The sequence below is a fragment of the Plesiocystis pacifica SIR-1 genome, from assembly GCF_000170895.1.
Lineage (GTDB): Bacteria > Myxococcota_A > Polyangia > Nannocystales > Nannocystaceae > Plesiocystis > Plesiocystis pacifica.
This window is the reverse complement of sequence record NZ_ABCS01000001.1, coordinates 1-57,671: the sequence shown is the minus strand read 5'-3', so window position 1 is coordinate 57,671 and position 57,671 is coordinate 1. Positions and strand designations below refer to the sequence as shown.

Sequence of the window (57,671 nt, the reverse complement as noted above, 5' to 3'; positions counted from 1 at the left end):
CCGACGGCGGATCAGATCGGTCTCCGCCGAGCCCAGCCGGCCACCAAAGATGCGCTGGAGCTGGGGCAGGTCCTCGCGGCGCTTGAGGTAGAGGATCGGCTCGGGGCCTGGGTCCAGGTCGGGGTAGCGCTGGGTCACGAAGCGCACCTGGGCCGCGCGAGCGAGCTGCGCCAGGTCGACGCGTCGCTCCTCCTGCCCGCACGCGCGCCGCCAGTAGACCCGAGCGGCCAGCGCCTGGATCCGCGCGTCGTTGCGCAGCGCCGGGAGGGTGACGCTGGCCAGCAGGGTCCGGCGAAAGGCCAGCGACGCGGCCTCGGTCTGGGAGTAGCGGCTGTACTCGAGGGCCTCGAAGTCCTTGGCGATGAGCCGCGCGAGCAGGGTCTCGAGCAGGGCCGGGACCTGCGCCACGGACCCCCGGGCGACGGCCGCCATCAGCCCGTTGTCGAGGAAGCGCGCCTGGGACACGTCGAGCTCGAAGCGGTCGGCGTCGACGAGCACGAGCAGGCCTGGGGGGGCCCCGCGGAGGGTGTGCCCCGCGAGCCACACCCCGTTCTTGACCAGCAACATCCGCGCGGAGTCGTCGGTCGTGAGGATCAGGCTCCCGCGCAGCACGTGGCCGGTGTCGCCGAGGCGCACGGGCTCGAGGATGCTGCGCGCGAAGCCGGGGGCGAGCTGCCTGCCGTCGGCGATGGCGCGCCCGTCGAGGGTGATCGGCACCGGCGAGTAGGCGACCCGGTCGCGCAGCAGCACCTCGATGGGCAGGCGACCCAGGCGATCGGCGAGCACGTCCGCGAGCATGGCGACGGTCGCCCGCCGCTTGACGTGGATCCGCGTGTGGTCCCGGGGCGGGTCCAGGGTCTCGAGCGCCGCCTGCCCGCCCGCCTCGACCTCCGCCCGATCCCACCGCGCCCGCGTGGCGCCGCTCTCGACGAGCACGTAGCTGGTCTCCGGGCCGAGGGCCGCGTTGACGCCGATCGCCAGCTTGCGCGCCCCGGCCAGCCCCGGCGCGCTGCCGGCCGCGAACAGCGAGGCGAACAGCCCGCTCAGCTCTCGCCGGGTGAAGGCCTCGCCGTCGAACTCGGCGATCATGTCGTCGGCGTCGATGGTGAAGTCGATGCAGCTCGCCCCGCGCAGGACCGCGGCCTGGACCAGCTCGAGGACGTAGCGGTCCGGGTCCTCGAGGGCGAAGCGCTGCATCTTCGAGCGCGCGTGGGCCTCGTCGATGGTGAAGCGGCCCGAGCTGCGCGCGCCACCGTCGGCGCGCAGCGAGTCGACCAGCCCCAGGATCGCCTTCGATGCCGGCCCTTCGCTCACCCCTCGATGATAGTCGATGCCGGCCCCTTGCACCGCGGGCTTCGGGGCGGGAGGCTCTGGGCCGTGTGCACGATCATCGTCCTGCGCGATCGGGTCCCGGGGCGGCCCCTCGTCGTCGCGGCCAACCGCGACGAGCTGCTCCAGCGACCGTCCTCCGGGCCGACCCTCCTCGATCCGGCCCTCGGCGTGGTCGGGGGACGAGACGCCGTCGCGGGCGGGACCTGGATGGGCCTGACGCCCTCGGGGTGGTTCGTGGGCGTCACCAACCAGCGCATCTTCGGGGCCCCCGATCCCGCCAAGGCCTCGCGCGGCCAGGTCGTGCTCGAGACCCTGCGCGCCGGAGCCCGCGGGGGCGCCGAGGCAGCCCACGCCTACCTGCGCGGCATCGAGGCCTCGGACTACAACCCCTTCAACCTGCTGTTCGGTGACGCCGAGGGCCTGTGGGTCGCCTACGGCCGGGACACCCTCGCCATCGAGGCGGTCCCCCCTGGGGTCCACGTGCTGCCCAACGACACCCTCGACTCTCCGGCCTTCCCCAAGGTCGAGCGCATCCACGCCGGGCTCCGCGGCGTCGAGCCGAGCTGGGCGCCGACCCGCGCCCGCCTCGTCGAGCTCCTCGGCGACGACCAGCCCCCAGCCCAGCTCCCGCCCGAGCCCCGCTCCCAGCTGACCGAGGCGACCCGCGCGGCCATGCACGCCGTGTGGGTCCGGCTGCCGGCCTACGGCACCTGCTCGAGCAGCCTCATCGCCCTGCGCGAGGGCGGCGTGGCCGACTACGCCTTCGCCGACGGGCCTCCGGGGACGCCCTTCGTCGACTATCGCGGGCTCCTGGCGGAGCGCTAGGGAGAGGCCCCCGCTATTGCAGGCCGCGGCGAGCGAACTCGCGGCGCAGCTTGTTGAGCGCGCGCTGCTGCAGCTGGCGGATGCGCTCGCGGGACAGCTGGTGCATCTCGCCGAGCTCGCGCAGGGTCATGGCCTCGAACTCCTCGCCCGCGACGCCCAGGCCGTAGCGCCGACGCAGGATGTCGGCCTCGATGGGCTCGAGGGCGGACATCGCCTCGCGCAGGTGCTCGCTCATGTCCTCGAGCTCGACCATGTCGGCCAGCCGCGGCGCGCTCGAGTCCTCGAGGCGATCGAGCAGCCCGCGGGAGTCGTCGTCGCTGCTCGGCGCGTCGAGGCTCACGGGGTTGTGCAGGCTGAGCTTGCTGAGCTTGCGGACCCGGGTCTTGCTCAGCCCGGTCTCCTTGGCCAGCTCGTCGACGCTCGGCGACTCGCCGGTGCGCGTCTCGAGCTCGCGGGTCGCCCGTTGGATGCGCTGGATGTCCGCGGACACGTGCGCGGGCAGGCGCACCGTCCGGCCCTTGTTGGCCAGCGCGCGGTTGATCGAGTGCCGGATCCACCACGTCGCGTAGGTCGAGAAGCGATAGCCGCGCTTGCCGTCGAAGCGATCGACGGCCTTCATCAAGCCGATGTTGCCCTCCTGGATGAGGTCGGACAGGGGCATCAGGCGCTGGTCGTAGCGCCGGGCGATGGTCACGACCAGGCGCAGGTTGGCCTGCACGAACTCGTTCTTGGCCCAGCACAGGGCCTGGTGGGCGCTGCGGGCCCGCTGCACGTAGCGCGCGAAGGGCCGGCTGCCGCGGGGCGGGTAGGTGATGCTCAGGCGGACGACGTCGCGGCGGTTGGCCTCGATGGCCTGCAGGTCCACGGACACCAGCTCGCCGTACTTGCCGTCGCGGTCGATGCCCGCCATGCGCCGCGCCAGGGTCTCGCGGGACTGATCGAAGATCTCCCGGTTGCCCTTGGTCTCGCGGTCGCGGTAGGCCCGGGAGCGCACGCGCAGATCGTCGAGCTCCGCCTTGGGCAGGTCCTCGACCTCGTCGCGGACGAGCGCCTCTTCGACCAGGTCGGCGATGGCTCCGGCGAAGGGCGGATAGCACAGCAGCGCCTTCCAATAGCGGACGCGGCAGTCGGCGATCTTGGCCGCCTGAGCCTGCTCCTGCTCCGCGGTCATCACGTCGACCTTGGACAGCTCTCCCAGGTAGACCCGCACGGTCGTGCGCGCCTTCGCAGCGCTGGCGTCTCGCTGCTTCCTCACTACCTGGCTACTCGTCGTCGTCTGCATGGCTGGACCTCCTTGGTTCATCGCCCTTCCCTGGGCTCACGTGCTGGACTCACGCGCTTGCGTTGTTCAGTGTCAGCACATTTTTACGCTAACAGTGGACAACATCAAAATGCAATACGTATTACATATTTTCAAGTGGCTAATAAAATGGCCTATAGGATCCTAAAAACTACGTTCAAAACTCGATGAGCGTTTCTCTATGAACCAATTGCAAACGGCGCCAGCTCTTGCCAGCGCCGTCCTTTTGGCCACGCGTTCTACGCATCCCCGGGGAGGGATCCTCCCCTCGAGGACAGCGCCACGTGCGCTCCGCTACTGCGGGTTGGCCTGACAGGCCTGCACGATCACGTCGACCGCCCCCTGGAAGAAGGGCACGTAGTTGTCCTCGCAGCTGCCCCCGTGCAGGCCCTGGGTCCCGAACATCTCGATGAACTCGACCCAGTGGTCGCCGGCGCCCGGGGTGAACGAGCAGTTGTTGTCCTCGCCCGGGGTCAGGCCGAGCACGACGACCCGATCGGTGTCGCCGTTCTTGGCCGCGACCACGGCGTCGAAGGCCTGCTGCGGCGTGTTGACCTCGTTGTTGTCGTCGTCGTCGGAGATGAAGGTGACGACCAAGATGGCGTCGTCACGGAGGAAGCCGTCGTTGCAGCCGCCCGGGGCGTTGAGGGGGTCGCTGACCGCCTGCACGATGGCGTCGAGGGGGCGCTCGGCGGGGAAGCCCGCGAGGCCCACGCGAGCCATGCACTCGAAGGTGCTGGCCTTGTCGGGCTCGTCCTCGAGGATGTAGCGCTTGCCGCCGAAGGGATCGCAGAACATGTTGCTCGAGCCCTGGCCCGAGGGCGTGTCCACGCCCGCGCCGAGGGTCGCGTCGCACTCCTCGAGCTCCATGGTGCAGGCGAAGGAGTCGGGCCCCTCGCACAGCTCGTTGAGGCTGTCCGGGTTGGCGCAGTTGCCCGGGGTGCACCAGCCGAGCAGGTCCGTGTCGGTGATCAGGATGTGGTCGTCGGTGTCGAGGGTGTTCTCGATGGCGTCGATGAAGCCGGGGAAGGCCGCGGTCAGGGCGTCCTGCTCGGGCAGCATGGAGATCGAGTTGTCGATCACGAACAGGAAGTCGACCTTGTCGCAGAAGTCTTCGCCCTCGGTCGTGGTCGTGTCTCCGTTGGTCGTCGAGCTCTCCCCGTCCATGTCCGTCTCCCCGTCCATGTCCGTCGAGCTCTCCCCGTCCATGTCCGTCGAGCTCTCCCCGTCCATGTCCGTCGAGCTCTCCCCGTCCATGTCCGTCGAGCTCTCTCCGTCCATGTCCGTCGAGCCCTCGCCCATGTCCGTCGAGCCGTCCATGTCCGTCGAGCTGCCCTGGTCCATGTCGCCGGCCTCACCCGCGGTGGTGCTGCCCTGCTCGCCGGCTTCGTCGTTGCCGGTGCCGCTCTCCTCCGTCGCCATCTCGGCGTTGGAATCGGAGGCGTCGGCGTTCCCGTCATCCCCACAAGCGATGGGCAATAGAAGCAAGCCAAGGCCCATGATTTTCAGTCGAGTCGTCACGGCAATGAAGGTAGTCCCAGCCGTCTCTCAATGCAGCTGACACATCGATCAATTCAGCGACAAAGTCGAAGGCGGGTGCCCAACCATCGATGGGCATTGTGCTCCAATTGGCGTTTGAGGCCACTTCGGTCGGGATCTCGGCCGCCCAGAAGATCAGTCGACGATGCGCGCGAAAGCTCGCGAGCGAGACTGCGCCTTGGGTTAGCCTGCCTCCCATGCTCGTCTCCGAGAGAGCCGCTTTCCTCGCCGCGGTCCTACCCGTCATCGCCTGTCACACGCAAACGACGGTTTGTCCCGACGCTGCCCCCGAGCAGGCAGCCGACGGGCCGGCCGTCCCCGCGACCGCGGCCCCGAGCGATGCCGCCCCGCGGTTGCTGAGCACCACCTACGATCCCGCGAGCGATCCCCGAAATGACCCGGAGACGGGCTGGGATTTCGTCGATCGTCGCGATCCCCTCGACCCCGCCGCGCGAAAGCGCGAGCCCTTCACCATCGACACCCTCTACGCGCTGCGCAGCGTCGGCGCCCCGCAGTGGTCCCCGGACGGCGAGCGCATCCTGTTCACGGCGACGCGCTACGACCTGGCCGCCGGCGAGCAGAACACGGACATCTACCTGGTCCACGCCGACGGCACGGGCCTGCGCGCCATGACCCGCTTCGAGGGCAGCGACGGCTCCCCGCGCTGGCTCCCCGACGGGCGCAGCTTCGTGTTCGTCTCGACGCGCTCGGACGCCGACAGCGAGGGCGCGCAGCTGTGGCGCATGGCCATCGACGGGGGCGAGCCCGAGCGGCTGACCGGCGTGTCCACGGGCGTGGGCTCGCCGGAGGTCTCCCCCGACGGCGCGCGCGTGGCCTTCGTGACCACGGTCTTCCCCGAGCACGGCGACGACGATCTGGCCAACGCCGAGGCGGGCACGGCCCTGGCCGAGAACCCCATCCAGGCGCACATCGCCGACGACCTGCTCTACCGCCACTGGACCGCCTACGCCGACCTCCAGCGCAGCCACATCTTCGTGCTCGAGCTCGAGTCCGGCGCGGTCGCGGACGTCACCCCCGGCGACTTCGACTCCCCCGCCTTCGGGGGCAGCTTCGCCTTCTCCCCCGACGGCAAGGAGCTGTGCTTCGAGAGCAACCGCGACCCCAACAACGCGCAGTCGTGGACGACCAACAAGGATCTCTTCGTCGTCCCCCTGGTCGCTGAACAGGCCGGCCCGCGCGGGGCCGCGGCCCTCGCCAAGGCCTGGGCCGAGCCGCTCAACATCACCGACGCCAACGAGGCCTACGACGGCGCCCCGGCCTACTCCCCCGACGGGCGCTACATCGCCTTTCGCCGCCAGGCCATCCCGGCCTACGAGTCCGACCGCGCGCGCCTGGCCGTCTACGACCGCGAGCGCGGGGAGACCACGGTGCTGACCGAGGGCTTCGACAACTGGGTCACGGACCTGGCCTGGGCCCCCGACAGCGCCAGCGTGATCTTCGAGGCCGACGTCGAGGGCCGCACGCCCCTGTTCCGGGTCGAGCGAGCAGGCGGCGCGATCACCAAGCTCGCCCTGCCTGCGGTGCGCAGCTGGGACGTGGGCCCCGCGGGCGCCCTCGCCTTCACCCACTCGGGCATCGGCACCCCCGTCGAGCTCTACACCGCCGACGCCCAGGGCCGCCGCGGCCGGCGGCTCACGGGCTTCAACGACGCCATCGTCGAGCGCGTCGACATGCGCCCCGCCGAGGAGCTGTGGATCGAGTCCAAGGACGGCCGCAAGGTCCACACCTGGCTCGTCAAGCCCCACGGCTTCGACCCCAAGAAGACCTACCCGCTCATCGTCAACGTCCACGGCGGGCCGCAGTCCCAGTGGCAAGACAGCTTCCGCGGCGACTGGCAGGTCTACCCCGGGTCCGGCTACGTGCTCGCCTTCCCCAACCCCACGGGCTCCTCGGGCTACGGCCAGGACTACACCGCGGCGATCTCCAAGGACTGGGGCGGGGCCGTGTTCGAGGACGTGATGGCCGTGGTCGAGCACCTCGCCGCCGAGCCCTACGTCGACGACAAACGCGTCGGCGCCATGGGCTGGTCCTACGGCGGCTACATGATGAACTGGCTGCTCGGGCACACCGATCGCTTCGCGGCCATCGCCTCGATGATGGGCATCTACGAGCTCGACTCCTTCTACGGCGCGACCGAAGAGCTGTGGTTCCCGGAGTGGGACCTGGGCGGCCCGGCCTGGGAGAACCCCGAGGCCTACGCCGAGTGGTCGCCCTCGACCTACGCCGACAAATTCGTCACGCCCACGCTGATCGTCACCGGCGAGCTCGACTACCGCGTGCCCTACACCCAGAGCCTGCAGCTGTTCACGGCCCTGCGCCGCAAGGACGTGCCCGCGCGGCTGATCGTGTTCCCCAACGACGGCCACTGGCCCAGCCACGTGCGCTCGATGCCGCTGTACTACGCGGCCCACCTCGACTGGTTCCACCGCTACCTCGGCGGCGAGCCCTCGCCCTACGACCCCGAGGCCCTGGTCCGCGGGACGGCCTTCGAAGAGACCGTCACACCCTGACCCTTACTCGGGGACCGGAGCCGCCGCCTCGTCCTCGTCCTCGTCCTCGCCGAAGTTGGGATCGAAGGCCTCGGCGAGGGCGGGGCAGGTCCAGCCCTCGCCGGCGACCTCCTGGAGCAGCGGCATGCGTTGCTCCGCAGGCGCGTTGCCGATGGCCTCGAGGGCCTTTTTGACCTTCAGGTTCCGCGGCCGAAAGCGCTTGGCGATCAGCTGGGACTTGAGGTCATCGGGGATCGACTCGTCGGCCATGACCTCCCCCGCGACATCGCACATGCGGTCGAGCTCCCCGCGCGCCGAGCAGGCCATCAACGAGCCACACACCAAAACCAGGACCACCGACGAAGCGCGACGCATCGCGCCCATCATACCGGATACCGGACTCAGCGCGCGCCCAGGTCCTCGGTCCGCACGCGGCTGAGTGAAAAGCGAATCGGCGTGCCGTCCTCGAGGTCCTCGGCGAGGTTGCCGTCGTAGACCCGCGAGGCCCGCTCGAGGGCGGCGACCTCCTCCATGGGCAGCACGCCGTCCATGAACTCGCAAGCCGGCGCCCGGTGGCTGCCCTCGGGCTTGGTGCCCCAGCAGGGCAAGCCGGCGTACCAGTACAGGCAATCGGGCGGAGACTCGATGGCCGCGCGCACCGCCTCGGGCAAGGCCGCGGCCGCGTCGGCGCCTTCGAAGCCGTCGTCGCCGTCCGCGGCCATGGGGATGGTCAGCACGGTCCAGCGTTGGCTCCGCACGCCCGCGTCCATGTAGGCCCCGACCCGCTCAAAGCGGACGTCCTCGGTGTCGCCGATGTACTCGATGACCGTGCACGCCTCGGGGATGCGCTCGCGCTGCTCGTGGACGAACAGGAACTCCTGGGTGTCGTTGAAGTCGACCGCGCGGATGAAGCCCAGGTGGATCAGCGGCGAGGCCAGGGCGTAGGCGACGAGCCCGACGACCAGCCCGCGCTCGAGCTTGGCGGTGATCACCACGCGGCCGGCGACGGCCTCCCCCGACTCGCGCCGGGCCTTCAGCCAGCGCAGCGCGGCCTCGAAGCCGCAGGCGACGAGCAGCATGTAGGGCACGACGAGGTGCAGGTGGTAGCGGGCCTGCATGTAGGGCGAGCGCGGGATCACGTAGGCGTGGGCCACGAGGAAGCCGAGCAGCCACAGCACGAGGAACAGGAACAGGCGCGCCCGACCTCGGCGCCACAGATCGACGGCCCCGAGCACCGCCAGCGCCGTGAACCCCGGGGGCGTGAAGCTCGGGTTGAGCAGGGCGTTCATGCGCGGGCTGAAGATGACCTCCACGGCCCCGCGCAGGGTCTCGAGGCTCAGGCCCTCGCTGACCTGCTGGCCGAAGTCCGCGAGCAGCCAGGGCACGCCCAGGCCGAAGGTGATCCCGGTGATCAGCACGAAGGCCAGGGCCGCGCGCAGGCGATCGACGGGGGGCTTTTCGCCCTCGAGGCCGCCGTCGACGAAGGCCGTGGCCACGAGCAGCGGGTAGTACATGATGTTCAGCGGCCGGACCTGAAACATCAGCGCGAGCGGGAAGCCGACGATCGCCAGGGCGATCCACGCCCACGCCGCCGAGCGCTCGCGGGTCGCCGCGTGGACCAGGGTGAAGACCAGCGAGCTGACGGTGATCGAGGGGATGAAGGCCGCGTCCGAGTGGGAAAAGCGCAGGTGCAGGGGCAAGACCCCGACGACCACCGCGACCACGAGCGCCGCGCGGTGATCGTCGAGCAGGTAGCGGGCGTGGACGTAGACGGCCAGGGGCGCGAGGCAGGCCAGCACGAGGGTGCTGGTCAGCACGGTCTCGGTCATCCACAGCGCGCCCTCGTGGGCCATGGCCAGGACCGGGCCCTCGTAGAGCAGCCGCGCGGACACCAAAAAGCGCGAGTAGGGCCAGGGCGCGAGGGCGACGGCCGGGCTCAGCCACACCCGCAGCAGCGCCCCCCCGAGCACCGCCCCACACAGCGCCGCGACCACCCACCGCGGCGCGCCCGCGAGCTTGCGCGCGACCAGGGCGAGCAGGCTCAAGGTCAGCAGGCTGATGAGCACCACCCCGTCGGTGAGCAGCTGGACGAGCCGGCGCCGGGACGAGCCGCGCAACACCTCGCCCTCGCCCTCGGCGTAGACCATGTCGCGGGCCCAAAACTCCCCCGCGTCGTTGGCCGCGACGGCGCGCTCGAGCGCGTCGATGGCCGCCTGGCTCCCCGGCGGAACCTGGGTAGCGGACACGGCAAAGCCCGGGAGCGCCCGGGATCCGAGAGGTCCGTAGTCCGGGTGATCGAGGCGCAGCTCGGCGTACACGGGCTCCGCGTCCTGGCCGTTCGCCTCGGACGCTGGCGGTCCCTCGATCCACACGTGGATGGTCCCCGCGTCGACCGAAAACGAGTGCAGGGTCCAACCATCGCTCAGGGAATCGCCGAGCTCGTGGGGCTGAAACAAGGCCAGGATCTCGGCCTCCCGCCCCGGCGCGATCACCGGGATGCCCGCCCGACACACCAGCGGGAACAGCAGCATCAGCGCCAGCGCGAGGGCGGCCAAGACGACGCGCGCGGGCTCCCGGGCGAAGCGGACCGTGCAGGCACCTAGAGGCACCGCGGGAGCATAACGCAGCCCGGGCCGAGGTCTCGTCATTGGCCCCTGCGCGGGCTCCCGTACAGGCGTAGAGACCTCCCCGATCGGCGCAGGCTCACGGCGATCGCAGCGGCCACGCGCGCTCCCCAGCGCTATCCTGGGGCTTGGACGTGTCCGACCTCGACCCGAGCAAACGAGAGCTGCTGGAGTCCGTTCCAGTCGACTACCCGACCGAGCGCCTGCGCTTCTCGGGCCCCCGCGGTGACGCGCGTCACCACCTCGACCGCGAGACCCTGGTCGAGCGCCTGCGCGCCCTCCCGCGGGCGCCCACGGAGCTCGGGACCCTCGACCACATCGTCGCGCGCACGCCAGAGCACGAGCGCGTGTCCCTGCACACCGCCCACCTCGGCGTCACCACGGGGCTCGAGGGCGACCGCTGGGCCACCGAGCCCAAGTACGGCCGCGAGTACCAGCTGGCGACGACGCGCACCGACTTCGCACGGACGATCGCCAACGGCCAGCCCCACGAGCTCCACGGCGACAACCTGTTCGTCTCCCTCGATCTGTCGAAGGCGAACCTGCCCGTGGGCAGCGCCGTGCGCATGGGCGAGGTCCTGCTCGAGGTCACGCCCAAGCCCCACAACGGCTGCAAGAAGTGGGTGCAGCGCTTTGGCCTCGCCGCCATGCGCCTGAACCTCGACCCCGCCTTCGCCGAGCAGCACCTGCGCGGGATCTATTTTTGCGTGGTCGAGGAGGGCACGGTCCGCGTCGGCGACCCCGTCCGAGTCGTCCGCCGCGGCCCCGAGCCCTGAGAGTCCGTCAAAGCACGTCGGCGCCCAGTTGGGTCAGCTGGCTCGAGCTGCCGCCGACGGCGACCCGGCAGTTCGGGCCCGGCGTCATCGAGCGCGCGATCCCGTCGAAGAGCGGGTGGACCTCGATGAGCTCGAGATCGGCCGAGTAGCGCCGCAGCACGCGGTTGCCGGACAGCCACCCTGCGGTGAGGATGTCGCGGCCGTCGAGCAGCCCCACGGCCCCGATGCTGCCCGGGAAGTACACATGAGCCAGCTCTGCGCCCTCCGGGGACAGCTCGTAGATACCGCCCGCGCCGTCGAACACGGCGAAGATCCTGCCCTGGTCGTCGACCAGGGGGCCGCCGCCGAAGCCCATCTCGCCGCTGAGCTCCGTCTCCCACATGAGGTTGCCGGTGTTGTCGAAGCGCGCCACCCAGGTGTCGTTGTAGCCGGGCTGGACGTCCCACCCCGACACGATGATGTCGTCGGTGGTCGGGTCGATGGCGACGCCGCTGGGGGCGACGGCGTAGATGCCCTCCTCGGTGAGGGGGCCGCCGAGGATCGGCGAGACCGGCTGGCCCTCGGGGCTGAGGATGACCATCCACATGTAGTCGTCGACCCAGTGCTCGCCGACGACCACGATGTTGCCCGAGGCCGTGCGCGCGAGGTCGCGGATCGCCATGCCCCACTCGATGGTCGGATGGGTCCAGGTCCACTCGTCCGCGAGCGCGGCGGACAGGCCCGTGACGAAGGCCTCGTCGCCGACGCTGCTGCCCCAGACGTAGCCGCCGTCTGGCTCGGCCAGGGCCCCGATCTTGAGCCCGTCCAGGTCGACGTCGACGGGTCGGGTGGCCGACAGCTCGACGCCTCCGTCGGGGTCGATGACCACCAGCGCGGCGGTGTCGATGTCGACCGTCACCCCGAACATGCCGCCGTTGGGGCGGCGATCGAGGCCTCCGAGGTTGCCAAAGTCTGGACCCACGGCGGTGCTCGCGGGGTCCCACTCGAAGCTCAGCGGGCCGCAGCCGATGAATTCCTCGTTGCCCTCGGTGTCCGAGTTCCCCGTCTCCCCCCAGCCGCCGCCGTCCGTGGTGTCTCCGAAGGTCTCGCTCTCCGTGGTGTCGTCGCCGGTGTCGAAGGGGCCGTCGTCGAAGGTGTCGAGGGGGTCGTCGTCGCGCGTGTCGAACACGCCCTCTTCGGTCTCGTCTGTCTCTTCAGTGTCCGTGTCCGTGTCCGTGTCTGTGTCTGTGTCTGACTCCGTCGTCGACTCCGACTCCGACTCCGTCGTCGACTCCGACTCCGACTCCGATTCAGTCGACTCCGACTCCGACTCCGATTCAGTCGACTCCGACTCCGACTCCGACTCAGTCGACTCCGACTCCGACCCCGTCGTCGAGTCCCCAGCCGTATCGGAGTCCTCGGTCCCGATCTCATCCCCGGCCGGCAGCGCGTCGTCTACGCACCCCGCTCCCAAAATCGACACCGAAAACACCGCGATGGAAACGCCTCTGGTCCGCACCTCGATCCAGTGCCACGAGCCGGCGCCCTCGATCACGAATGGGCAGAAAAAATGGTTTTCTGCCCACCGCTTTTGTCCCGAGCCAACCGCGCTCGGGACTCTCTCGCCCCGCTCAGTTTCCCAGGCGCAGCTCGCCCTCGGCCGAGGCCGAGCCGTCGCCAGACTCGACGCTGCCCGAAGCGGAGGACCGGCTTCCGTCGCGCCGCTGCTCGCGCTTGCGGCGGTCGTAGGCCTCGAAGTCCTCGGGCTTCTCGCCTTCTTTGGTGATCTCGACGTGGTCGCCGATGACCACCTCGCGCGTCGACTCGGTCACCACCGTCAGCGCGCTCTCGCCTTCGATCTGCAGGACCAGCAGGGTCGCCAGGACCCGGCGGGGGTGGCCCTCGTCGTAGGGCTGGTGGAGGCGGTGGTCCGGGGTGTAGGCGTCGCCCTTTTGCACGACCTCGAGCACGTTGCCGCGGCGGATGCCATCGGCGGCACCCAGGTTGACGATCACGAACTGGGACTCGCCGTTGATCGACAGGTCGCGGATGGTCTCGACGACCAGGCCGTTGGTCGAGACCTCGTTGGGGCTGGGCTCGACCCGCACGAAGCGGGTCTTGAGCTCGCCGACCCGCTGGCCACGCTCGACGGGGCGCACGCTCTCGACCACCGTCGCCTCGGCCGACTTGTCGGCGACCGTCTCGACGTAGATCTCACCGACGACCTCGACGAGCCAGCCGATGCGCTGGCCCTGGCTCTGGCGCTGCTTTTTGCCCTTGACCTTGATGTCGAAGACCGGCTTCTTCTTGCGGTAGACGCTCAGCCGCTCGCCGGCGATGGGCGGGTTGCTCTCGTCGTAGCCGACGTAGGCCGTGTCCGCGGTCGCCATCATGACCTTGGCGTCGGCCCCCCCGACGATCTCCATGGACTTGTTGAGCTCGTCCTCGTCGATGAAGGCGTAGCGCTCGAGCAGGTAGGTCTCGCCCACCCGCGAGCGCGGGTCGTAGGTGTCGGCGTAGGCGAGGCTGGGGCTGTCCTCGGGCCCCTGGTCGGCGTAGGGGTCGGTCAGCCGGATGCGGTCGCCGGGGAAGATCCAGTGCGCGTTGGTGATGTGCGCGTTGTAGGACCAGATCTTCGGCCACAGGTACATGTCGCCGTAGTAGTAGGCGCAGATGGCCGAGAGCGTGTCGCCCTCTTGGACGATGTGGTACTCGGGAACGCCGTCGCTCCACCCCGAGCTCACGCCGTAGTCGACGATGTCGTAGCCGAGCTGGTCGCCGGTCCCGGTCGGGCCGTAGGTCTGATCGACCGCGCGCGAGTTGTTCTGGTCGAGCAGGCCCGGGGCGCCAGAGGTGCTCGGGTCGTAGGTCGCGCCAGCGGGCGGCGAGAACACGCCGCCGCCCTGGACGCCTCCTCCGCCTCCTCGCGCGCCTCCGCCCTGGTCCGCCGGCGGCCCGGCGTGGGCGAAGGGGGAGCTCGCCGCGAGGGCAGCGAGGGCGATGAGGGCCAGGGGCGTCAGGCGAGTCGGAGTCGAGATCGAAGCCATGGTCAGTCTCCTCAGAGGTCAGCCAGCTTGCGCTTGGCGATCTTGCTGGCGGCCGCCCGGGGGTAGGCGGCGATCAGCTGGGTGAGCACGTCTCGGGCGTTGTCGGCGTCCCCGAGCCGGCCGTAGCACAGGCCGATCTTGAGCAGCGCGTCGGGGGCCTTGTTGCCGCCGCCGTAGCGCTCGACCACCGCCGTGAAGGCCTTGAGGGCGTCGGCGTAGTGGGCCTGGTCGTAGGCCGACTCGCCCTGCCAGTACAGCGCGTTGTCGGCGTAGTCGTCGTTGGGGTGGGCGCGGACGATGGCCGCGAAGGCCTTCTCGGCCTCGGCGTAGCGTCCGTCCTTGTAGACGGCCATCGCCGCCTCGTAGGCCTTGGCGGCCTTGCTGCGCTTGCCCTTGCTCGGGCGCGTCACGGTCTTGGGCTGGGCCTTGGTCGCCTCGACCAGGCGGCTCCCGAGCAGGCGGTAGCTCGCGGGCTCGGCCGAAGGATCCGCCGCGGGCCCGGGCGCCGACGCGTCGGCGGCCGTGGTGGTCTCTTCGTAGCCGCGCGCGTCGACGTAGTAGTTGCTCTCGGCGAGGTGCTCGGGCACGCCGCTGTGCGGCACGGGGGACAGGGCGATGGAGCCCGAGGGGCGCGTCGCCTGGACCGGCCGCGGGCCCTGGCCGGCGGGGCGGCTGTCGATCGATCGCTCCCGCGGGGTCAGCTTGACCACCGGAAGCTCACGGGGCCCACCGTCCGCGCCGGACCCTGGTACGGTCTCGGCCACGGTGTAGGTCTCGGCGTTTGGCTCGATGGGCGTGACGGCCACGGACGCCCAGTCATCGTCCTGCTCGAGCATGCGGACCCGCTCTTCGATGTTGTTCAAGCGCGTGCGCAAGGCCGCGTTCTCCCGGCGCAGGGAAGCCACCTCGGACTCGCTCGCCGCCTCGGCCCCCGGCGCCTCCGTGGCGGCCTTGCCCTGCGCGCCCGCGCAGCCAACGGCCAATAGCGGGACCAGAGCGAGTAAAACGACCACGCGACGAGCCCCGCTCGCGAGTGGGGTCGGGGGGGCCTGGGGTCGACGTTGCTGAACCGGCATGCAGGTCTCCAGCGGCGCACGGGCGCCGGTGGACAACAGGCTAGCAAGGCGACCGCGCGTGCAGAAAAAACCCGCGCTCGGGAGGGCCGCGAGCCCCCGTGGCTTGGGCTTGGGGCCATGGACCCGTTCGACTTCGAAGTCGCTGGGGCAAGTGGCGGGGGCTCCGCCGGTGATTCTGAGGTTCGCGCGCGTGGGCATCCGCCTCGACAAGGGCGCGCCGGCTTGGGTAGCTTGATCGCGCACGGGGTGAATCCACCCCACCATCCACCGTCCACGATCGCCGACATGTCCCGCGTCCTGACCACCGCCCTCCCCGCTCTCGCCCTCTTCCTGTCGACCCTCGTCCTGCCAACGAGCGCCTCGGCTGCCGACAGCGTCGGGTCCAAGGGCACCATCGAGTTCCTCGAGACCTTCTCGCCCTCGTCGGATACGTACAGCAAGTACCACGGCCGCATCTACGTGAAGTCCGGGAGCAAACAGGTCGAGTACCGCTGGGGCGGCACGGCTTGCGGGACCAAGACCATCACCGAGCAGCAGGTGGAGCTCCTCTACCGGGGCATGCGCGCCAACAAGGTCCGCATCACCCCCTCCTACAAGAGCGGCCAGGGCGGCAAGCGCTGCCTCGTCGGCTTCAAGCTCGAGGAGGAGAAGAAGAAGGGCAAGAACCCCCCGACCTGAGCTCTGCTCTACCCCCACAGGCATCTGAGGACCGGGGGCGCTTCGTCGCTATCCGCTCCTCCGCTATGGCTTGGTGGGCAATGGGGTTCGTGCCTTCGAGAAGGCTGGTGGTCGCCCCCGCGAGCGGGGGCGCGGATTCGTTGACAGCCCCTGAGCCCGCGCTCGACCCGAGACGACAAAGCACGCTCCATCGAGCGTGCTTTCGTCGTTTGAGTGGTCTCGGTCTGCTTCAAGCCCGGGCGGGGGAGCGGAACGGGCTGCCCCCCTCGCCGCGGACCAGGGCGCGCCTGTGCCCGCGCAGCTGTCGGTTGAGCGAGTTCCAGCGCTTGATGTCCGCCTGGATGCCCAGGTCGCCGCTGAGCTCGCGCTGGACCAGGCTCTGGCGGCGACGGGCGATGGCCTCGCCCACGCGCACGCCCAGGCTCGAGCCGCCGATCAGCAGGCAAGCGATCAACACCGTCAAGATGAGCCCGCCGACGACGGGCATCTCGACGCCGCCCGCCACCCACGAAAAGCACTTGAACATGATCCACACGGCCGTGAAGCCGCCCAGGCCCGTGGCCAGTCGCCGCGCACGCTCGACGGTGCGCTCGCCCATCTCGGCCACGGTCCGCTCTCGCTGCGAGTGGGCGCCGGACACCGCCCGGATGCGCAGGCGGCCCCCTCGGTCTTCGCAGGCCAGCACCACCTCCCCGCGAAACTCCCCGCGGCGCACGGTGAGCAGGACCTCGCCCTCGGTCACGGCCTGGGTCTGGGTACGGTAGCCGAGCTGGCGCGGGAACAGCTGGGCCCACACGCCCTCGACGTCCTCGACCATGGCACCGTAGTCGTCGCGCACGCGGTCGGGGACACAGCCAGGCCGTGACACCACCCAAGCGACCTTGCGCACGCCATCCACTCTTTCAACCTAAGCCCATTCGGCGCTCGCGTCCACCGCATCAGCGCGGCGCCTTCGACCTGATAGGGTGCAAAGGTGCGAGCTCTCCCGACCGCCGCCGAGGTCGATCACCAGGCCGAGGCGCGCGCGGCTCGGTGGATCCGCCGCGTCCTCGCCTTTGCCCGGGGCCCCCTCGCCGAGCTCGCGCCCGCGAGCGAGCTGGAGCCGGCCGCGCTCGCGCGGTGCTGGCGAGGGGCCGCCCTCGAGATCGGCGCCCGGGTCGTGCTCTCGAGCGTCCGCGAGGGCCTGGTCCCGGGCGAGCGCGAGCCCGCGTCGGTGCGCTGGCACGATCCGGCCCTCGGCGCCCCCTTGGTCCTGCCTCTGCGTCGGTGGGGCGCCTTTGGCCTCGACCTCCCCGAGCTGTCCGGCGCCCTCGACCCTCGCCTGCTCGACCCCGCGGGGCTCATCGCCCTGCCCTGCGCCCGGGCAGACTGCGGACCGGGAGATCTCGCCCGCGTTCGCGCCGAGCTCGACGACAGCGTCGACAAGCTCGCGTGGGCGCGCCTGGCCCAGCGGCTCCGCCCCGCCCTCGCCCAGCGCTCGCCCGAGGACCCGCGCGTGCGCGACCCCGAGCACCTCGTCACCGACGGGCACCCCTGGCATCCCATGACCCGGACGCGCGTGGGCCTGGGCGCCGCGGCCAACCTCCGCCACGCCCCCGAGCTCCTCGGCCGCGCCTGGATATCCACGGTCGAGGTCGCGGCGAGCGAGGTCCAGCGCGCGGGCACCTGGGACGCCCTCGCCGTGCGCTGCTTTGGGGCGCCCCGAGACCCCGGCTGGGTGCGCATCCCCGTCCACCCGACGCAGCGCCGGCTCCTGCCCCGGCTGTTCCCCGAGCTCGTCGCCCGCGGGGCGCTGCGGACCGCCGACGGTCGCCCCTTCCGCGCGCCCCCAGACCCCAGCCAGGCCCTCGCCGTGCGCTCCCTGCTGAGCCTGCGGACCGTGACCCTGGAAGACCGCGCGCTCCCCTTCCACCTCAAGCTCGCCACCAACATCCACACGACCTCGGCCAAGCGCGTGGTCTCGGCCATGAGCGTGACCAACGGGCCCCGGGTCAGCGCCCTGCTCGAGCGCATCCAGGCCCAGGACCCAAAGACCCAGAGCCTCGAGATCATGGTCGAGCCCGCGGCCGCCGGCCTCGACCCCGCGCGCCACTCGAGGGCCTCCTCCCTCGGCGCCATCCTGCGCCGGGCGCCGTCTCGCTCCGATGGCGCCCAGGCCTGGGTGTGCGCCGCCGTGGCCGAGCCCTGGCCCCTCGACCCCAGCCAGCGGGTCCTCGAGCGCCTCGCCTCGGGCTACCCCGGCGACGCCAAGGCGCGACTCCGAGCCCTCCTCGGCGACTGGATCGCCCTGCTCGTCCCCCCCTGCCTGCGCCTTCTCACGGTCCACGGCGTGGCCCTCGAGGTGCACCTGCAAAACACCCTCGCCCGCGTCGCCCAGGGCCGCCTGGTCGGCTTCGCCGTCCGCGACCTCGGGGGCATCCGCATCCACACCCCGCGCCTGACCCGAGCTGGCCACACGCTCAGCCTCGCCCCGGAGTCCTTCATCTGGACCGACGACCTGCCCGAGGTCCGCGGCAAGCTCGAACATACTCTGTTCCACGCCCACCTCACCCACGTGTTCGCCGTCGCCGAGGCGCTGAGCGTGCCCGCGGGCGAGAGCTGGGCCCGAACCCGGACGGTCGTCGAGGGCTGCCTGACCCGCTGGGGCGGGGAGCGGGCCCGGGAGGACCTCGAGGCCATGCTCGCGCCCACGGTCCGGGCAAAGGCACTACTGAGCATGCGCTTGCGCGAGCGCAGCAGCGACTACGACTATACCCGAGTCGACAACCCCCTGTCCGCGTGAGCGCTTGCGCGGCCTCGGAAATCATCCGACCCTGATCCCGGTTGCGCGCGGACCCGGCTGCGCGGCAGCATCGGCGAGCCTCGTGCGTCTGACCCATCACAGCTTCCATCGCCAGCGTAGCCGCCGTTTCGCGCTCGCGCTGACCCTGGTCTTCTCCCTGCTCTTGTGCCTGGCGCCCCAGCGCGCCCGGGCCGAGACCTGGGGGCAGTACCTGGTGGTCATCGACGACTCCGGGAGCATGAACACCAACGATCCGGACCGCCTGGTGATGATGGCCTCGCTGGCCCTCGGGGCGGCCCTGGGCGACAGCGATCAGGTGATGATCGTCGGGCTCAACCAGCTCGCCAACGGCGAGGTGAGCCAGGCGCAGTTCCTGTCTCCACGCGTGCTCCTCGAAGGCCGCGACGGGGACGAGGGTGCGCGCGCCCTCGAGGGTCCTCGCTTCGAGCGAATGGCCCTGCACAAGGACGGAACGCCGTGCCGCGCCGCCCTCGCTCAGGCCCGCGACCTCCTCGAAGAGGTCGCCAGCTCCGGCGCCCCCCAGACCCTCTTGCTGCTCACCGACGGGAAGTGCCAGGGCGGCGTCGACCCGGCCAAGGCCTGGCTCGCCGGGGTCTCCAGCCACCGCAAGGGCGAGTTCCGCTTCGCCCTGCTGACCAAGGGCAGCGAGGGCGTCGACCCGGCCCTCACCGCCTACGCCGAGGCCACCGGCTGGATCGAGGACCCCAGCGTCAGCTTTGACGGCCGCTCCCTGCTCCGCGCCTTCGCCCAGGTCCTGTCCTTCTCCCGAGGCCTGCGCTTCGACGGCGGCGGCATCGGGGACCCGCGGACCTTCGCCGGCGCCCGGGAGGTCCGCGTGCTCGCGCTCCAGAGCCAGCCCGGGCAAGACCCCGCGGCGACGCTCACCTGCGCCCTGACCGACGCGAGCATGGACTCGCGCTTCGAGACCCTCGCCGGCGGTCCAACCTTCCGCCACGCCGACTACCCCTGGCGCCTGCGCGTGACCAAGACCGGGCCCCGGGACCTGCCCTTCAACGTGTCCTCCACGGAGGCCGGCGTCGAGGTGCTGCCCATCCCCAGCTACGGCAAGCTGCGCGTCGAGGCCGTGGTCGTCCCCTGCCCCGCGGACCCCAAGGCCGACAAGCCGGACCTGCCGTGGACCCGCGAGCGGGCCGTCCGCTCGGGCCAGCCGGCCTGCGCCTACGCCCGGCTCGTCGGCGACAGCGGCGAGACCATCGAGCCCGCCCGGTCCTTCGACTTCGACATCGAGCTGTGCGAGGACGAGGCCTGCGCCCAGCACACGGCCATGCAGCCCGACTCCGACGGCAGCTTCAACGCCCAGCTCGGCGTGTTCTCGGAGGGCCGACACGAGCGCTGGTTCCGAGCCGACCACGGGGCCCTCGCGCGGCCCGTCGTCGCTCGCCGGGCGATCCAATCGAGCGCCTTTGGGATCACTTCGGTGGCCCGCGCCGACAAACCGGACGCGCCCATCGAGTCCGTCGACCTGGGCGTCTTCCCCAAGCCCGTGCCCACCGTCCTCACCCTCCAGTACACGGGCAGCTTCCCCGAGGGCAGCGAGGCCGAGGTCCGCTGCGCCGCGGCTGGCGGGGACGCCATGGACCTCCTCGGCGGCGAGGACCCCTGCGTCCGCTGCGAGCCCTCTCCGGCGACCGCGGCCCTCCAGGACCCCTTCACCATTCAGGTGACGGTCTCGGCCGCCAGCTACTGCCCCGCGATCCAAGAGCTCGCCGAGGGTCGGGGCGAAGGCGCCGGGGACGGTCCGGTCGAACTCCCCCTCGCCCTCGAGCTCACCGTCGCGGGCAAGGGCAGCGCCCAGGCCATCGGCGAGCGCCGCCTCGCGCTGACCGGGACCCTGCGCCAAGCCGCCGCCGAGCCTCAGCAGCTCCGCGTCACCGGCGGCTCCTCGGCGCTCGGCGAGCTCGAGTTCCCGGCCCCCGTCAGCGCCAAGGTCGAGCTCAGCCTCGAGCCCTCCGAGGCCGCCGAGGGCCTGGGCAAGGACCTCGAGTTCGCCCTCGTCGACACCTCCCTGCGCCTGGCGGGCGACCCTGGCGAGCGCGCATCCGTGAAGGTCGAGCTCCGCGCCCGCGACTGCTGCCAGGCCGGCGAGTACCCGATGACCCTCCGGGTCCGCGACACCACCGAAGGCTCGGGCTCGACGCTCACCGTCCCGGTCACCCTCGTCGTGGCCAAGCCGAGCTTTTGGGTCTGTCCGGGCAAGACCATCGCCAAGATCGCCGCGGCGCTGCTCGGCCTGGGCTTGCTGATCTGGCTGATCCGCGGGTTCACCTCGCCCCACGAGTTCGCCGAGACCGCCGTCCTGGCCCGCGCCGAGAGCCACAAGGTCCTGTCCAAGCTCAGCGAGGGCGACGAGGACTGGCGGCTGATCCGCTCGCTCGAGACGACCAAGCGCGCCTTCTACAAGCACGCGACCGTGCACCTCGGCGGGGCCAAGGCCGCCCTGCCCAGCCTCCGCGGCCTCGGCGACGACGCCCGCATCGAGGCCCGGGGCCACGGCAACGCCGCCCTGGTCATCGACCCCACGGCGGGCGACAGCGTCGAGACCTTCAAGGAGTCCTCCGGCTGGCAGCCGCTCGCCGCCGGTGAGCACCCCATCGGCTCGTCCATCGTCCTGCGCCGCGACGACACCTACCTCATGTTCCGCCGCTGACGCGGCCCCTCCCTCTCTCGCCGCCCCAACAGGTGGGCGGCCCAGCCCCAACGAAGCACCCCCCTCAGGAGACAGCGATGCCCATCCGAATCATGCCCGGCGAGGTCACCCCCACTTTGTTCGTGGGACTCGGCGGTTCAGGCGGCCGCGCCGTCGGCCGCATCGCCAAGCGCCTGCGCGCCCAGCAAGACTTCGACCTTCAGTACCGCAGCCTCGTCCGCTTCGTCGCCATCGACACCAACGACGCCGACCTGGCCCGCCTGCGCAAGGGCACCCAGGAGTTCGGCAAGGTCGACGAGACCGTGCTGATCAGCGACTTCGACAAGGTCGCCTACTCCAAGCTGCGCCGCGGCGAGAGCTTCGCCGACGCCGACGACTACTTCACCCAGTGGGTCCACGACTGGTACAACTTCCGCGAGGAGAGCGGGGCCGGGGCCGGGCAGATCCGCATCGAGAGCCGGCTGAGCCTCAACCGCTCCATCGAGACCGGCGACATGGTCGCCAAGCTCCAGGCCCTCGCCAACGACCTGCGCAGCCACGCCCACGGCATGCGCCACCAGAGCGCGTCGATCCAGGTCTTCGTCTACTTCTCCGTCGCTGGCGGGACGGGCTCGGGCGGGTTCCTGCCCTTCGCCTACCTCATGCGCGACATCCTCGACGACCGCTCGGCCCGCCTGGTCGGCTTTGCGATCCTCCCCGAGGCCTTCGAGAGCGTGGTCGGCATGAACCGCGACGGCGTCTACGCCAACGGCTACGCGGCCCTCAAGGAGTGCGAGCACCTGATGAAGCTGGACACCCAGCACCCCATCGACGAGCTCACCTTCCACTACGACCCGCGCAACAAGCACAAGAAGCTGGCCACCCGCCGGCCCTACGACCTCGTCTACGTCGTCGACCGGCCCCAGTCCTTCAGCCTCGAGGACGTCGGCGCGGCCCTGGCCGACGCCACCTACGTGCAGATCTTCTCGCCGATCATCGGTGACCAGCAGGCCGACTACGACAACTACACCAAGGAGAACCGGCGCCTGTTCCCGGACGCGCTGTGGGACCGCAAGGACGGCTACTCGGCCTTCTACGGCACCCTCGGATCCTCGGTGATGATCCTGCCGCGCCACGACGTGCTCGAGTACTGCGCCCGGCGCTACGCGGCCACGGCCGTGCGCCGCTACGTGCTGCTCGACGACCCGGCGCTCATCTCCCCGCGCCAGCGCGCGCAGTTCCGCCGCTTCGCCATCAACCCCGAAGAGTTCGCCCAGCTGTCCGACGACGCCAAGGCCCGGCGCATCGACGACGCCTTCACCAGCAAGATCCGCCTGCTCGCCAGCCAGCAGGACGTCGACGGCGGCATCTGGCAGCGCATGGCCGAGCTCCCCGAGCTCGCCCGCGGCAAGTTCGAGGCGGCCCTCGACAAGACCCAAGAGGAGCTGCGCGACCAGACCGCGGGCGTCCGCGAGATCTCGGCGGACCGCATCCTCGACGGCAGCTGGACCCCCGCCGCCAGCCTCAACGCCCTCCAGCGCCAGGTCGCCGAGGCCCGCGAGAACATCCAGCGTCACCTCCAGCTGCAGCTCGACCGCGTGGCCACGGGCGACTGGTGGACCGAGTTCCTGGCCCAGGCCGGGCCCGACGAGTCCCCCGAGCTCAACCTCTACGAGCAGCGCCACGTGCTCATCGACTTCCGCGAGAGCGCCGACGGCCCCCTCGCGCCCCAGGCCATCGACGAGCTGCGCGAGCAGGTCCAGCGCCTCCAGGCCGAGAGCGACCTGGGCGGCGAGGGCCGCTTCCGCAGCGAGATGAACGCCCAGGCCCAGGAGATCAAGCGCACCCACGGCGGCTGGGACAAGCTCCTGACCCGCAAGGACAAGGACTTCGAGGCCGCCCGCGACCGCGCCGTCGGCCTGTTCAACGACTACGTCGACAAGATCCGCGCGTGGCTGGTCAAGTCGGCCCTGCTCGAGTTCAAGGGCGCCCTCGGCCGCGCCGCCGAGCACCTGCGCCGGACCTTCCGGGACATCGAGTCGTCCGCCGGGCGCCTGGCCCGGAGCCTCGAGGAGCTCGCCCGCCGCTACGAGTTCGACGGCGGCGTCGAGGGCCTGCGCAGCGAGGCCAACGAGTACGCCCTCGACGTCGAGCTGCTCCAGCACCCCTCGGCGCGCATGCGCTTTTGGAGCTGGTACTACGTCGACCAGATCGAGAGCCGCCCGGAGCTCCAAAACCAAGACGCCGTGCTCGTGGCCCTGCGCGAGGCCCTGCGCCCGCGCTTTGACGAGCGCGGCGGCTCGGTCCGCCCCGACGCCCGCCGCGTGGTCCAGGAGATCGTCGATCGCCTGGTCGAGATGGCCAAGGAGCGCCTCGGGCCCGAGATCCTCGGCGACCCCAAGGCCGACGACGCGGCCCGCCGCCTGGGCCTGCGCATCGACGACGCCCTGGCCCTCGAGGCGGCCTACTACGGGCGCCAGACCGACGACCCCCGGGGCGAGCCCGTCGACCTGCTCGAGGACCGCCCCCTCGACCCGACCGCGCTGTGGCGAGACGAGAAGGTCCGCACCTACGCCCGCCGCAAGATCGATCTGGCCATCAACAAGGCCCAGCCCCTGTCGCGCTACCAGCCCGAGCTGCGCGGGACCATCAAGCACCCCAACATGCTGCTCGTGGGCCTGCACGACTCGCTGCGCACGGGCCCCTTCCACGAGGTCTACGGCGAGGCCACGGGCGACGAGTCCCAGGAGCTCGAGTGGCCCGACTCCCACCGCATCGTGTTCTACCGGTCCATCCTCGGGGTGCCGCTGTACTGCTTCCCGCACATCAACGAGGACATGAAGGCCGCCTACCGCCGCTTCCAGGGCCAGCGCGAGCCGGCCTGGCCGCTGCACATCGACCACCACTGGGAGAGGCTCTCGGACCTCGACCCCGAGGACCGTCGCGCCAAGCTCGAGGCCGTCGAGGCCCAGCGCCGGGTGTCCGTCGTCGGCCTGGCCCTGGGCCTGGCCCGCGGCACCGTCGAGTTTGGCGATCAAGCCGTCAAGGGCGGGCCTGGCTACGTCCTGCGCGTCCGCGAGGATCGCACCCTGCCCCTGGGCACCAGCTTGCTCGCGGCCGCCGACGCGCTCATCGCCCTGCGCAAGGACATGCCCGCGGTCTACGACAGCTGGGTCGCGCCCCTGCTCGCCGACGTCGCCACCCTCGACGACGCGCTCCGGGCCGAGCTCAAGCAGCTGACCAAGAGCTGGGCCGTGCGCGCGCAGGACCTCGAGCTCGACGGGAAGACCCGCAGCGCCGAGTACCGCGACCTGGCCGAGGCCCGCGCCATCTTGGCCCCCGTCCTCGACTAGCGCGCCGCGTGGCGCCTGAGCGAAGTCAGTGAACCCTGTGGACGCGGTAGGGCAGCGGAGCGAGGGTCGAGCGTCCAGGACCCTCGAGGTCCCCGCGGTCCTGCTCGGCGTCGGCGAGTTCGGCACGCAGGTCGCCCAGCGCCTCCGGGACGAGCGCGACCAGGCCCTCGTCCTCGACGGCTTCGACCCGCGCCACGACGACGGCCTGGGCCTGGTCCGGGTCGAGCTCGCCCACATCCCTGAACGCGGGGCCGAGCGCGGGACGTCGAGCCCCGCGGCCGGCACCCTCACCGTGCCCGAGCAGGCCGCCGAGGACGTGCTCGGGGCCGTGCGCCGGGCCCTCGCCCACGCGCGCATGGTCGGCGTCCGCGACGGGACCGCGACCGAGCACCAGACCCGGCTGACCATCCTCGTGTTCGCCGATCTCGGCGAGGCCGAGGTCCGCAACCAGCTGTGGCCCATCCTGGCTCGCGTCCAGGCCCGCCTGCTGGCCGAGCTCGGGCCCATCTTCGAGGCCTACCGCACCGGGAAGGCGCGCAACGGCGTGATCTTGCCGCTGCTGACCATGCCCCACCCGCCCGCCGTACGCGGGGCCGAGCAGGTCCGCGCCGCGCAGTCGCAGACCGCGGGTCCCGACGCGACCGACACGACCGAGGGCGCGGAGACCAAACCCGACGCCGCCCAGGCCATCGTCGACTGCGTGCGCCAGCTGTGCCGGTCCGTCGCCGACACCCCAGCCCGGCGCCGCGCCGTCTCCCAGCTCTACCTCATCGAGGACGTCGCCGAGTTCTCCGTGCTGTCCCGCGAAGAGCTCGGCCAGTGCGTGCGCAACTTCGCGACCATGCTGCTCTACGCCGATCTGAGCGCCGAGGGCGGGGCCGAGCTGATCACCAGCTTGCTGCACGGGAGCCAGCCCAAGGAGCCCCTGGCGACCTTCGTGTGCTCCGTCGCCGAGCTCCCCCGGGCGCGGCTGGCCGCCTACGGCCGCGACCGCGTGGCCCTCGAGGCCCTCGACGCGGTCCGAGACGCGCCGCGGGTCGACGCCAGCTTCAGCGAGGCCGACGCCCTCGAGCAGATCGAGGCCCTGGCCATGGAGCGCGGCGAGCGGGCCAAGGAGGCCGAGAAGGACGTCCGCGCCGTGCTCGAGCGCTACGCCCCGGCGGTCACGCCCGACCCGCCGCTGCCCTGGTACGAGCGCGGCGACCTGCTGACCGCGCGCTACGGCCCGGACCACGGGGACCCCTCGCTGCTCGATCCCACGCCGCCGGCTCCCGTCCCCGCGGGCTGGCTCGCGGAGCGGATGCGCGCCATCGAGGACACCTGGCGGCTGCTCCAGCGCAAGCGCTTCGACGACGTCGTCGCTCGCGATCGCGCGGCCGTCGAGCGCTGGCGAGACGAGCTCCTGAGCACCCTGCGAAAGCGCGTCGATCGCGAGCTGTGGGCTGATCCGGCCCCGCAGAGCCTCCGCCGCACGGAGGAGCTGGTCAGCAAATTGCGGCGTGCCTTCGGCGAGCAGCTCGACGAGGCCGTGCGCGATCGTGACCGCGCGCGCCCGGCCCCACCGCCCGACTTCGAGGCCCTGCGCCAGGCCCACGCGGCCTGCCTCGACGCCGCCCGCCACAAGCCCGACCCCCCGCGCATGTTGCTGTGGGGCATACTGATTGTCATCGCCGCGCTGGTGTTCCTGCCGGCGGTCCTCGCCATGTTCGCCGACGCCATCGCCATGGATACCGGGCACTGGTTCGAGCCGCTGTTTCGCCGCGGCGGCCGGTGGACCGCGCTCGCCATCGGCGCGCTCGGCAGCGGCGCGTGGCTGGGCTGGACCCTCGGCCGCGCCCACCTGCGCGTGCTCGAGGCCAGCGAGGCGATGTGGACGGCGCTCACTGACACGATCACCGGCGAGCGCGGCTCCTTGCTCGAGTACTTCACCACGCGCCTGCGCCTGTCCCGGGCCATCGCCCGCGTCGAGTCCCTGCTCGCCGTGACCGCGGCCCTCGACGCCGACGCCGAGACCCTGCTGCTCATGGACAAGGCCGCGCGCCGGGCCCAGAGCGAGCTGCTCGAGCACCTTCGCGACCTCGGCGTGCGCCTGCCCAACGACCGCACCCGGGGCGGCCGCGACGACCTCGAGGGCCTGCTCGGCATCCTGCCCGCAGGCGACAGCGCGGGCCCGAGCCCCGAGGAGACCCTCGTCGAGCCCTTCGTCGGCCCCGAGGGCGCGCGCGCCCTGTCGACGGCGCTCGTCCCCGAGGGCCGGGAGAGCCGGGTCCACGACATCCTCGCCCGCCTCGGCGAGCACTACGGGCGCAACGATCGCTGGCGCGAGGAGCTGCCCTTCGCCGACATCGAGCGCCTGCGCCGGGCCGCCGAGCCCCACGCCGAGCCCATCGCCCGCTGGGATCCCTTCGCCGGCGCGGAGCGGGCCATGGCCACCGCCGCGCGCCTGGCCACCTTCGTCCGCCGCCAGCGCCGAACGCTGCGCGGGGCCCTGAACTTCAGCGGCTACGAAGACCTCGACGCCGACGGCGTGAGCCGCCCCTTCTCCCGCGACGGCCAGGCCGTGATCCCGCGCGCGGCCGTCGAGCTCGTCCGCGAGCGCGCGGGCGCGGACGCCGAGCACCTCTCGATCCGCCCGGGCATCGAGCCCGACCGCGCCTACTACATCGTCGCCGTCTCGGGCATCGCCGAGGCCTCCGTCGCCTCCCTGACCAGCCTCGAGGCGCCCCGCTCGGAGAAGCCCTCCCAGTGAACGAGAGGGCGCGCGAGGGAGCGAGCGAGGACGACGCCGAGCTCCCGGGCCTATCGACCTCGCTCGCGGCCGCGGCCGTACACATGACCACGGGCCTGCTGCTCAAGGACACCCGCAACCGCGTCTGCGTGATCAACCCGGCCTTCGCCGCGATCTTGCTGCGCGCGGGCCTCGACGATCCGCGCGAGCTCATCGGCCTCGACGGCCGGGCCTTCTTCGGCGCCATCGCCCCCCACCTCGTCAACCCCGAGCGGACCGCCGCGTGCTGGACCCGGGCGATCGTCGACGCCCGCCGCCACGAGTGCGTGGTCGAGTTTCGGGACGGCTCGCGCGTGCGCCAGAGCGTGACCCCCATGTCCTGCCAGGGCCGCCTCGCGCTCATCGGCGAGTACCACGACCTGCTCGAGGACCTCGCCATCCTCGAGGACAGCGACAGCGAGTACCGCAAGATCTTCGAGGAGGGGCCCATCGGCATCACCGTGGTCTCCATCGAGGACTTTTCCTACGTCCGGGTCAACGCGCGCATGGCCGAGATCGTCGGCCGCACCCGCGCCGAGCTCCTCCAGCACAGCTTCGCCGACATCACCCACCCCGAAGACCGCGACATCGACGTCGACCTCGCCGAGTCGCTGTTCGCGGGCGACATCCCCTTCTATCAGATCGACAAGCGCTTCCTGCACGCCAGCGGGCGCCAGGTCTGGGGCCGGCTGACGGCCATGCTCATCCGCGACGCCCACGGCCAGCCCCTCTACGGCCTGGGCCTGGTCGAGGACATCACCGAGCGCAAGCTGGCGCAGCTGCACCGCGCCGAGCTCGAGGCCCAGCTGCGCCACAGCCAAAAGCTCGAGGCGATCGGGACCCTGGCCAGCGGCGTCGCCCACGAGATCAACAACCCCGTCCAGGGCATCATGAGCTACGCCGAGCTCGTCGCCCAGGACCCCGACCTCCCGAGCGAGACCACCGAGCTCGCCGCCGAGATCGTCCAGGAGTGCGAGCGCGTCAAGACCATCGTCCGCAACCTGCTGACCTTCGCCCGGCGCGAGGCCGTGGGCTGCGAGCCGACCTCCCTGCGCGCGGTCGTCGACGCGACCTTCTCGCTGATCCGCGCGGTCCTGCGCCACGATCACGTCGTGCTCGAGATCGACGTCCCCGAGGAGCTGCCGCGGGTCTCCTGCGACCCCCAGCAGCTGCGCCAGGTGCTCATGAACCTGATCACCAACGCCCGCGACGCCCTCAACCTCCGCTACCCCGGCCACGACCCGGACAAGCGCCTGCGCGTGGGCGCGCGGGTCGTGGAGGTCGAGGGTCGCCCCTTCGCGGAGCTCGGCGTGGTCGATCGCGGCGCTGGCATGGCCGCCGAGGTCCGCGAGCGCATCTTCGACCCCTTCTTCACGACCAAGGGCGAAGGCCAGGGCACCGGCTTGGGGCTGTCGGTCACCCACAACATCGTCCGCGACCACGGCGGCCACATCCAGGTCCACAGCGAGCTCGGCAGCGGGACCCGCTTCGAGGTTCGCCTGCCCCTGGCCTAACGCTCGCGCGCGCCCCGGGGCTCTGGCGGGCCGTCGTCGGTGCTATGGTCCTGCCCATGGCTCGACCGACCGCCGCGCGTGCTCGCGTCCTGGGCACCCTCGCCGCGCTCGCCTGCGCCTGCACCCAGGCCAACCCCGACTTCCGGCCCGCCATCGCCGAGGGCGAGGAGCTCGGCGGGGACACCGAGACCGACGCCACCGAAGACACGGACACGAGCACCAGCACCGACACCGGCTCCGGCGAGTCGACGGACAGCTCGACCAGCGCGGGTGAAGAGTCGAGCAGCACCGACGAGGGCGAGCCCGACACCGAGTCGGACACCGAGCCCGACACCGAGACCGGCGACGAGTACTGCTCCATCGACCTCACCCCGGGCCTGAGCCCCGTGCTCTTCAACCCCACACTGCTCGGCAGCCCCTGCCCCACGGAGCCCATCGAGGTCGTCATGCGCGTCGAGGACACCGAGGGCGGCCTGCTCCTGGGCGAGATCTGCCTCGACTGCTTCAACTGCATCGACAACCAGCTCCACCCCGTGGGCGCCTGGGGCTACGACCTGGCCTCCGCCCTGCCCGTCGTCGACGACCCCAACGACCCCGACGCCAACTGCTACGTCGTCCAGGTCGAGTCCCTCGACACCCCCAACGAGGACACCTGCAACTACGACACGATCAGCATCTGGCGCGGGGGCGGCAACTACGAGCCGCCGATGTTCGTGGCCCACCGCGGCAGCTACGGCCTGAACGAAGAGGCCGCCGCCGCCCTCGACCACTGGGCGCCCAAGGACCTGGTCTCGACGGGCCACTGCGCCTGCGACGAGGTCGAGCCCGGCGAGCCCTGCTGCCCGGACACGGGCAAGGACAGCTACCAGTTCAACGTCGGCGGGCCGGGCATCGACCAGCTCGTCCAGGTCCAGAGCACCGCCGAGGTCGGCATCGCCGGCTGGCCCTACGAGTTCTACGGCGCCCAGGCCCAGTCGGGGATCCAGTGCTCCGAAGAGGTCTCGTGGGCGCTCTTGCGCCTCGAGTAGGCGCCGGGCTCAGGGACTGTGAAGTTTTCACAGTCCCTGTCCATTTTAGCCGTCGTGGACGACGCCACGCCCTCCCTGCCCCACGTCCACGACTCAGAGACGGTCAACATCGGGATAGGGGCGCCGGGTCTCCCCGGCGAGCCCCTCCCACACCACCTGGCATGCGGGTCCGCACCAGGCGGTTCGACGCTTGAGGTCACGAGGCCAGGGTCGGGACTCCCAGCCGTGCGAGATACGAGTTCGACAGGATGCGGTTCACCACGCCGTTCGAGTTCCACCACCACCTGCTCACGTGAGCCGCTACGGCTCGCGCCTGCAAGTCTCGGGCTCCCAGCCCCCGCAGTGCTCGATACGCCCGCCTTGGGGTCCGATATTGGTACAAGATCAGACACCGTATCCGGCGTCGGATCCACCCCTCGACGTCTCGGAGTCCTCGTCGGCTTTCTGTCAGCCCGAAGTACCTCCACCACCCCTGCAGGTAGCGTTGCAGCTGCCACATCTGAGGCATGGTCTCGTCGAGATTCTCGGGCGTCGTGCCCTCGCTATCGTTCGGTCCTTGTGGCGCCCTTCGACGCCTTTCGTGACCTCTGCTGACTTCTCGCTCCGCGTGCGTGACCACGTGGCCCTTTCAGGCCCCTAGAGCGAGATCTCCCCGGGTAAGGACACCGGCCTTCCCAGCGCGATCGCCGGATGCACGTGACGCCGTGTTCGGCCACGAAGAGCTTCGCGTTCACTCGCACGCTCGCCCTCGGCGCCCCGCCTCTGATCCGGTTTCTGTGCGTCGACCCGCTGGTTCGTTTCACGCTTCTTTCAGACCCTCAGTCGCCCTCGGGCCCTTGCGCTTCCCTTTCTTCGTTCGTGGCTCCTTGGAGGAGGACTTTCACCTCCAGGTCGGTGTCCATGCCGGGCACACGAATCCACGCCCCCGCTTGCGGGGGCGACCACGAGCCTTCTCGAAGGCACGAACCCCATTGCCCACCAAGCCAAAGCGGAGGAGCGGACAGCGACGAAGCGCCCCCGGTCCCAGGCGGCTGTGGGGGCAAAACAGAACTCAGTTCAGCAAGCGGCCGCCGCCAGGCTCGTCATCGTCATCGTCGTCATCGTCCTCGTCCTCGTCGCTGGCGCTGCCTGCCGCGGGGCCGGCGTGGTGGTGGATCATCCGCCAGCGCCCCTCCTCGATCACGAACAAGTTGGTGGCCACGAGCTCGACCGCCGGCAAGAGCTCGGCGCACACGACCACCCCGACGGCCCCGAGCAGCTCGGCGACTTCGCCCCGCGACTGCACCGCCATCGGCCGACGCAGGATCCCGCGCCAGCTCGCCATCACCCGGTCCCGACCGTGGAGCGGCCGCCAGCCCGGGTGCACGCACATGAGCGGGCTGTGGTCCGACCACACCCGGTCCATGGCCACGAAGTCCGCGGTGGCGAAGGCGCGATAGAATTCGCGGTTGGCTCGGAGCAAGGCTTCGAGATCCGGGCGCTCGTCGGTCACGGGTCCACCCTACCCTTTTTGGGTATGCTCGCGCCCATGTACCAGACCGATCTCCTCGAAGGGCGCACCATCCTCGTGACCGGCGGCGGCACGGGCCTGGGCAAGGCCATGGCCCTGCGCTTTGGCCAGCTCGGCGCGAAGGTGGCCGTGCTCGGGCGTCGCGAGCAGCCCCTGCGCGAGGTCGTCGACGCGATCCACAGCGGGGCCCCCGAGGGGACCACGCGCGCGGCGTGGACCAGCGCCGACGTCCGCGATCGAGCGAGCGTCGACGCGGCGCTGACCAAGCTGGAGGACGCGCTCGGGCCGATCACCGACGTGGTCAACAACGCCGCCGGCAACTTCCTGTGCGCCAGCGAAGACCTCAGCGTCGGGGGCTTCGACGCCGTGGTCAAGATCGTGCTCTACGGGACCTTCCACGTCACCCAGTCCATGGGCAAGCGGTGGATCGAGCGCGGCAAGCCCGAGGGCCACGACTACACCGTGCTGTCGATCGTGACCACCTACGCGTGGATGGGCTCGGCCTTCGTGCTGCCCTCGGCCTGCGCCAAGGCGGGCGTGCTGGCCATGACCCGCTCGCTGGCGACGGAGTGGGCGACCTACGGCGTGCGCCTCAACGCCATCGCCCCCGGCCCCTTCCCCACCGAGGGCGCCTTCTCCCGCCTGGCCATGCCCGGGACCGAGAACATCGGCAAGCAGCGCATCCCCCTGGGCCGCTACGGCGAGCCGGCCGAGCTCGCCGAGCTCGCCGTCTACCTGACCGCCGCCCGCTTCGTGACCGGCGAGTGCGTGACCATCGACGGCGGCGAGTGGCTCAAGGTCGGCCAGGAGTTCAGCGGCATCACCGACCACCCCCGCGAGCAGGTCAAGCAAGTCCTCGCCAGCATGCGACCCAAAAAGGGCTAGGCGGAGCACGTGTCCGCAGCTCGCCGCCTCCCCCTCGCCGGCCTCGGCCTCGCCTGCGTCGTCGCGCTCACCGGGTGCAAGCGCGACGCCTACGCCGAGCTCGACAAGGCCCTCGGGACCCGCGAGCAGCTCGACGCCCGGGCCGAGCGGCTCGCGGCCTTCGTCCACCCGGCCAGCGACGCCGAGGGCACCCTGCACTGCCGCGTTCAGACCTACGGCCACTACGACTGGGGCTGGATGCCCTTTAGCGGGGCCGAGTACGCCGAGCTGGGGGTCGCCCTGACCCTGCCCTCGGGGCAAAAGCGGAGCACCTTCGTCAACGAGCCCTACATCGACGTGTCCGTCGAGGGCGTGTCCCTGCCGCCGGGATCCGTCGTCGGCGTGAACCTGTTCGACGTCGACGACTACTTCGACGATCCGATCGCCACCTTCGAGCTCACCGTGGGCGAGGGCGAGGACGCCTGGCCGCTCAGCGTCGGCGCGGACCCGGCAGACCCCGAGTCCGCCAGCTCCGCGCCCTACTTCATGCGCTGCGTCCACACGACCCCCGAGGAGCTCGCCGCCCTCGAGCAGGCCGCCGGGGAGGCCGTCGCCGTGGAGAGCGAGCGCGCCCTCGCGACCTTCGACCCGGACCTCGAAGCCAACTACTTCGGCATGGGCTCCCAGCTCTACGATCTGCGCGACATGGGCGGCTCGCTCGAGTCGTGGGAGGCGACCGAGCGGGCATGGGACGCCAAGGCCAGGGCCCACGTTGCGAAGATCGTGAGCCGAAACCCCGCGCCGAGCGAGGGCCCGCTGCTGAGCCTCGGCGACCTCGACGTGCACCTTCGCAGCCTCCGCTGCGGCCGCGCGGACCAGCTGGCCCACTACGGCGGGGACCTGCCCACCACGCTCTGGCACGAGCTCCCAGGCGTCGACAGCCCCGGCTCTCAGGCGCCCGGCCGCCGCTGCGCCCTCGAGCTCGCCCTCCACAACCCCACCCGCGCCGCCATCGGGCTGCGCCTGGTGCTCGAGAACGGCTTGCTCGACGACGGCGTCCTCGAGGTCGACGGCCAGGCCTTCGAGTTCGCCGCGCGCCCAGCCAACGGCCTCCCGACGCGGGTCGGCTTCATCGCCTACGCCGACCTCAACCCCATCGTCGAGGGCACCCGGGTCGAGGTCATGCCCCAGGACCGAGACGCGCTCCCGCGCAACTACCAGACCATGGTCCGCCCCGAGGCCACGGCGACCCTGATCCTGGCCGTCGAGACCCTGCCGCGCCTGGACGTCCACACCGTCGAGGACATGGGCTCGCCCACGGCCCTGCTCGGCGTGCGCTCGGTCTACCCGCCCGAGCTGCGCAAGCCCGTCGAGCGCTTCGACTGGCTCGCCATCCCCGGCCTTCCCTGAATTCTGCTTTGCCCCCACAGCCATCTGGGACCCGGGGCGCTTCGTCGCTCCGCTCCTCCGCTATGGCTTGGTGGGCAATGGGGTTCGTGCCTTCGAGAAGGCTGGTGGTCGCCCCCGCGAGCGGGGGCGTGGGTTCGATGACAGTCTCTGAGTCGTGGACGTGGGGCAGGGAGCGCGTGGCGTCGTCCACGACGGCTAGAGCAGACACAGGGGTGGCCAAACTCGTTTTGGCCGACCCTCTGAGCGCCCCCACTCGCGGTTGGCCGCACGGGTTGGGGATTGGTTGGGGATTTCCTCGCTCAGTTGATCCAAGTCATTTTCGCGCCTGTGACGATGGTGCAAGCGCTCCGCCGTGGTGGCCCCAGTCTCTCCCCGCGCTCATCGGGGTGTGGCACCATCGAACGACTGTGTCTTCCGACGCCGTCCACCGCGCGTGTTTCCGCCTCACCGCCCTGCCTCTGGTCGCCCTGGGGGCCCTGGCTGCGTGCACCTCGAACCTCGCCGAGGCCGTCGACGGCGGCGGCGCGGACGAGCAAGATCAAGGCGACGAGGCCGCCGACACCGAGTCCGACACCGAGTCCGAGTCCGACACCGGGACCACCGAGGACACGAGCTCCGAGACCGCCGAGGACACGAGCTCCGAGACCGGCGAGCCGGACAGCATCCGGGTGGTGTTCTTCGCCGACACCCACGTCGTCGGGCCCACCTACCAGGGCGACGACCCGACCCTGCTCGGCGCCGAGACCCAGCTCGACGTGGTCCGCTGGGAGCTCGAGCAGTTCGACCCCGCCCCGGACCTGGCCATCCTCCTCGGCGACATCGTCCACGGCGCCTACCCCAGCCAGGACGCGGCCTACTACCAGAACAACCCCAACGCCTTTGCGATCGCGGACGAGCTGCTCGAGGGCTTCCCCTGCCCGGTCTACCCGGTGTTCGGCGACAACGACTACGACGTCCCGGACGTGCCCCAAGCCTTCAGCCACACCCTGTTCGCGCAGTTCTTCGCCAAGGACCCCTACTACGCCTTCGAGGCCGGCGGGTGGCGCTTCGTGGTCACCAACGGCTCGTCCGGCACGACCTTCCAGCCCCAGGCCGTCGACTTCGATCCGAGCATCGGCTCCTACGGCGAGGCCCAGCTCAACTGGGTCGCGGATCAGCTCGACGACGGCATCCCGACCGTGCTGACCAGCCACTTCCCGATGAACCGCACGGCCCTCGACGAGACCGAGACGCCCGGCGCGACGGACATGGCCACCTTGCTGACGACGAACACCGGCTCCCTCGAGCTGATCTTCGCCGGCCACGGCGAGCTGTGGTCGACCATCCCCGACGAGTACGGCGCCCCCATGTACCAGGTCGGGGCCACGCGCTACGACACCGACAATTTCCTGCTCGTCGAGTTCTTCCCCGACGGCAGCTACGAACTCCTCGACATCGACAAGGTCCAGTGGAACACCCCCAACGCGGACCACTGGGACTACAGCAACGGCACGCCCGTGCCCGCCGAGTGAGGGCCCCGCGGCATGGCGACCGGGCTGGGCGACCGGGCTGGTCTATGCTGGGCGGCATGGCCCGCGCGCGCATCCCCCTCCCGACCCTGGCCCCGGCTCCCGTCTTGGCCGTGGCCCTGGCCTCGCTGACCGCCTGCCCCGGCGACGACGGCGAGGGCTCCTCGGGCAACGACGAGGTCGCAGGCACCGACACCGCCACCGACACGGCCGGGAGCGAGACCGGAGAGGACAGCGGCGGGCCCGAGCCCTGCGCGGCCCAGACCCCCGCCGAGGTCCTCGACTGCGTCGACGCCGAGGCCTACACCGCGGACCTCGAGTTCATCGCCGACCTGCGCGTGCCCGGGAGCACGCACTGGCAGGCGGTCCAGGAGCTGTGCGTCGATCGCCTGACCGAGCTCGGCTTCAGCGTCGAGCTCCACGACTACGGCACCGGCATCAACGTGCTCGGCACCCTCCCGGGCGGCGACCCGACCCTGGCCAACGAGGCCGTGATCATCGGGGCCCACTACGACCACATCCCCGAGTGCACCGGGGCCGACGACAACGCCACGGGGGTCGCCGCGGTCCTCGAGCTCGCCCGGGTGTTCAGCACCGTCGAGACCCCCCGGCCCCTCGTGGTCGCGTGCTGGGACGAGGAGGAGCTGGGCCTGATCGGCTCCGACGCCCACGCCCAGCGCACCCTCGACGAGGGCCAGGTCGTGGTCGCGGCCTTCGCCTACGACATGATCGGCTTCACCGACGACTCGCCCAACTCCCAGTCCGTGCCCGAGGGCTTCGACCTGCTCTTCCCCGGCGAGTACGCGACCCTCGAGGCCAACGAATTCCGCGCCGACTTCCTGTTTTGGGTGTCCGACGAGGCCACCGAGGCCCTCGGCGAGGCCCTCGACGGCTTCGCCGAGACCCGCGGCATCCCGACCATCGGGGCGCCGCTGACCGACGCGCTCAAGACCTCGCCGCTGCTCGCCGACCTGCGCCGCTCGGACCACGCGAGCTTTTGGGATCGGGACCTCCCGGCGATGTTCCTCAACGACACCGCCGACTTCCGCTACCCCTCCTACCACTGCTTCGACGGCGGAGACGACAGCATCGCCAAGCTCGACGTCGAGTTCGCCGTCGACGTCAGCGCGGCGACGGCCGGGACCGTCGCCCAAGCGCTCGGCCTGTAGCTGTAACTGTAGCCCTCAGCGGCGCCGACGCAGGCCCAAGCCCAGCAGGCCCAGCCCCAGCAGACCCAGCCAGCCGCCGCCCTGCTCGGGCGCGGTCGAGCAGGCGCAGCCGCCCTCGCCGTCGACGATGCCGGCGTCGTCCTCCGAGCCGAGCTCCTCCTCGGGCTCGGGCTCCTCGGGGATGTCCTGATCGCCGATCCCGATGGCCACCGGCGCGGACTCGACGATGTTGCCGTTCCAGTCCTCGGCGATGGCGACGAGGGTGTAGACCTTGGGATCCTGGAACACCGCGCCCTCGAAGCCGTAGGGCTCGGCGTCCGTGGCCGCGACCTCGTTGCCGTTGATCTCGAGCCGGATCTCGCGGATGGCCGCGCCGTCGGGGTGCTTGGCCGCGTCGACCAAGATGTCGATCTCCTCGCTGGGCTCGAAGCTGTCGCCCCACGCCGGCGACGTGATCATCACGGTCGGCTCGTAGGCCTCGTCGAACTCGTCCCAGGCCGGACCGCAGACGTCGGCCTTGGGGCTCACGGGCTGACCCGAACACCAATCGCCCCAGGTGCCCGTGCCGATGTTGGGGTCGAGGGCGTTGAAGCTGCCGCAGTCCTCACCCGGCGCCCAGCTGCCGTCGGCCGCGGTGCACGGGGTCACGTCGATGCCGCTCTCGGACTCGACCCAGGGCAGCGCCCCCTCGACGATGGAGTGGGTCCCGACGCCGCCGCAGCCCCCGGACACCGTCGACGCGATGCCGAACACCCGCCAGCTCCCGTCGGGGAAGCGCACGAAGGCGGGCCCGCCCGAGTCGCCCGAGCACACCGAGGCGTCCGAGCCCGAGCCGAGCACCGTGATGTTGCCGGGCTTGTTGACCGCGGCCAGGGTGCTCATGCCCCAGTTCTTGGTGCCCGCGTTGCCCTCGAGGGTGTCGCCGAAGCCGACCACCGCGACCTCCTGGCCGACCTGCAGGATCGAGTTCTCGCACGGCCCCGCCACGGGGGGCGTGATCGGGATGTCCGTGACCGGCTCGGCGAGGCGGCAAAAGGCCCAGTCGTTGGCCTGGTCGTTGGACACGTTGGCGTAGCCCGGGTTGGTCCGGCAGTAGGCGGTGTTCACCGTCCGGCCGCCACCCCCGAAGGCGCTCTCGCCAAACACGATGTCCTTGTTGCCGCCGCCGCAGTGCGCCGCGTAGAGCACGATCTCGGGGTGGATGAGGGTGCCGGTGCACAGACCTCCGCCGACCACGGCGACCGCCGTCGGCCAGGCGCAGGAGGCCACGGGCTCGCCGCGCGAGATCAAGGTCTCGCTGCCCTCGCCGGCGATGTCGCCGACCGAGCTCAGCCCCTCGTCGGGCCCCTCCGCGTGGGCGGTACCCGCAACGCTCGAGACGAGCAGGAAGCAGGCCACGGTGGCGAGAGCTCCAGTGAGAGTCTTGGGAGCTTCCGACGAGATGCGAGCTTTGGCGACCATCGCGGGAAAAATAGTCTTTTCGCCGGGATGTTTCATCCTCAATCAGAAGAAAAAGCGTTCGAGGCTCAATCCGATCACCCTCGCCAATAATGATCGAAAAATACGATGTCTCGAGCACATCAAAAGCCACGACAAAAGCCCGAATGGGCCTGGAGCTGGTCAGTTCGCCACCGCCACACCCAATGTCGCAGCTCGTACACGACCCGAGTCGTGCATGAGCTCACTGAGCTGCTCGCGCGCTCGTCGATCGCGGTCGATCGAAATCGCTCCGCCACCGCCGCGCACGCAGATCACTCGGCGTCGTGCCGAGCTTCGACCACGGTCTTGATCCCGCCGCGCACGTAGAAGTCGCCCTCGACGACCATCCACCGCGGCTGGGTCGCGGCGACCAGGTCATCGAGGATCTGGTTGGTCACGGCCTCGTGGAAGGCCCCGAGATCGCGGTAGCTCCACAGGTAGAGCTTGAGGCTCTTGAGCTCCACGCAGGTCTGCGCGGGCGAGTAGCGGATGCGGATCGTCGCAAAATCGGGCTGCCCGGTCTTGGGGCACACGCAGGTGAATTCCGGGCACTCGAAGCGAATCTCGTAGCTCCGCTCGGGGCGCGGGTTGGGGAAGGTCTCGAGCTCCCGGGTTGGCTGGCTGGGCACGGTTGGGGTTTGCCCTGGGGCTGCGGCGCGGTCAAGCGCGGAGGCTTGCGTATGCTGGCGCCATGCACCGCTTCGAGCGCGCCATCGTCCGCCGGCCCGCGTCGACCTTCGGCGAGGGCCTGACGACCTTCGAAGGTCCGGCCCCCGACCACGCCCGCATGCTCGAGCAGCACGCCGCCTACGTCGCGGCGCTGCGCGGCGCCGGCTTGACCGTCACCGAGCTCCCTGCCCTCGAAGCCTTCCCCGACGCGCACTTCGTCGAGGACGTCGCGCTCATCGTGCCCGAGCTGGCCATCGCCACCCGACCCGGCGCGGGCGCGCGCGAGGGCGAGGTCGCGGCCATGCTCGACACCCTCGCCCTGCTGTGCGGCGACCGCCCGCGCGCCCAGCTCGAGGCCCCCGCGACCCTCGACGGCGGGGACGTCCTCGTCCACGAGCGGCGCGTCCTCGTCGGTCGCTCGGACCGAAGCAACGCCGCTGGCGTGGCCGCGCTGCGCCAGCTCCTCGAGCCCCGGGGCTACGCCGTCGTCGAGGTCCCCGTTGCCCAGGGCCTGCACTTCAAGTCGAGCGTGACCGCTCTGGGCCCGCGCACTCTGGTAGCCGCAGCGAGCTTCGCGAGCCTGCCCGAGCTGACCCTGGGCGCCCCCGAGCCCGTCGAGGTCCTCGCCCTGCCCGAGGCCGAGGCCTACGCCGCCAACACCCTGCGCATCAACGACACCGTGCTGATCCCCGCGGGCTTCCCCACCCTCGCCGAGCGCGTGGATCGCTGGCGCCGCGCCCAGGCAGAGCCCCTGAGCGTCGTCGCCCTCGAGATGAGCGAGGCGCAGAAGATGGACGGCGCGCTGACCTGCCTGTCGCTGCGCTTTTGACCGCCACGCCACGCCATCGCCATCGAGGCGCACTAGCTATTCCTGGGTGGAACAAAGGCTTCTGTTCGCGAAGGAAGTGACGGGAAATGCGCCGAGATAAAATGCCCCAGCATGACTAGCAGTTCACCTCCCCACTATGAGTTGAGATGTGCGCAGCTGACTTCAAACATGGGCACTGTTCTAAAGTACACGTCGCGAATTGGGACACCCATATCAAGAAAGAATGGGCTCTGATTTCCTCGTAACGACGGAAAATCGGCCTCCAGATCCAAAACGCCGTATTTCGAGCGAGAGGAGCCCCTAGCATTCAAAATATGCATACATCGTCCTCCCGAGGGCGATGCGCATTGTCCGCCAGACTATAATTTCGCGCAATTCGCTTCTGCTGAAACAAGAAAAAATTCAATATTATTGTTGACCACGACTGACCCCCAATCCTACAGTGGGGCATAAGACTACAACCCAGGATGGGGTTAGTCGTCTCTCAATGGGGTCGTCATGACTGAGCTGATCATCGCAAAAGCCAAGCAAGGGCACTTTACCCCAGTGAAGGCTTCGGCCCGATCCAGCCGCAATCAGCGCGACAGCAGCTCCCACCACGAATTCAACATCCCTGGCGTCGATGAGTTCAGGGTCAGCCTATTCATGCCCTTCGCACGCCAGCGGAATCCGCATGGAGACTGGGCCGCCCGACAAAACATCGACTGGCTCCTGTCCATGGGTATCTTGGAGCCTGGCTCCCCCGAACTGCGCATTGTCGAGCGCGCCGCCTTTCCCGAGCTGGCCGCCCTCGTCCACGATGATGACGAGCCCCACGCCCTGGCACTCGTCGCCAATTTCATCAGCTTCCTGTTCTTCTTCGACGACATGGTCGACTCGGCCGAGTCGGACGTCGGCACGGACAGCTCCCTGACTCGGCTGATCGCCGATCGCATGATGGCCGGCGTTCGCGGGCGATCGGTGACCGTGGGCGCGCCGGCGCTGCCGCTGACTCGGGAAGACCGCGCGCGCATCGACGCGCTGCAGCGCATGCTCGCGGACATCTCCCACCGGCTGCGCGCCTACACCCCCCGGATCGAGCCCTTCATCGAGACCGTCGGCGAATACCTCGACGGTGTCGTCGACGAAGCGCACCTGCGCGGCCTGGGGATCGGCTTTTCGACGGTCGAGTTCTACTCGGACCTGCGCGTGCTCGTCAGCGGCGTGCGCCCTTGCCTGGATCTCGGCGCGATCGTCCGCGGCATCGAAGTCCCGCCCGCTCTTCGCGAGACCGAGGCTTTTGCGAGGGCGCGGCGGGCCTGCAACCTCAATTGCTCCTACGTCAACGACCTGTTCTCGTACAAGAAAGAGGCCCTCATGGGTGAGGCCTCCAATGTCGTGATGGTCCTCGAGCAAGCCGGGGTGGCCCACAACATGCGAGACACCCTCAACGACGCCTGCGGGCTGACCTCGCGCACAGTCCTCGACTACCTCGCAGCCTCGCGCGAGCTCGACGACTCGGACGCCGGGACTCGCGGCTACCTGCGCCTGATGCAGAACTGGATGCGCGGAAACCTCGATTGGTGCCTCGAGGCGAATCACCGCTACGTCGAGGCCTCCTCGACGAGCCTGGCAGACATGCAGGTCAACTCTCTCAGCCTTTGAGCCACGCACCAGCACTCCAGCTAGGAGTGCGGTCTAGCAACCGTCGTTGTGGGTGAGCACCCGCAGCGCGGTACGGTTTTACAAGTAAATCACTCTGCATGAAGGCAAGAGTACCATGTACGACACAAGCTCAGTCCTCGAAGTACTCGACCAGCTCCCTTTGGCGTTCCTCGTTTCGGGAGCGGCCGTGTTCATTGGCTTCTACGCCTACTACATCGAGAGTATACGACTCGCCAAGAAGCAAAAGAGCTTCACGACTCCAGTGCTTGGCAACATGGTCAATTTTGCCCACGACATCGTGTTTATCTCGATGTTCAGCCACTGGTTCTACGAGATTGACCACATCATCTTCAAGCTCTTCTGGGTAGGGCTCGTCATTTATACGGGCATGGAGATCATCGTTCACATTCAAACGATCAAGTACGGAAGGCAAGAGCTCGCCCCCTCGCTCACACAGACACAGTTCATCGTCGGCTACATCGCAGCCCAGGTTGGGGTCACCCTCATCTTCATCTTCATGATGTCGCTGATCCCCGCAGATGACCTCTTCCTGATCAAGTTCAGCCTCGCAGTCATCTGTATCGTCGTCTCGGGCTTCTTGTTCAATCACCGACGGCAAGGGCGAGGGAGCTCGCTCGTCCAGGCCGCATCACTGTTGGCCGGTGGAACCGTCATGTTCTTTGGGTTCCTACCCGCGCTATCCCCCTATTTTGAGAACGACTACTATCGAGCGGCCGGAGCCGTCGTGGTCCTCTCGGCCCTACTCAATGTCATCATTGTTTGGAACAATGGCCCCAACTCTCGCCGTCGTGAGCGGGTCCTGCCCCTCTAACTCTTGAAGAAGACCTGAGCGATCCGCTTGATCTGGTCACGCTCCGCGGCCGAGGCGGTCTTCAGGGCATCGATCGCGCCGTCCAGTTCATCCCAGCTGAAGGCCGAAACCTTTAGGCCCAGCCAGCTCACGGCGGTCACCAAGCCCCGCACGAGGCGCTCATCCGTCACAACGACTCCGGCGAGTCCCCCTTTGTTCATGGCATCGGCAACAGCCTTGCGCTGAAGCGCGCTGATGTCGAGCGCCCCCTTGGTCAAGGCTAGACCGTACTCGAGATCATTGTCTTCGATGTCCTTCACGTAGGCCATCCAGACCGCATCATCGATCGGGCCCGGCGAGGTCCGCGCGACGACAACCTTGCCGATGATGTCCCACTGGTGGTTTGACCCGCTCATCGTGCGAAGACCCAGGACTCGCTGGCCATGCATGCTCGGGAGAGCGTGGTCATGAAATGCTGGTTGTGTGTCATCCGGGCTCGTGCCCCACTCTTCTAGCAGCTTTTCAAACAACCTCGAAGCGTCCTGGAGGCGGTCGTACAGCCTGCAGCCCGAGCGACTAGCTCCACCATCCACCCACACGATGCTCGAACTCGCTCCGCGTACATCACGCTACGCTTTCTACATCCCGCGCAGCGCGCTACTCACGCCGAACGATGGCCACGACAGATGCGCAGCTAGAAGTGCAGTCCGTCTGCGTCGACGCGCACGCGCACGATCTGTCCTCGGCTCTCGGCTCGCGCACGCTTTCGCTGGGCGTCCACGCCCAGGAACACGGCAGACAACACGATGAGCCCCGTGCCCACGGAGGCCAGGGTTCCCACCGTCGCGCTGCCTACGGCGTCGCAACCACCGCGGCAGAGCATGTAGCCCGCGACCCCGGCCCCGCCAACGAACGCGAGCCCGCTGCCCAGGAAGATGGTGCTGCGTAGGCCAAGGATGGGCGCAGGGAGTTCGAGGGGGCTGGGCGGGAGTTCGGGGGTGAGGGAAGCAGCCGCGAGCTCCCCACGAAGATGGGGAGCCGGAGGAGGCATCCACGATCCTTGGACGGAGCTGTCCCCCTTCACGCGGGGACGCTGCGGTGTGCCTTCTGGGCGCTGGACGGTGGGGGAGCTCGCGGGCGCCGGTGTGGCCTTCGGAGCGGCCTTGGGCTCCGACACGCTCGGCACACTCGACGGCCTGGATGCGGGGGCTGTCGACGCCCGCCCGCTCGGTCGCTGAATCGGAGGCCCGAGCGCAGCGAGCTGGCCACACAGTGACGCAGTGACGAGCGCACCCCCGAGCATGCTCGGAGCCTAGCAAGAGATCATCTCGCGACCGCTCGCCTCGGGAGGGCTCGCGCGCCGGTGACCTGGGCTACCATGGCGCGATGCCGTTCCTGCGACCTGGAGTGGGGCGAGGGGCTGTGTTGATCGCGGCGGGCATCTGCCTGGCACCGGCTCGGGCGAGCGGGTCCCCAGGCTCCGATGGAGGCCGCCCGCGGCCCACCTCGAAGGCCGCGCGGGACTGGCAGATCAGCTTGCCCCCCGCGGCCGTGTTGACCTTTGTCGGTGAGCCCGGCTCGGTCCTGCTCGTCGCCACCGGCCCGTCCACGCCGAGCCGCGACGCCGCCGTGGCCACCATCCGCGCGGCCCTCGAGGGTGCGGGGCCCGTGTCCGAGCTGCTCGGCCCCGAGCTGCTCGGGGACACGACCCAGCTCGGACACGACGAGATTCTCGAGCGCGCCGGGGTCATCCAGAGAGACCACGGCGGCAGGATCGCGCGCATCTTGATCATCCAGGTCGAGGCCCACGGCGGACCCGCCAGGGATGAAGTGCTCTACGTCGACAGCTACTTCCCCGACGGTCGCCGCTACGCCGGCTTCGCCCTCACCCGCGGGACCGCGCTCAGCCCCCACTGGGATCCCCGGCCCTCGCCGCGCGCCCGCGAGCAGATCTTCGAGCCCGCCTGGGAGGCGACGACGGCCGCAACGCTGGGCGCCCACGACGTCCTCGACCGAGAGCGCCGCTACCTCGACGCGCGCCTCGACGCCAGCCTCGGTGACGCGGGGGTCCGCCGCGGCCTGGCGCAGACGCCCCTCGAGGGCGAGGCCCTCCTCGAGGCCCTGGCGCTCGAGGGCCTCGACGCCCAAGTCGAGCGTCGCCGCCGCGCCCAGCCCGTGCTCATCGGGGTCGGCTTTGGCCTCGGCGTGCCCCTGCTCGTCGCGGCCACCCTGGGCGTGGTCACCGATGGTGGCCAGACGCCTCGCTACGCCGTGCTGTCCGCCTTTGGCTTCGGCCTCGGCCTCGGCTTTCAGGCCATGGCGATCGTCGGCATCGGCATGCGCCTTCCCTACGAAGAGGCCGACCTCGAGGCCGAGGTCGAGCGCCACAACCGACGCCTGCGCGCCGACCTGGGCCTGGCCGAGACCATCGAGGCCGACCTGCGCGAGCGCAGCCTCTCGCGCCTGCGGCCGAGCTGGTCCGTGGGCCTCGCCCCGCTGCCAGCCCCGGGCGACGACGGCCGCGTGCTCGCGGGCGTCGGGGTCCACGTCGGGGGGCGCTTTTGAGGGCCGGGTGGACGCGCCGCGCCTGGCTCGGGAGCCTCGGCGTCGGTCTCGGCCTCGGCTGCGCCTCCAGCACCGATTTTCTCGCCCGGTCTCGGGGCCAGCGGGCCGCCCTGGTCAGCTGCACGGCCCGCTTCGTCGACCAGATCCAGGTGGACGACGACAACACCATCACCGTCTCCATCGTGCCCCCGCAGGTCCCCGCGGAGGTCTCGCCCGCCTACCTGACCCGCCTGCGCGTCCACGTCGAGCACCGCATGGGCCAGCACTGGCGCGTGCTACCCAGCGCGCGCTTCGTGACCCGCAGCGCCTACCAGGAGCTCCAGAGCACGGCCCCTCCGCACCTCGCCCCGGTCATCGAGGGCTACCCCTTTCGCTGCTTCGGCCGCAGCCGCGGCGCCCTGGCTCGGCTGCGGGGGCTCGAGACCGCCTACACGGGGCGCCTCGACCTCGAGCGCGGGCAGGCCCTCGCCGCGCTCCTCGGCGCCGACTACATCGCGTCGGTCGAGTACTTCTCCGTCGGCTGGTGCTACCTGGGCGTCTACGACCGCGACGGCGCCCTGGTCCTCGGCAACGCCAGCCCGGCCATGCCCATGCCCTCGACCGAGGACCGCCCCCCGGTCGAGGGCCTGGAGCGGACGGCGACGCCCGAGGCCCTCGCCATGGCCCACGAGTGGTGGGCCGACCGCTGCGCATCCTTCGAGTCCAAGGTCGACGACGTGCTCGGGTGAGGGGGTGACCCGCTCAAAAGCGGACGGACCAGGACACCACGCCGCCGGCCGCCCGCCCCTCGGCGTCCAGCAGCGGCGCGAGGCTCGAGCTCCAGCCCGGGCGCCGCGCGAGGGGACCCCCCTCCTCGCTGGCGAGCTGCGCGTCGATGTTCGCCGGCAGGTCCAGCTCGCTGCGCAGGTTGTGGTTGTGGCGCTCGACCTCCGCGCGCAGCTCCGGCTCGCCGAGCACGGGCTGCATCCCCCAGCCGATCGCCCCGCCCACGCACACCAGGGTGCCGACGCTCAAGGTCCCCAGGTTCGCGTACAAAAAGCCCTTCCCGAACTCGCCCGTCATCGACAGGCCGATCATCACGGCGCTGATCACCACGGTCGGGTAGCCCAGGAACAGGCCCGTCAGCGTCAACCCCCGGCGGGTCTTCTCGCGCCGCTTCGAGGCTTCGACGAGCGCGGGGTTGTCGAACAGCGCGACGGTCTCCTCGTTGGCCAGGGGGTCGCGGTAGATCCCGCGCAGGACCAGGTCCCGGGGCATGTACAGCGCCTGCTCGAGGTAGCTGCGCTCGGCGTCGCTGAGATCGTTGGCCCCGGCGACCACGTCGTTGGCCGCGGCCTGGCGCGTCGCCGGCTCGAACACCTCGCGGCGGGCCTCGAGCGAGGCCGCCGGATCGACGTGGGGCGCGAGGGTCTCGCCCGCGTGGAGCACGAAGCCCGCGTAGCGCTCGCCCCCGCGGGTGTAGCTGTCGGCGTAGACGACCTGGTCCGCGCCATAGCCCGCGACCCGGACGATGAGCACGCGGTCGATGGTCATCGCGCCCCCGCGGCGATCGACCCGCGCGAGGATCTCGGCGTCGCTGGCCTCGCTCAGGTCACCCAGGCGCTGGCCGTCGAGGACCGCCCGCAGCCGCCCGCCCGCCCGCAGCCGCGCGATGATCGAGTCGCCGGTCTCGAGCAGGGCCGGCGTCGGCGGGCCCGCGGGCACCACCACGACGTGCGCGTCCGCCTGGCCGATGAAGGTCAGCAGGGCCTCGCCGGACATCTTCGGCGCCGGCCTCGAGCTCCGCGGGCCCGTGTCCTCGACCGCGTCCTCACCCGCCGCGCGGGCGCGCTGCGGCGCGCCCAAGCCCAAGACCAGGCTCAGGCTCAGGCTCAGGCCAATCGAGGACAGCGCTGCGCGGGCTCGGGCCACCGCCGCCCATCATAAGCGCTTGGCGACGCGGATCAGCCCCGTGGTCATGAAGTGGTAGCCCGTGGGCAAGGTGCGCTGCATCCAGTCGATGACCCGCGCGTCCGGGCCCACGAGCACGCGCCTTTGGTTGCGACGGACCCCGCGCAAGATGGTCTGGGCGGCAGACCGGGCCTCGGTGATGAACAATTTTTCGAAGCTCGCCTTGCCCTTGCCCTCGCCGCCCGCGAGCGCGTCCATGCTCGCGTCGAAGCGCGCGTCTCGGGCGATGTTGGTCTTGATCCCGCCGGGGTGGACACAGGTCGCGCTCACGCCCCCGCCGCCCATGTCCAGCTCCTGGCGCAGGGCCTCGGTGAACCCGCGCACGGCGAACTTGGTCGCGTTGTAGGTCCCCTGCCCCGGCACCGAGATCAACCCGAACACGCTGGAGGTGTTGACGATGTGGCCCTCGCCCGCCGCGCGCAGGTGCGGGAGGAAGGCCTTGGTCCCGTGGACCACCCCCCAAAAGTTGATGTTCATGATCCACTCGAAGTCCTCGTAGGAGACGGCCTCGAGGGTGCTGGCCAGGGCGACGCCCGCGTTGTTGAAGATCAGGTTCGCGCGGCCGTGCTCGGCGACCACCGCGTCGGCCCAGGCTTCGACCGCGGCCCGATCGGCGACGTCGACCCGGGCCTCGCTGACCCGCGGAGCACCGGCCTCGCGGCAGCCAGCGACGGTCTCGGCCAGGCCGGCCTCGTTGACGTCGGACAGGGCCAGCTCGGCCCCGCGCTCGGCGAGCTCGAGGGCGAGCTGCCGGCCGATGCCCGAGCCTGCGCCGGTGATGGCCGCGACCTTGTTGGAGAAGTTCTTCATGCTGGTTCTCTCTCGAACGCCGCGGGCTTCAAGCCACCGCGGGCGTGGGCGCATCATCCCCCGCCGACGCGGTCGCGGCCAGCTCGGCCAGCTCGGCCAGGGTCTGGACCGCGTAGGCCTGCTCGTCGAAGCTGGCCGTGGTCTGGCGGAAGCGGAAGGTGAAGTCGGGCCACAGGGCCGTGTTGTTGCCGGACCGGTCGAGGTACCAGCTGCGGCACCCGCTGCTCCACACCGCCCGCGCCGCCTTGTCATCGAGGCCCGCCACGAAGGCGCGCAGCCGATCGCTGCGGACCTCCACGGACGCCCACTTGCGATCGCGCATCTTGACCAGAGCGTCGACCACGTAGCGGACCTGGGACTCGAGCATGAACACCATGGAGCTGTGGCCCAGGCCGGTGTTGGGACCGGCGAGCACGAACAGGTTGGGGAAGCCCGGCACCGTCGTGCCCTTGTAGGCGGTCATGCGCTCGCTCCACGCGTGGGCCAGGTCCACGCCGCCGCGGCCGAAGATCATCCCCTCGGGGACCATGCTCTGGACCCGAAAGCCGGTGCCGAAGATGATGGTGTCGACCTCGCGCTCGACCCCGCGGGCGTCGACGATGCCCGTGGCCGTGACCGCCTCGACCCCCGCGTCGACGACCTCGACGTTGGCGCGATCGAGGGCCGGGTAATAGTCGTTACTCAGCAGCACGCGCTTGCAGCCGAGGGTGAAATTGGGGGTCACCTTGGCGCGCAGCTGCGGATCGCGGATGCCCCGACGGATGTGCCGGAGGCCCTGGTTTTGGGTCGCCTTCATCAGGGCCTGGGAGTAGGCGAAGCCGAGCACCCGCGACTCGAGTCCCCAGTAGATCCGCGCGCGCCGGGCCGCCTGCAGCCCGGGCACGTGGGCATAGGCCGCGCGCTCGATCCGGCCAAAGGGGCGGTCGGCCTTGGGCAGCACCCACGGCGCGGTGCGCTGGAACAGGTGCAGCCGCGCGACCTTGGGGGCGATCTGCGGCACGAACTGGATGGCGCTCGCGCCCGTGCCGACGACGGCGACCCGGCGCCCCTCGAGGGCGTAGTCGTGGTCCCAGGTCGCCGAGTGAAACTGCTTGCCCGCGAAGTCTTCGAGGCCCGGGAGCTTGGGGATGGCCGGGTTGCTCAGGGCCCCGATCGCCGAGACCAGGGCCCGCCCGCGCCACCGCCGACCGTCGCGGGCCGTGACCGTCCACACCGCCTCGCCCGCGTCCCACTGCGCGCGCACGATGTCCGCGTCGAGTCGCACCTTCGGGCGCAGGCCGTAGCGCGCGTAGCAGTCGAGGATGTAGGCCTGGATCTCCGCGTGGCCTGCGAAGGTCCGGGTCCAGTCGCGCTTTTGGGCGAAGGACAGGGAGTAGAGGTGGGACTGCACGTCGCAGGCGCAGCCCGGGTAGTCGTTGTCGCGCCAGGTCCCGCCGACCTCGCCCGCGCGCTCGAGCATGACCAGGTCGTCGACGCCCGCCTCCCGAGCCTGGATGGCCATCGCCAGGCCCGCGAAGCCCGTGCCGATGATCAGCAGCTCGCGCACCGGCGGATCGTCTTCGGCCCTGTCGAGGCTCTCTCTGACAACCATCGTTGTCAACTTTAGGCGGCGCCCCTGCGTGTGTCAACATCGGCCCGTGGCCGCCCCCAATCGCCGCTTTCGAGGCAAGAGCGCCGAGGAACGCATCCGAGCTCGGCGCGAGCGGCTGATCGAGGCCGGCCTCGCCACCTTTGGCACCCGGGGCTTCCACGGCGTGCGCGTCCGAGACATCTGCGCCGAGGCCCAGCTGACCGAGCGCTACTTCTACGAGTCCTTCGCCAACCTCGAGGAGCTCTTCCTCGCGGTCTACGACGCGAGCGTCGACCGGGTGCGGGTCGCGACGGAGGGCGCCCTCGAGACCCTGAGCGCCAAGGCCGACGCCGAGGTCTCCCTACCCGAGCTGATCCGCGCGGGCCTGCGCGCCTTCTTCCAGACCTTGCTCGACGAGCCCGGCATCGCCCGAGTCATCCTCGTCGACGTCCTGACCATCAACTCGGACATCGCCCAGCAGTCGCAGGTCGCCGTGGGGCGGTTCACCGATCTGGTCCTCGACGTCGCGGGCGAGCGCTTGCCCGGAGCCGTCGAGCTCGGGTCGGGGCCCTTCGAGCTGCGGCTGATCAGCACCGGGGTCATCGGCGCGACGGTCTACCTGGCGATGCGCTGGGTCAACGAGGGCTGCGAAGAGCCCGTGGAGCTCATGGTCGAGCACGCGGCGCTGTTTTACGAGAGCCTCGGCGCGAGCTTGGTCGCCAACGGCTGAACCTCACTCGGGGACGGCGATGGGGTCGAGGACTTCGAGCTCCGCCGCGCCCCCGGAGGCGTCGCGCAGCTCGCTGACCAGCCCGTCGACGCGCCCGGCCTCGAGGTGCAGGGTCAGGCACACCCGCGCGGCGTAGTCGGCGTGCGCGGGCTCGAGGCCGTGGCGATGCAGCACCCGCTGGACCGCGCTGGCGATGGCGTAGTCGAAGCGCAGCTTCACCGGCGTGCGCGCGAGCACCCGAGCTCGCGGCGCGTCGTCGAGCACGGCCGCCGCCGCCGCTCCGTAGGCGCGCACGAGTCCGCCGGTGCCCAGCTTGACCCCGCCGAAGTAACGCACCACGACGACCACGGCGTGGTTCAGCCCGCGGCCTTCGAGCTCCCGGAGGATCGGCGCGCCCGCGCTGTGGTGCGGCTCGCCGTCGTCGGAGGCCCGCGCGCTCTCCCCGATGCGCCAGGCGAAGGCGTGGTGGCGAGCGTCGTGAAAGCGCGAGCGCGCGGCCTCGATGAAGGCCTTGGCCTCGTCCGGGCTGGCGCAGGGGCTGGCCAGACCGATGAAGCGCGAGCGCTTGACCTTGTCGATCTCGAGCTCGTGGGGCTCGGTGAGGGTGGTGTAGCTCTCGGCCATGGTCGACGCTCGGCTCGTGTGTACCGCGGCTGCTAGAGTCTGCCCATGCCGGCCCTGGCCATGCTCGTCGCGCTGAGTGTCGCGGGGCCCCCGGTCCAGCAGCCCGTCCAGCGGCCCACGCAGCGGCCCACGCAACAACCCACCCAGCGACCGCGGGTCAAAGCGAGGCCCGCCGCGCCTGCGGCCCCTGCCCGTCCACGAACGGCGACGCCCCGCCCGCGCACCCGAGCGCCCTCGGTCCAGCGCCCCGGCGCCCCCGCGCCCGCCGGAAACCCCGACTACGCCGCCGCCCGCAGCCAGCTCGAGAGCGCCAGCTTGGCCGCGAGCAAGGCCGCCGAGCCGCTGACCGCCAAGGCCCTCGCCCTGGCCATCGCCAGCGTCGAGGGCTACGTCGCCGAGCTCAGCGAGGACGCGGCCGGGCGCGAAGCCCTGGCCATCGCGCGCTTCAACCTGGCCCGGACCTACCTCCGCCTCGGCCTGGACCTGCGCGCCGAGGCGGTCCTCGACGAGACCGTGCGCCGCAGCCCCTCTCCGCGCCAGACCCAGGCCCTGCTCGGGCTGGCGCGCGCCGAGTTTGGGCCGGACCTCGCCGAGACCCTCGACGCCCGCGTGGCCGCCCTCGACGCCGAGCCCCGCGCCGCGCTGCGCATCGAGTGCGGCGCCCCGTGTTCGGCCTCCGTCGACGGCTTCCCCGTGCCCACCGGGACCTCGTGGGTCTACCCCGGCAGCCACGTCGTGCACGTCGTCGGCAAGGACGAGCGCACGCCGAGCGTGACCCAGGTCGTCGAGGCCCAGCCCGGAGCAGCCACGAGCGCGGCGGAGGTCCGCTTCGCCGTCGCTCCGCCGCCCCTCGTTGCGACCGAGCGCGCCGGACCCCCCGCGGGCCCGCCCATTCCGCCCACCCTCACCCGCGGACCCATGGTCCGCCGCAAGGTCGAGATCGGCGGCGTGGTCGTGGCGAGCCTGACCGCCGTGGCCGGCGTGGTCATCGTGGCGAGCACGAGCTGCGACCGCTATCCCACGGGCTGCGCCACCGGCCAGCCCATCGGCGGATCGCTGATCGCCGCTGGCCTGGGCTCGCTGGCGATCTGGATCCCGGTCTTCGCCGTCGACGAGGGCCGGCGCCGGCGGGGCCGCGAGGCCTCTCCGCGCGCGCAGCTCGAGCTCGGGCGGCTGCGTTTTTGAGCCTCCCTGGCGCGCCGCGATGCGCTCACGCATAGTCTCCGCCGTGGCTTCGCTCGTCGCACGCGCCGGGCCCGTGGTGGCTCTGTCGACCCTGCTCGCCCTCGCCATGGGCCTGAGCCTGGGCCTGGGCGCGTGCCAGCCCGACGAGCCCACGCGCTACCTCGAGCGCCGCGTCGGCGGGCCCACGCCGGGCGTGCCCGCCAAGGGCGAGAGCTCCCAGAAGCTGTGCCAGCTCACCCTCGAGGGCACGGCCTTGCTGCGCGCGCTGATCTGGCCCGAGGGCGGCGAGCCCATCGACGCCACGATCCGCGCCGAGGGCACCTTGCTCGAGTACCTGTGCCCCGCAGACACCAAGGCGGACACCGAGGCCCTCGGGCGCCTCATCGGTCTGCGCGAGACGGGTGCGGGCGGCACCGAGCTCGTCCAGGCCCGGGTCCGCATGGCCCCGCCGGTCGAGGACGTCCGCGTGCGCGCCGAGGACTTCGAGCTCGGCACGCCGGGGTTGACCTCGGCCGAGCGCATCGTGTTGCGCGAGCGCTGGGCCGACATCGACCTGAGCCCCTACGACCAGGCCTCGGCCCCCGATCCCGAGCGCCCTTCCAAGCCGGGCAAGCCCAAGGCGCCCCCGGGCTTGCCCGCCAAGGTGCCCGTGCACTTCAAAGCCGCCGCCCTCAACTATGCGCGCCTTCGAGTCACCGGCCCCGGCGGCCAGCCCACGCTGCAGATGACCCTCGACCCCAACGCCCTGCGCGAGCTCACCCCGGGCCGCTACGCCCTCGCGGTGATGCGCGGCAACGACGAGCAGTGGCGGCCGGCCGGGAGCCTCGAGGTCGTCGCCGGCAAGCAGGAGTACGTCGTCCAGTTCCAGCGCACCGAGCCGATCACGGCCGAGGTCCGCTCCCAATAGTCAGCGCGCCTCGAGGCGCGCGCAAGGTTGGCGCAGGCTCGCCCCGCCTGCTCCCGTGGCCGAGCCGAGGACCTCGCACACCGCGGCCAGGCGAGCGGGCGCCCGGGCGAGGCTGCGGCGCAGCTCCCCGTCGGCGCTGACGCTGAACAGCCAGTCGGCCCACGCCCCTTCGCCCCAGCGCAGATCCAAGATCGCGTCGGCGTGGCCGCCGAGGTCGGCGACGCGCTCGGCCCCGTCCGCCTCCAGGGTCCACAGGCGCAGGTGCAGGTCGCCGCCGGTGACCAGGCGCTCGCCAAAGATGTCGAAGCGCAGGGCGGTGATCGAGGCGTCGCCGCTGTCGATGCGCGCGCGCTCGCTCAACCGGTCGCCGTCGACGGCCCAGACCCGCGCGTGCCCGCCCACGCCCCCGGCCGCGAGTCGCTCGCCACCGGGGGCGCTCGCCAGGGCGAGGGGCACGAAGTCCAGGACCTCCGCGGACGCGCGCTCGAAGGGCTCGAGGCTCCAACCTTCGAGGCGCCGCGCCAGGCCGGCGACCCACAGCCGCTGGCCATCGCTGGCGAAGCGCAGGGCCGTCGCGCCCCCCTCCACCAACGCGCTCGCCCGCGCTTCGAGGCGGACCCGGCCGGCCGCGTCGACGCGGACGGACCACAGCTGCAGCCGGCCATCGGCGTCGACGCTCGCCAGGGAGTGGCCTCCCTCGACGAGCGCCACGGCGCGGATCGCCGACGGCGAGGCGGGAGCCTCGAGCGCGCCGAGGACCTCCCCCGAGCCCGGAGACCACGCCCGAATCCCCCCAGCCGCGTCGCCGGCGTAGACGACCGCGGTCTTCTCTCGGGTCGGCAGCGTCCCCGAGACCAGGGCGGTGACCGGCGCCCGACCGCGCCCCAGGCTCGAGCCAGGCTCGGCCCGGTCAGCGCCCAGGGCCCAAGCGCGGACCTCCTCCCGGCTCGCCAACGCAGCCCTGGGACCCTCGAGCAAGGCCGCGCTGGCCAGGCGCGGACCCTCGGGCGCGCGCAGGCGCGTCCGCGTCCGCTCCTCGAGGTCCCACACCCGCACGCCGCCCTCGGCGGTGGCCACGGCGAGGCGCGGGGAGCCCTCGTGCTCGCCTGAAAAGGCCACGCGCACGGGCAGGCCGTCGAGCTCCTCGAGCACGGTCGTCGCCTGCCCCTCGCCCAGGGACCAGACCCGCACCAGGCCGTCGGTGCCCACCGTCGCCAGCCGCTCGCCGGGGCCGTGGGCGGCGTCGAGGACCGCGAGGCCGTGACCTTCGAGCTCGCGCAAGCGCCGGCCGTCGCCCGCCGACCACAGCTGCGGCGGGCCCCGACGGCCCACCCCGACCAGCACGGCGCCGTCCCGGGAGAAGGCCAGCACCGAGGGCTGAGAGGCGGCCGCGCCCTCGAGCTCGGCGATGGCCCGACCTTCGCCGTCGCGCAAGATCGACGCGCCGCTGCGCGCCACGCTGACCACCCGCGCGCCGTCGGGGGACAGCGCGAGGGGCAGCTCGACCTCGTCCACGATCGCGCCGTCGACCCAGGTCCCCGACCACGCCCGCGCCCCGGCTTCGAAGCGCGCGACGACCCGGCCCGAGCCATCCCCGAGCTCGACGATCCACGCCTGCCCGCGACCATCGGCGATCAGCGCCCGCGCGCCCCCGGGAAAGGGCACGAGGCGCGCGACGCCCCCGACCTCCGGCAGCTCGACGCGCAGCTCCGGCTCGGCGGCGATGCCCGCCCCCACGGCGCTCGCAAAGCGGGCCACCGTGACGCCGCCTCCCGGGGCGAGCTCGGCGATCAGCAAGCTCCTGCCCTCGCCGTCGAAGCTCGCCGCCTGGACCTCCCCGCGGTCGAAGCTGCGGTAGTGGGCGCCCGAGTCCGTCAGCCACAGCGAGGCCGTCCCGTCGGCGCTCCAGGTCAGCAGCCGGCTCCCCTCCGGCGAGAAGCTCAGGCCGCGCACGGGGCCGACGTGGCGATCGAGGACCGCCAGCCGCTCCCCGCTGCGCGCCTCCCAGATCACCGCGCGGTGGTCAGCGCCCGCCGTGACCAGGCGCGCGCCCCCGGGCTCGAAGGCCAGCGCCGTGATCAGACCCGAGTGGGCGTCGCGCTCCCAGCTCGCGTGCAGCGAGCGCGACGCAGCGAACAGCGCGGCCTCGATGGGCCAGGGCACCGGCTCGGTCCACGCCGGCGCCCCCGCGCGCTGACGTGCAGCCGCGCACTCCCCCGCGTGGAGGCCGTAGCAGGCGTAGAGCGCAGCCGCGCCGACCAGGGCCTCGCGCCGCCGGCCCGGGGTCGCGGCGAGGGCCGAGAGCGCCCGGGCCTGCTCGAGATCAAAGCGGGCCTCGAGCTCGGCAGAGCGGGCCTCGAGCTCCGCGTTGTTGTCGGCGAGGGCCGCGTTGCTGTCCTCGAGCGCACGCTCGCGCTCGTGCAGCTGCCCCCACAGCCCGCGGATGATCCACCCGGCGATCAACACCGCCGCGAGGGCCACGCCCAGCCCCCCGAGGCCGACCAGGGCCCAGCTGCGTCGACGGTCCCGGGTCAGGCTGTGGCTCAGCTCGAGCAAGAGCGCGTCCATGCTCGGCCAGCGCGCCTCGGGCTCGGCGGCCATGCCCCGGCGCAGCGCCGCGAGGACCCGCCGCGGGATCCCGCGGCCGGGCGTCCCCGGGCCCCGGGGAGGATCCGCCACGGCGCCGCCGCGCATGTCCACGGCCCGCGCGCTCAGGGTCGCCCCAGGAAAGGCCTGGACCCCAAACAAGACCTCGAAGGCGACCATGCAAAAGGTGAATTGATCGGTCAGGCCGTCGACCGCCCCGCCCTCGATCTGCTCGAGGGCCATGTAGCGCTTGGTCCCCAACACCGTGTGCTCGGCCGTGAGCTCCTCGGCCGCGACCCCCCTGTCCCCCGCGGTCGAGCGCGCCAGGCCAAAGTCGAGCACCCGGACCCGCCGCTGGCCCGCCGGCGCCTCGCCGATCATCACGTTGCTCGGCTTGAAGTCGCGGTGGACCAGGTCCCGGGTGTGCGCCGCCGCCAGGGCCTGGCCGGCCTCCACGAGGACCGAGAGCCGCGCCTGCCAGTCGGGCTCGGCGCGCTCGAGCCAGGCGTCGAGGGTCTCGCCCTCGACGTACTCCATGGCGATGTAGAGCCCCGCGGCGCACGGTCCGAAGCCGTAGATGTCGACGACGTTGGGGTGCTCGACGCGGGCCAGGGCCTTGGCCTCCCGGGCGAAGCGCTCGAGGGCCACCTCGCAGGTCCGTCGAGACTGGCGCAGCAGCTTGAGCGCGACCTTGCGATCGAGGTCGGGGTCGTAGGCCGCGTAGACCACCCCCATCCCGCCCTCGCCCAGGCGTCGAGACAGCACGTAGCCGCCGATGGTCTCGCCGGCGCCGGCCTCGAAGGGCGCCGACGCCTGCAGCTGCTCGAGGGCCTCGACGAGGGCGCTCATGCTCGGGTGGCGCCGGGCCGGGTCCAGGCGCAGGCCGGAGAGCGCGAGGGCCTCGAGCTCCCCGGCGAGCACCGCGTTGGCTCCTGCTCCTGGCGACGGCGCGCGAGCCTCGAGCTCGAGCTCGACATGGCGCGGCAGGCCGGTCTGTGGGTCGAGGGCGAAGGGCCGCCGCCCCGTCACCGCCTCCCACAGCGCAGCGCAGAAGCTGAACTGATCGCTGCGCGCGTCCACGGCCTCGCCGCGCAGCTGCTCTGGCGGCATGTAGGCCGGCGTCCCGAGCAGGGCGCCCGTCGCCGTGAGCGAGGACTGGCCCCAGTCGACGCCCTCGATGGCCGCGACCCGGACCAGGCCAAAGTCCATGAGCCGCGCCCGGCCCTCGCCGTCGATCATGATGTTGCTCGGCTTGACGTCGCGGTGCACCAGGCCGCGCCCGTGGGCCTCGGCCAGCCCCCGGCCCGCGCCGACGAAGACCTCGACGATCGCCGACAGCGCCGGCTTCGAGGCCTCGAGCCACGCGCTCAAGGTCGCCCCCTCGACGAACTCCATGGCGATGTAGGCCTGCTCTTCGAGCTCGCCGACGTCGTAGATCTGGACCACGTTGGGGTGGTTGAGCTGGGCCAGGGCCTTGGCCTCCCGCACGAAGCGGCGGCGCAGCTCGGGGTGCTCGCAGGCCAGTAGCTTGACGGCCACGCGGCGATCGAGCTTGGGATCCCGGGCGGCGTAGACCACCCCCATGCCGCCCTCGCCCAGGCGCTCGCCGATCTCGAAGCGCGGGCCCGCCGGCGAGGCTTCCGGCTCGCCCTCGGCCGCGTCCGGCGGTCCAAACATCTGCCCGAGCACGCGCCGGGCTTGCTGGGCGTAGAAGAGCTTCTCGGCAGGGGTCGCCCGGGGTAGTCCGCCCAGCGCCTCGTCGTCGCCTGCGTCCGAGGCACCCGGCGACCCGGCAAGTTCGCCGCTCTCGCCCCCCATCCTCGCCAGGCTACCACCCACGCCCGCGCTGCTACACTCCCCGACCGTGACCGCGCAGCTCGACATCTTTGGCGGCGAGGTCCACCCCGACCGCCAGCTCGAGCTCGCCGCCCAGGACGAAGCGACCACCGAGGCCGGCGCGCGCCTGCGCGAGCTGGCCCCGCAGCTGCGCATGGGCACCTCGTCGTGGACCTTCCCGGGCTGGGAGGGGCTCGTCTGGGACCGCAAGGCCAGCAACCGCGCGCTCGTCCGCGACGGCCTGGCGACCTACGCCCGCCACCCCCTGCTGCGCACCGTCGGCCTCGACCGCACCTACTACGGGACCATGAGCGCCGCCCAGCTCGGGGCCCTGCGCCGCGACCTGCCCGAGGACTTCCAGCTCCTGGTCAAGGCCCACGCCGAGTGCACCACCGTCCAGTTCTCGTCCCGCTCGTGGAACCGCGCCCGCGCCGGTCAGCGCAACGAGCTCTTCCTCGAGCCCGAGTACGCGACCCGAGCCGTGGTCGAGCCCTTCATGCAGGGCCTCGGCCCCGCTGGCGGCGTGCTCTTGTTTCAGTTCCCGCCCCAGTACGTGACCGGCGGCGCGCGCAGCTTCGCCTCGCGCCTGCGCGCCTTCCTGGAAGCCCTGCCCGCGGGTCCGCAGTACGCCGTCGAGCTCCGCAACCCGGACCTGTTCACGCCCCGCTACATCAAGGCCCTCGAGGCCGTGGGCGCGACCCACTGCGTCGCCGAGCTGCCTGGCATGCCCGAGATCCACAAGCAGTGGCAGGCCAGCGGCGGCGCCGATCGCCCCGCCCTGGTCATGCGCTGGATGCTCGCGCGCCACCACGACTACGAGTCCGGCAAGAAGGCCTACGCCCCCTTCGACCGCCTCGTCGATCCCAACGTCGAGGTCCGCCGCGCCTACGCCGACATGATCGCCGCCCAGCTGCGCGGGCCCGGACAGGCGAGCAAGGCCAAGGTCACCTTCATCGCCAACAACAAGGCCGAGGGCAGCTCGCCGCTGACGGTCCGCTCCCTCGCCGACGCCCTGCTCGAGCGGCTCTGACCCTAGTACCGCGTGTCCGAAGTCCGTGCCGGGTTTGGGGTGGAGCTGGGACCCGAGGGCAAGGAGCCGCGACGACGCTGTGGTGGACCCCACTACCGAGAAAGGCAGCCGCCCACGGGTTCAGCGCCAGCTGAGTCCGTGGACGATGCTTTCGTGGATCATGGGTCCCGGCGCGGCCGGGGTGGGC

Annotated in this window: 43 protein-coding genes (1 of these 43 running past the window's edge); 23 read left to right on the top strand and 20 right to left on the bottom strand. The window is 71.2% G+C overall.

All coding sequences use genetic code 11. The features are described from left to right. Positions 1-1,314 carry the 5' end (the start) of a hypothetical protein gene (locus tag PPSIR1_RS00210; protein WP_006968933.1) on the bottom strand. 2,436 nt of this gene lie to the left of the window's left edge, so the window shows 1,314 of its 3,750 coding nt (coding positions 1-1,314); the start codon lies at positions 1,312-1,314; its stop codon lies beyond the left edge, outside the window. Positions 1,315-1,377: 63 nt separating this feature from the next. Here PPSIR1_RS00210 and PPSIR1_RS00205 point away from each other — a divergent pair, with 63 nt between their 5' ends. Then, positions 1,378-2,157 carry an NRDE family protein gene (locus PPSIR1_RS00205; protein WP_006968932.1) on the top strand — a complete coding sequence of 260 codons (780 nt, stop codon included), beginning with the start codon at positions 1,378-1,380 and terminating at the stop codon, positions 2,155-2,157. Between the two features lie 13 nt (positions 2,158-2,170). On the opposite strand, the gene PPSIR1_RS41445 is transcribed toward PPSIR1_RS00205, so the two are convergent. Together PPSIR1_RS41445 and PPSIR1_RS47220 are read right to left on the bottom strand one after the other, a co-directional pair. Continuing rightward, positions 2,171-3,412, bottom strand: coding sequence for a sigma-70 family RNA polymerase sigma factor (locus PPSIR1_RS41445; RefSeq protein WP_232296406.1), 1,242 nt, complete (start codon positions 3,410-3,412; stop codon positions 2,171-2,173). A 339-nt stretch (positions 3,413-3,751) separates the two neighbouring features. After that, complete coding sequence (locus PPSIR1_RS47220) at positions 3,752-4,879, bottom strand: hypothetical protein (RefSeq protein WP_157595052.1); 1,128 nt, start codon at positions 4,877-4,879, stop codon at positions 3,752-3,754. 470 nt (positions 4,880-5,349) lie between these two features. Between PPSIR1_RS47220 and PPSIR1_RS00190 the strand changes: the two genes are divergently transcribed. Further along, positions 5,350-7,527 carry an alpha/beta hydrolase family protein gene (locus PPSIR1_RS00190; RefSeq protein ID WP_006968929.1) on the top strand — a complete coding sequence of 726 codons (2,178 nt, stop codon included), beginning with the start codon at positions 5,350-5,352 and terminating at the stop codon, positions 7,525-7,527. Between the two features lie 3 nt (positions 7,528-7,530). Here the strand turns inward: PPSIR1_RS00190 and PPSIR1_RS00185 are convergent, their stop codons facing one another. Together PPSIR1_RS00185 and PPSIR1_RS00180 are read right to left on the bottom strand one after the other, a co-directional pair. Beyond that, the gene (locus PPSIR1_RS00185; protein WP_157595051.1) at positions 7,531-7,881 is read right to left on the bottom strand and encodes a hypothetical protein; all 351 of its coding nucleotides are present in this window, start codon (positions 7,879-7,881) and stop codon (positions 7,531-7,533) included. Between the two features lie 26 nt (positions 7,882-7,907). Then, positions 7,908-10,115, bottom strand: a complete 2,208-nt coding sequence (locus tag PPSIR1_RS00180) for a hypothetical protein (RefSeq protein ID WP_157595050.1) — start codon at positions 10,113-10,115, stop codon at positions 7,908-7,910. Positions 10,116-10,264: 149 nt separating this feature from the next. Here PPSIR1_RS00180 and PPSIR1_RS41440 point away from each other — a divergent pair, with 149 nt between their 5' ends. Next, on the top strand, positions 10,265-10,906 hold the full coding sequence (locus PPSIR1_RS41440; RefSeq protein ID WP_157595049.1) for an MOSC domain-containing protein: 642 nt from the start codon (positions 10,265-10,267) through the stop codon (positions 10,904-10,906). Between the two features lie 7 nt (positions 10,907-10,913). Here PPSIR1_RS41440 and PPSIR1_RS49005 read toward each other — a convergent pair whose 3' ends face one another. The 3 genes from PPSIR1_RS49005 to ybgF all read right to left on the bottom strand — a co-directional run bounded on the left by PPSIR1_RS49005 (position 10,914) and on the right by ybgF (position 14,945). Continuing rightward, on the bottom strand, positions 10,914-12,368 hold the full coding sequence (locus PPSIR1_RS49005; RefSeq protein ID WP_198154422.1) for a hypothetical protein: 1,455 nt from the start codon (positions 12,366-12,368) through the stop codon (positions 10,914-10,916). A 148-nt stretch (positions 12,369-12,516) separates the two neighbouring features. Further along, entirely contained in the window at positions 12,517-13,932 is a 1,416-nt protein-coding gene (locus PPSIR1_RS00165) for a LysM peptidoglycan-binding domain-containing protein (protein ID WP_006968924.1), read from the bottom strand. Between the two features lie 11 nt (positions 13,933-13,943). After that, positions 13,944-14,945 (bottom strand): tol-pal system protein YbgF, encoded by a 1,002-nt coding sequence (ybgF, locus tag PPSIR1_RS41435; protein WP_157595048.1) that lies wholly within the window; start codon positions 14,943-14,945, stop codon positions 13,944-13,946. A 348-nt stretch (positions 14,946-15,293) separates the two neighbouring features. Between ybgF and PPSIR1_RS00155 the strand changes: the two genes are divergently transcribed. Beyond that, positions 15,294-15,686, top strand: a complete 393-nt coding sequence (locus PPSIR1_RS00155; protein ID WP_006968922.1) for a cupin domain-containing protein — start codon at positions 15,294-15,296, stop codon at positions 15,684-15,686. A gap of 229 nt (positions 15,687-15,915) precedes the next feature. Here the strand turns inward: PPSIR1_RS00155 and PPSIR1_RS00150 are convergent, their stop codons facing one another. Beyond that, on the bottom strand, positions 15,916-16,575 hold the full coding sequence (locus PPSIR1_RS00150; RefSeq protein WP_157595047.1) for a hypothetical protein: 660 nt from the start codon (positions 16,573-16,575) through the stop codon (positions 15,916-15,918). Between the two features lie 84 nt (positions 16,576-16,659). Here PPSIR1_RS00150 and PPSIR1_RS00145 point away from each other — a divergent pair, with 84 nt between their 5' ends. The 6 genes from PPSIR1_RS00145 (at position 16,660) to PPSIR1_RS00120 (ending at position 29,798) form a co-directional block, all read left to right on the top strand. Further along, positions 16,660-18,468 (top strand): IucA/IucC family protein, encoded by a 1,809-nt coding sequence (locus PPSIR1_RS00145; protein WP_006968920.1) that lies wholly within the window; start codon positions 16,660-16,662, stop codon positions 18,466-18,468. Between the two features lie 82 nt (positions 18,469-18,550). Then, a complete protein-coding gene (locus PPSIR1_RS00140) occupies positions 18,551-21,157 on the top strand; it encodes a vWA domain-containing protein (RefSeq protein ID WP_006968919.1) in 2,607 nt (868 codons plus the stop codon). 77 nt (positions 21,158-21,234) lie between these two features. Then, positions 21,235-24,489 (top strand): tubulin-like doman-containing protein, encoded by a 3,255-nt coding sequence (locus tag PPSIR1_RS00135; protein ID WP_086000877.1) that lies wholly within the window; start codon positions 21,235-21,237, stop codon positions 24,487-24,489. 37 nt (positions 24,490-24,526) lie between these two features. After that, positions 24,527-27,238, top strand: coding sequence for a hypothetical protein (locus tag PPSIR1_RS00130; RefSeq protein WP_006968917.1), 2,712 nt, complete (start codon positions 24,527-24,529; stop codon positions 27,236-27,238). Beyond that, positions 27,235-28,770, top strand: coding sequence for a two-component system sensor histidine kinase NtrB (locus PPSIR1_RS41430; RefSeq protein ID WP_006968916.1), 1,536 nt, complete (start codon positions 27,235-27,237; stop codon positions 28,768-28,770). The genes PPSIR1_RS00130 and PPSIR1_RS41430 overlap by 4 nt, the downstream gene beginning before the upstream one ends. 56 nt (positions 28,771-28,826) lie before the next feature. Further along, positions 28,827-29,798: a hypothetical protein gene (locus PPSIR1_RS00120; RefSeq protein ID WP_157595046.1), complete on the top strand. Its 972-nt coding sequence runs from the start codon at positions 28,827-28,829 to the stop codon at positions 29,796-29,798. Positions 29,799-29,994: 196 nt separating this feature from the next. Here the strand turns inward: PPSIR1_RS00120 and PPSIR1_RS45425 are convergent, their stop codons facing one another. Both PPSIR1_RS45425 and PPSIR1_RS00115 read right to left on the bottom strand, forming a co-directional pair. Then, positions 29,995-30,297 (bottom strand): group II intron maturase-specific domain-containing protein, encoded by a 303-nt coding sequence (locus PPSIR1_RS45425; protein ID WP_232296405.1) that lies wholly within the window; start codon positions 30,295-30,297, stop codon positions 29,995-29,997. 552 nt (positions 30,298-30,849) lie between these two features. Next, positions 30,850-31,290: a nuclear transport factor 2 family protein gene (locus tag PPSIR1_RS00115; RefSeq protein ID WP_006968914.1), complete on the bottom strand. Its 441-nt coding sequence runs from the start codon at positions 31,288-31,290 to the stop codon at positions 30,850-30,852. A gap of 36 nt (positions 31,291-31,326) precedes the next feature. Here PPSIR1_RS00115 and PPSIR1_RS00110 point away from each other — a divergent pair, with 36 nt between their 5' ends. The 4 genes from PPSIR1_RS00110 (at position 31,327) to PPSIR1_RS00095 (ending at position 36,259) form a co-directional block, all read left to right on the top strand. Then, positions 31,327-32,193: an SDR family oxidoreductase gene (locus PPSIR1_RS00110; RefSeq protein ID WP_045115129.1), complete on the top strand. Its 867-nt coding sequence runs from the start codon at positions 31,327-31,329 to the stop codon at positions 32,191-32,193. A gap of 9 nt (positions 32,194-32,202) precedes the next feature. Beyond that, the gene (locus PPSIR1_RS00105) at positions 32,203-33,582 is read left to right on the top strand and encodes a hypothetical protein (RefSeq protein WP_006968912.1); all 1,380 of its coding nucleotides are present in this window, start codon (positions 32,203-32,205) and stop codon (positions 33,580-33,582) included. 407 nt (positions 33,583-33,989) lie between these two features. Next, entirely contained in the window at positions 33,990-35,093 is a 1,104-nt protein-coding gene (locus PPSIR1_RS00100) for a metallophosphoesterase (protein WP_006968911.1), read from the top strand. Between the two features lie 56 nt (positions 35,094-35,149). Continuing rightward, positions 35,150-36,259, top strand: coding sequence for a M28 family peptidase (locus tag PPSIR1_RS00095; protein ID WP_157595045.1), 1,110 nt, complete (start codon positions 35,150-35,152; stop codon positions 36,257-36,259). A gap of 15 nt (positions 36,260-36,274) precedes the next feature. On the opposite strand, the gene PPSIR1_RS00090 is transcribed toward PPSIR1_RS00095, so the two are convergent. Continuing rightward, positions 36,275-37,657 (bottom strand): S1 family peptidase, encoded by a 1,383-nt coding sequence (locus tag PPSIR1_RS00090; RefSeq protein WP_006968909.1) that lies wholly within the window; start codon positions 37,655-37,657, stop codon positions 36,275-36,277. A 353-nt stretch (positions 37,658-38,010) separates the two neighbouring features. After that, the gene (gene queF / locus PPSIR1_RS00085) at positions 38,011-38,367 is read right to left on the bottom strand and encodes a preQ(1) synthase (RefSeq protein WP_006968908.1); all 357 of its coding nucleotides are present in this window, start codon (positions 38,365-38,367) and stop codon (positions 38,011-38,013) included. Positions 38,368-38,429: 62 nt separating this feature from the next. Here queF and PPSIR1_RS00080 point away from each other — a divergent pair, with 62 nt between their 5' ends. The 3 genes from PPSIR1_RS00080 to PPSIR1_RS00070 all read left to right on the top strand — a co-directional run bounded on the left by PPSIR1_RS00080 (position 38,430) and on the right by PPSIR1_RS00070 (position 41,712). Further along, a complete protein-coding gene (locus tag PPSIR1_RS00080) occupies positions 38,430-39,236 on the top strand; it encodes a dimethylarginine dimethylaminohydrolase family protein (RefSeq protein WP_006968907.1) in 807 nt (268 codons plus the stop codon). A gap of 717 nt (positions 39,237-39,953) precedes the next feature. Then, a complete protein-coding gene (locus tag PPSIR1_RS00075) occupies positions 39,954-40,880 on the top strand; it encodes a terpene synthase family protein (protein ID WP_157595044.1) in 927 nt (308 codons plus the stop codon). 115 nt (positions 40,881-40,995) lie between these two features. Beyond that, entirely contained in the window at positions 40,996-41,712 is a 717-nt protein-coding gene (locus PPSIR1_RS00070) for a hypothetical protein (protein WP_006968905.1), read from the top strand. Here PPSIR1_RS00070 and PPSIR1_RS00065 read toward each other — a convergent pair. Both PPSIR1_RS00065 and PPSIR1_RS00060 read right to left on the bottom strand, forming a co-directional pair. After that, the gene (locus PPSIR1_RS00065; RefSeq protein WP_157595043.1) at positions 41,709-42,221 is read right to left on the bottom strand and encodes a CBS domain-containing protein; all 513 of its coding nucleotides are present in this window, start codon (positions 42,219-42,221) and stop codon (positions 41,709-41,711) included. The genes PPSIR1_RS00070 and PPSIR1_RS00065 overlap by 4 nt on opposite strands. Before the next feature lie 164 nt (positions 42,222-42,385). Further along, positions 42,386-42,742 (bottom strand): hypothetical protein, encoded by a 357-nt coding sequence (locus tag PPSIR1_RS00060; RefSeq protein ID WP_006968903.1) that lies wholly within the window; start codon positions 42,740-42,742, stop codon positions 42,386-42,388. A 500-nt stretch (positions 42,743-43,242) separates the two neighbouring features. On the opposite strand from PPSIR1_RS00060, the gene PPSIR1_RS00055 reads away from it, so the two are divergent. Together PPSIR1_RS00055 and PPSIR1_RS00050 are read left to right on the top strand one after the other, a co-directional pair. Continuing rightward, positions 43,243-44,256, top strand: a complete 1,014-nt coding sequence (locus tag PPSIR1_RS00055; protein ID WP_157595042.1) for a hypothetical protein — start codon at positions 43,243-43,245, stop codon at positions 44,254-44,256. Next, a complete protein-coding gene (locus tag PPSIR1_RS00050; RefSeq protein WP_006968900.1) occupies positions 44,253-44,984 on the top strand; it encodes a hypothetical protein in 732 nt (243 codons plus the stop codon). The genes PPSIR1_RS00055 and PPSIR1_RS00050 overlap by 4 nt, the downstream gene beginning before the upstream one ends. A 13-nt stretch (positions 44,985-44,997) precedes the next feature. Here the strand turns inward: PPSIR1_RS00050 and PPSIR1_RS00045 are convergent, their stop codons facing one another. From PPSIR1_RS00045 to PPSIR1_RS00035, 3 genes are read right to left on the bottom strand one after another with little or no spacing between them, the layout of a single operon-like run. Next, positions 44,998-46,167, bottom strand: a complete 1,170-nt coding sequence (locus PPSIR1_RS00045; protein ID WP_006968899.1) for a hypothetical protein — start codon at positions 46,165-46,167, stop codon at positions 44,998-45,000. A gap of 9 nt (positions 46,168-46,176) precedes the next feature. Next, a complete protein-coding gene (locus tag PPSIR1_RS00040) occupies positions 46,177-47,016 on the bottom strand; it encodes an SDR family NAD(P)-dependent oxidoreductase (RefSeq protein WP_006968898.1) in 840 nt (279 codons plus the stop codon). A gap of 28 nt (positions 47,017-47,044) precedes the next feature. Further along, positions 47,045-48,607: a flavin-containing monooxygenase gene (locus tag PPSIR1_RS00035; RefSeq protein WP_045115112.1), complete on the bottom strand. Its 1,563-nt coding sequence runs from the start codon at positions 48,605-48,607 to the stop codon at positions 47,045-47,047. 46 nt (positions 48,608-48,653) lie between these two features. Here PPSIR1_RS00035 and PPSIR1_RS00030 point away from each other — a divergent pair, with 46 nt between their 5' ends. Beyond that, entirely contained in the window at positions 48,654-49,316 is a 663-nt protein-coding gene (locus PPSIR1_RS00030; RefSeq protein WP_006968896.1) for a TetR/AcrR family transcriptional regulator, read from the top strand. A gap of 3 nt (positions 49,317-49,319) precedes the next feature. Here PPSIR1_RS00030 and PPSIR1_RS47210 read toward each other — a convergent pair whose 3' ends face one another. Beyond that, positions 49,320-49,940 (bottom strand): IMPACT family protein, encoded by a 621-nt coding sequence (locus PPSIR1_RS47210; protein WP_006968895.1) that lies wholly within the window; start codon positions 49,938-49,940, stop codon positions 49,320-49,322. 45 nt (positions 49,941-49,985) lie between these two features. Here PPSIR1_RS47210 and PPSIR1_RS00020 point away from each other — a divergent pair, with 45 nt between their 5' ends. Beyond that, positions 49,986-51,125, top strand: a complete 1,140-nt coding sequence (locus PPSIR1_RS00020) for a hypothetical protein (protein ID WP_157595041.1) — start codon at positions 49,986-49,988, stop codon at positions 51,123-51,125. Between the two features lie 43 nt (positions 51,126-51,168). Next, the gene (locus tag PPSIR1_RS00015) at positions 51,169-52,032 is read left to right on the top strand and encodes a hypothetical protein (RefSeq protein WP_157595040.1); all 864 of its coding nucleotides are present in this window, start codon (positions 51,169-51,171) and stop codon (positions 52,030-52,032) included. On the opposite strand, the gene PPSIR1_RS00010 is transcribed toward PPSIR1_RS00015, so the two are convergent. Beyond that, a complete protein-coding gene (locus PPSIR1_RS00010) occupies positions 52,033-56,436 on the bottom strand; it encodes a WD40 repeat domain-containing serine/threonine protein kinase (RefSeq protein ID WP_198154421.1) in 4,404 nt (1,467 codons plus the stop codon). Between the two features lie 46 nt (positions 56,437-56,482). Here PPSIR1_RS00010 and PPSIR1_RS00005 point away from each other — a divergent pair, with 46 nt between their 5' ends. Further along, positions 56,483-57,484 (top strand): DUF72 domain-containing protein, encoded by a 1,002-nt coding sequence (locus PPSIR1_RS00005; RefSeq protein WP_006968891.1) that lies wholly within the window; start codon positions 56,483-56,485, stop codon positions 57,482-57,484. Positions 57,485-57,671 lie beyond the last annotated feature (187 nt).

What these genes read in the sequence shown, in the direction of transcription:
- PPSIR1_RS47220 (WP_157595052.1), bottom strand. Translation starts at nt 4,879, where the DNA reads ATGGCGACGGAGGAGAGCGGCACCGGCAACGACGAAGCCGGCGAGCAG.
- PPSIR1_RS00185 (WP_157595051.1), bottom strand. Translation starts at nt 7,881, where the DNA reads ATGCGTCGCGCTTCGTCGGTGGTCCTGGTTTTGGTGTGTGGCTCGTTG.
- PPSIR1_RS00165 (WP_006968924.1), bottom strand. Translation starts at nt 13,932, where the DNA reads ATGGCTTCGATCTCGACTCCGACTCGCCTGACGCCCCTGGCCCTCATC.
- PPSIR1_RS00155 (WP_006968922.1), top strand. Translation starts at nt 15,294, where the DNA reads ATGTCCCGCGTCCTGACCACCGCCCTCCCCGCTCTCGCCCTCTTCCTG.
- PPSIR1_RS00135 (WP_086000877.1), top strand. Translation starts at nt 21,235, where the DNA reads ATGCCCATCCGAATCATGCCCGGCGAGGTCACCCCCACTTTGTTCGTG.
- PPSIR1_RS00120 (WP_157595046.1), top strand. Translation starts at nt 28,827, where the DNA reads ATGGCTCGACCGACCGCCGCGCGTGCTCGCGTCCTGGGCACCCTCGCC.
- PPSIR1_RS45425 (WP_232296405.1), bottom strand. Translation starts at nt 30,297, where the DNA reads ATGTGGCAGCTGCAACGCTACCTGCAGGGGTGGTGGAGGTACTTCGGG.
- PPSIR1_RS00110 (WP_045115129.1), top strand. Translation starts at nt 31,327, where the DNA reads ATGTACCAGACCGATCTCCTCGAAGGGCGCACCATCCTCGTGACCGGC.
- PPSIR1_RS00095 (WP_157595045.1), top strand. Translation starts at nt 35,150, where the DNA reads ATGGCCCGCGCGCGCATCCCCCTCCCGACCCTGGCCCCGGCTCCCGTC.
- PPSIR1_RS00080 (WP_006968907.1), top strand. Translation starts at nt 38,430, where the DNA reads ATGCACCGCTTCGAGCGCGCCATCGTCCGCCGGCCCGCGTCGACCTTC.
- PPSIR1_RS00075 (WP_157595044.1), top strand. Translation starts at nt 39,954, where the DNA reads ATGGGTATCTTGGAGCCTGGCTCCCCCGAACTGCGCATTGTCGAGCGC.
- PPSIR1_RS00070 (WP_006968905.1), top strand. Translation starts at nt 40,996, where the DNA reads ATGTACGACACAAGCTCAGTCCTCGAAGTACTCGACCAGCTCCCTTTG.
- PPSIR1_RS00060 (WP_006968903.1), bottom strand. Translation starts at nt 42,742, where the DNA reads ATGCCTCCTCCGGCTCCCCATCTTCGTGGGGAGCTCGCGGCTGCTTCC.
- PPSIR1_RS00040 (WP_006968898.1), bottom strand. Translation starts at nt 47,016, where the DNA reads ATGAAGAACTTCTCCAACAAGGTCGCGGCCATCACCGGCGCAGGCTCG.
- PPSIR1_RS00035 (WP_045115112.1), bottom strand. Translation starts at nt 48,607, where the DNA reads ATGGTTGTCAGAGAGAGCCTCGACAGGGCCGAAGACGATCCGCCGGTG.
- PPSIR1_RS47210 (WP_006968895.1), bottom strand. Translation starts at nt 49,940, where the DNA reads ATGGCCGAGAGCTACACCACCCTCACCGAGCCCCACGAGCTCGAGATC.
- PPSIR1_RS00020 (WP_157595041.1), top strand. Translation starts at nt 49,986, where the DNA reads ATGCCGGCCCTGGCCATGCTCGTCGCGCTGAGTGTCGCGGGGCCCCCG.
- PPSIR1_RS00010 (WP_198154421.1), bottom strand. Translation starts at nt 56,436, where the DNA reads ATGGGGGGCGAGAGCGGCGAACTTGCCGGGTCGCCGGGTGCCTCGGAC.